Annotated in this window: 51 protein-coding genes and 1 riboswitch (1 of these 52 cut by a window edge); of the genes, 23 read left to right on the top strand and 28 right to left on the bottom strand. The window is 73.8% G+C overall.

Translation table 11 applies throughout. The features are described 5' to 3' along the window. Nucleotides 1-38 precede the first annotated feature (38 nt). Both DEJ43_RS36425 and DEJ43_RS36420 read right to left on the bottom strand, forming a co-directional pair. A complete protein-coding gene (locus DEJ43_RS36425; RefSeq protein ID WP_015038467.1) occupies nt 39-1,385 on the bottom strand; it encodes a L,D-transpeptidase in 1,347 nt (448 codons plus the stop codon). A gap of 158 nt (nt 1,386-1,543) precedes the next feature. Next, nucleotides 1,544-2,029, bottom strand: a complete 486-nt coding sequence (locus tag DEJ43_RS36420; protein WP_015038466.1) for an SRPBCC family protein — start codon at nt 2,027-2,029, stop codon at nt 1,544-1,546. A gap of 150 nt (nt 2,030-2,179) precedes the next feature. Between DEJ43_RS36420 and DEJ43_RS36415 the strand changes: the two genes are divergently transcribed. From DEJ43_RS36415 to DEJ43_RS36400, 4 genes are all read left to right on the top strand, one after another. Next, nucleotides 2,180-2,842: a PadR family transcriptional regulator gene (locus DEJ43_RS36415; protein WP_015038465.1), complete on the top strand. Its 663-nt coding sequence runs from the start codon at nt 2,180-2,182 to the stop codon at nt 2,840-2,842. Nucleotides 2,843-2,947: 105 nt separating this feature from the next. Further along, entirely contained in the window at nt 2,948-3,397 is a 450-nt protein-coding gene (locus DEJ43_RS36410; protein WP_015038464.1) for a peroxiredoxin, read from the top strand. A 136-nt stretch (nt 3,398-3,533) separates the two neighbouring features. Continuing rightward, nucleotides 3,534-3,947, top strand: a complete 414-nt coding sequence (locus DEJ43_RS36405) for an SHOCT domain-containing protein (RefSeq protein ID WP_015038463.1) — start codon at nt 3,534-3,536, stop codon at nt 3,945-3,947. 234 nt (nt 3,948-4,181) lie between these two features. Then, nucleotides 4,182-4,958, top strand: coding sequence for a rod shape-determining protein (locus DEJ43_RS36400; RefSeq protein WP_015038462.1), 777 nt, complete (start codon nt 4,182-4,184; stop codon nt 4,956-4,958). Between the two features lie 28 nt (nt 4,959-4,986). Here the strand turns inward: DEJ43_RS36400 and DEJ43_RS36395 are convergent, their stop codons facing one another. The 8 genes from DEJ43_RS36395 to DEJ43_RS36360 all read right to left on the bottom strand — a co-directional run bounded on the left by DEJ43_RS36395 (nt 4,987) and on the right by DEJ43_RS36360 (nt 12,982). Continuing rightward, a complete protein-coding gene (locus tag DEJ43_RS36395) occupies nt 4,987-6,513 on the bottom strand; it encodes a helix-turn-helix domain-containing protein (protein ID WP_015038461.1) in 1,527 nt (508 codons plus the stop codon). 120 nt (nt 6,514-6,633) lie between these two features. Next, a complete protein-coding gene (locus DEJ43_RS36390) occupies nt 6,634-7,005 on the bottom strand; it encodes a peptidase inhibitor family I36 protein (RefSeq protein ID WP_015038460.1) in 372 nt (123 codons plus the stop codon). After that, entirely contained in the window at nt 7,002-7,715 is a 714-nt protein-coding gene (locus DEJ43_RS36385) for a hypothetical protein (protein WP_106433788.1), read from the bottom strand. Before DEJ43_RS36385 ends, DEJ43_RS36390 begins: the two co-directional genes overlap by 4 nt. 400 nt (nt 7,716-8,115) lie before the next feature. Then, the gene (locus DEJ43_RS36380) at nt 8,116-8,901 is read right to left on the bottom strand and encodes a polysaccharide deacetylase family protein (protein ID WP_015038458.1); all 786 of its coding nucleotides are present in this window, start codon (nt 8,899-8,901) and stop codon (nt 8,116-8,118) included. A gap of 258 nt (nt 8,902-9,159) precedes the next feature. After that, on the bottom strand, nt 9,160-9,537 hold the full coding sequence (locus tag DEJ43_RS36375) for a hypothetical protein (protein WP_041663293.1): 378 nt from the start codon (nt 9,535-9,537) through the stop codon (nt 9,160-9,162). Nucleotides 9,538-9,654: 117 nt separating this feature from the next. Next, nucleotides 9,655-11,202, bottom strand: a complete 1,548-nt coding sequence (locus DEJ43_RS36370; RefSeq protein ID WP_015038456.1) for an ATP-dependent DNA ligase — start codon at nt 11,200-11,202, stop codon at nt 9,655-9,657. A gap of 58 nt (nt 11,203-11,260) precedes the next feature. After that, entirely contained in the window at nt 11,261-12,388 is a 1,128-nt protein-coding gene (locus DEJ43_RS37895) for a DUF6397 family protein (RefSeq protein ID WP_015038455.1), read from the bottom strand. 180 nt (nt 12,389-12,568) lie between these two features. Further along, nucleotides 12,569-12,982 carry a roadblock/LC7 domain-containing protein gene (locus DEJ43_RS36360; protein ID WP_015038454.1) on the bottom strand — a complete coding sequence of 138 codons (414 nt, stop codon included), beginning with the start codon at nt 12,980-12,982 and terminating at the stop codon, nt 12,569-12,571. A gap of 164 nt (nt 12,983-13,146) precedes the next feature. On the opposite strand from DEJ43_RS36360, the gene DEJ43_RS36355 reads away from it, so the two are divergent. Beyond that, nucleotides 13,147-13,572 (top strand): PPOX class F420-dependent oxidoreductase, encoded by a 426-nt coding sequence (locus DEJ43_RS36355; RefSeq protein ID WP_015038453.1) that lies wholly within the window; start codon nt 13,147-13,149, stop codon nt 13,570-13,572. Between the two features lie 15 nt (nt 13,573-13,587). Here the strand turns inward: DEJ43_RS36355 and DEJ43_RS36350 are convergent, their stop codons facing one another. The 5 genes from DEJ43_RS36350 to DEJ43_RS36330 form a co-directional block, all read right to left on the bottom strand. Then, the gene (locus DEJ43_RS36350; protein ID WP_015038452.1) at nt 13,588-14,205 is read right to left on the bottom strand and encodes a GTP-binding protein; all 618 of its coding nucleotides are present in this window, start codon (nt 14,203-14,205) and stop codon (nt 13,588-13,590) included. Then, nucleotides 14,186-14,602 (bottom strand): DUF742 domain-containing protein, encoded by a 417-nt coding sequence (locus tag DEJ43_RS36345; protein WP_015038451.1) that lies wholly within the window; start codon nt 14,600-14,602, stop codon nt 14,186-14,188. The genes DEJ43_RS36350 and DEJ43_RS36345 overlap by 20 nt, the downstream gene beginning before the upstream one ends. Before the next feature lie 14 nt (nt 14,603-14,616). Further along, nucleotides 14,617-15,051 (bottom strand): roadblock/LC7 domain-containing protein, encoded by a 435-nt coding sequence (locus tag DEJ43_RS36340; protein WP_015038450.1) that lies wholly within the window; start codon nt 15,049-15,051, stop codon nt 14,617-14,619. After that, nucleotides 15,048-18,314 (bottom strand): sensor histidine kinase, encoded by a 3,267-nt coding sequence (locus DEJ43_RS38475; protein WP_015038449.1) that lies wholly within the window; start codon nt 18,312-18,314, stop codon nt 15,048-15,050. Before DEJ43_RS38475 ends, DEJ43_RS36340 begins: the two co-directional genes overlap by 4 nt. Before the next feature lie 118 nt (nt 18,315-18,432). Then, nucleotides 18,433-19,266 (bottom strand): MHYT domain-containing protein, encoded by an 834-nt coding sequence (locus DEJ43_RS36330; protein ID WP_015038448.1) that lies wholly within the window; start codon nt 19,264-19,266, stop codon nt 18,433-18,435. Between the two features lie 151 nt (nt 19,267-19,417). Here DEJ43_RS36330 and DEJ43_RS36325 point away from each other — a divergent pair, with 151 nt between their 5' ends. The 6 genes from DEJ43_RS36325 to DEJ43_RS36300 all read left to right on the top strand — a co-directional run bounded on the left by DEJ43_RS36325 (nt 19,418) and on the right by DEJ43_RS36300 (nt 27,792). Then, nucleotides 19,418-20,026 carry a class I SAM-dependent methyltransferase gene (locus tag DEJ43_RS36325; protein WP_041663291.1) on the top strand — a complete coding sequence of 203 codons (609 nt, stop codon included), beginning with the start codon at nt 19,418-19,420 and terminating at the stop codon, nt 20,024-20,026. A gap of 386 nt (nt 20,027-20,412) precedes the next feature. Continuing rightward, complete coding sequence (locus DEJ43_RS36320) at nt 20,413-22,590, top strand: InlB B-repeat-containing protein (RefSeq protein ID WP_015038446.1); 2,178 nt, start codon at nt 20,413-20,415, stop codon at nt 22,588-22,590. 83 nt (nt 22,591-22,673) lie between these two features. Beyond that, a complete protein-coding gene (locus tag DEJ43_RS36315) occupies nt 22,674-24,608 on the top strand; it encodes a bifunctional serine/threonine-protein kinase/glutamate ABC transporter substrate-binding protein (RefSeq protein WP_167537170.1) in 1,935 nt (644 codons plus the stop codon). 144 nt (nt 24,609-24,752) lie between these two features. After that, entirely contained in the window at nt 24,753-25,088 is a 336-nt protein-coding gene (locus tag DEJ43_RS36310; protein ID WP_015038444.1) for a hypothetical protein, read from the top strand. 183 nt (nt 25,089-25,271) lie between these two features. Next, a complete protein-coding gene (locus DEJ43_RS36305) occupies nt 25,272-26,204 on the top strand; it encodes a hypothetical protein (RefSeq protein ID WP_015038443.1) in 933 nt (310 codons plus the stop codon). Between the two features lie 166 nt (nt 26,205-26,370). Then, nucleotides 26,371-27,792: a tannase/feruloyl esterase family alpha/beta hydrolase gene (locus tag DEJ43_RS36300; RefSeq protein WP_041663289.1), complete on the top strand. Its 1,422-nt coding sequence runs from the start codon at nt 26,371-26,373 to the stop codon at nt 27,790-27,792. A gap of 66 nt (nt 27,793-27,858) precedes the next feature. Here DEJ43_RS36300 and DEJ43_RS36295 read toward each other — a convergent pair whose 3' ends face one another. Beyond that, on the bottom strand, nt 27,859-28,404 hold the full coding sequence (locus tag DEJ43_RS36295; RefSeq protein ID WP_015038441.1) for an MOSC domain-containing protein: 546 nt from the start codon (nt 28,402-28,404) through the stop codon (nt 27,859-27,861). Between the two features lie 86 nt (nt 28,405-28,490). Then, a complete protein-coding gene (locus DEJ43_RS36290) occupies nt 28,491-29,597 on the bottom strand; it encodes a fatty acid desaturase family protein (protein WP_015038440.1) in 1,107 nt (368 codons plus the stop codon). Between the two features lie 263 nt (nt 29,598-29,860). On the opposite strand from DEJ43_RS36290, the gene DEJ43_RS36285 reads away from it, so the two are divergent. Together DEJ43_RS36285 and DEJ43_RS36280 are read left to right on the top strand one after the other, a co-directional pair. Next, entirely contained in the window at nt 29,861-32,959 is a 3,099-nt protein-coding gene (locus DEJ43_RS36285; protein ID WP_233448033.1) for a DEAD/DEAH box helicase, read from the top strand. Beyond that, entirely contained in the window at nt 32,956-34,365 is a 1,410-nt protein-coding gene (locus tag DEJ43_RS36280; protein WP_015038438.1) for an SWIM zinc finger family protein, read from the top strand. The genes DEJ43_RS36285 and DEJ43_RS36280 overlap by 4 nt, the downstream gene beginning before the upstream one ends. Here the strand turns inward: DEJ43_RS36280 and DEJ43_RS36275 are convergent. After that, nucleotides 34,346-35,110 (bottom strand): hypothetical protein, encoded by a 765-nt coding sequence (locus DEJ43_RS36275; RefSeq protein WP_145953735.1) that lies wholly within the window; start codon nt 35,108-35,110, stop codon nt 34,346-34,348. The genes DEJ43_RS36280 and DEJ43_RS36275 overlap by 20 nt on opposite strands. Before the next feature lie 633 nt (nt 35,111-35,743). Beyond that, nucleotides 35,744-36,598, bottom strand: coding sequence for a bifunctional 5,10-methylenetetrahydrofolate dehydrogenase/5,10-methenyltetrahydrofolate cyclohydrolase (locus tag DEJ43_RS36270; RefSeq protein ID WP_015038436.1), 855 nt, complete (start codon nt 36,596-36,598; stop codon nt 35,744-35,746). 28 nt (nt 36,599-36,626) lie between these two features. After that, nucleotides 36,627-36,735: riboswitch (ZMP/ZTP riboswitch) on the bottom strand. Nucleotides 36,736-36,907: 172 nt separating this feature from the next. Here DEJ43_RS36270 and DEJ43_RS36265 point away from each other — a divergent pair. Further along, a complete protein-coding gene (locus tag DEJ43_RS36265) occupies nt 36,908-39,163 on the top strand; it encodes a catalase (RefSeq protein WP_015038435.1) in 2,256 nt (751 codons plus the stop codon). Nucleotides 39,164-39,173: 10 nt separating this feature from the next. Here the strand turns inward: DEJ43_RS36265 and DEJ43_RS36260 are convergent, their stop codons facing one another. Genes DEJ43_RS36260 through DEJ43_RS38470 form a run of 4 tightly spaced genes read right to left on the bottom strand, consistent with a single transcriptional unit; the run spans nt 39,174 to nt 42,571 of the window. Further along, nucleotides 39,174-39,989 carry a glycosyltransferase family 2 protein gene (locus DEJ43_RS36260; RefSeq protein WP_015038434.1) on the bottom strand — a complete coding sequence of 272 codons (816 nt, stop codon included), beginning with the start codon at nt 39,987-39,989 and terminating at the stop codon, nt 39,174-39,176. Continuing rightward, nucleotides 39,982-40,992, bottom strand: coding sequence for a glycosyltransferase (locus DEJ43_RS36255; RefSeq protein ID WP_015038433.1), 1,011 nt, complete (start codon nt 40,990-40,992; stop codon nt 39,982-39,984). The genes DEJ43_RS36260 and DEJ43_RS36255 overlap by 8 nt, the downstream gene beginning before the upstream one ends. Then, nucleotides 40,989-42,056, bottom strand: coding sequence for a glycosyltransferase (locus DEJ43_RS36250; RefSeq protein WP_015038432.1), 1,068 nt, complete (start codon nt 42,054-42,056; stop codon nt 40,989-40,991). The genes DEJ43_RS36255 and DEJ43_RS36250 overlap by 4 nt, the downstream gene beginning before the upstream one ends. Next, a complete protein-coding gene (locus tag DEJ43_RS38470) occupies nt 42,053-42,571 on the bottom strand; it encodes a hypothetical protein (RefSeq protein WP_015038431.1) in 519 nt (172 codons plus the stop codon). The genes DEJ43_RS36250 and DEJ43_RS38470 overlap by 4 nt, the downstream gene beginning before the upstream one ends. Before the next feature lie 916 nt (nt 42,572-43,487). Between DEJ43_RS38470 and DEJ43_RS36240 the strand changes: the two genes are divergently transcribed. From DEJ43_RS36240 to DEJ43_RS36220, 5 genes are all read left to right on the top strand, one after another. Beyond that, complete coding sequence (locus tag DEJ43_RS36240; protein WP_015038429.1) at nt 43,488-45,026, top strand: FAD-dependent oxidoreductase; 1,539 nt, start codon at nt 43,488-43,490, stop codon at nt 45,024-45,026. 107 nt (nt 45,027-45,133) lie between these two features. After that, the gene (locus tag DEJ43_RS36235) at nt 45,134-45,490 is read left to right on the top strand and encodes a hypothetical protein (RefSeq protein ID WP_015038428.1); all 357 of its coding nucleotides are present in this window, start codon (nt 45,134-45,136) and stop codon (nt 45,488-45,490) included. Between the two features lie 307 nt (nt 45,491-45,797). Then, on the top strand, nt 45,798-46,487 hold the full coding sequence (locus DEJ43_RS36230) for a HemK2/MTQ2 family protein methyltransferase (protein WP_015038427.1): 690 nt from the start codon (nt 45,798-45,800) through the stop codon (nt 46,485-46,487). Then, the gene (locus DEJ43_RS36225) at nt 46,471-46,749 is read left to right on the top strand and encodes a CDGSH iron-sulfur domain-containing protein (RefSeq protein WP_015038426.1); all 279 of its coding nucleotides are present in this window, start codon (nt 46,471-46,473) and stop codon (nt 46,747-46,749) included. The genes DEJ43_RS36230 and DEJ43_RS36225 overlap by 17 nt, the downstream gene beginning before the upstream one ends. After that, entirely contained in the window at nt 46,746-47,792 is a 1,047-nt protein-coding gene (locus tag DEJ43_RS36220) for an iron-containing redox enzyme family protein (RefSeq protein ID WP_015038425.1), read from the top strand. The genes DEJ43_RS36225 and DEJ43_RS36220 overlap by 4 nt, the downstream gene beginning before the upstream one ends. Nucleotides 47,793-47,873: 81 nt before the next feature. Here DEJ43_RS36220 and DEJ43_RS36215 read toward each other — a convergent pair whose 3' ends face one another. From DEJ43_RS36215 to DEJ43_RS36205, 3 genes are read right to left on the bottom strand one after another with little or no spacing between them, the layout of a single operon-like run. Further along, nucleotides 47,874-48,905 carry an NAD(P)/FAD-dependent oxidoreductase gene (locus tag DEJ43_RS36215; RefSeq protein WP_015038424.1) on the bottom strand — a complete coding sequence of 344 codons (1,032 nt, stop codon included), beginning with the start codon at nt 48,903-48,905 and terminating at the stop codon, nt 47,874-47,876. Continuing rightward, nucleotides 48,902-49,417, bottom strand: a complete 516-nt coding sequence (locus tag DEJ43_RS36210; RefSeq protein WP_015038423.1) for an isoprenylcysteine carboxyl methyltransferase family protein — start codon at nt 49,415-49,417, stop codon at nt 48,902-48,904. Before DEJ43_RS36210 ends, DEJ43_RS36215 begins: the two co-directional genes overlap by 4 nt. Before the next feature lie 13 nt (nt 49,418-49,430). Beyond that, nucleotides 49,431-50,588 carry a type III polyketide synthase gene (locus DEJ43_RS36205; protein WP_015038422.1) on the bottom strand — a complete coding sequence of 386 codons (1,158 nt, stop codon included), beginning with the start codon at nt 50,586-50,588 and terminating at the stop codon, nt 49,431-49,433. A 6-nt stretch (nt 50,589-50,594) separates the two neighbouring features. On the opposite strand from DEJ43_RS36205, the gene DEJ43_RS36200 reads away from it, so the two are divergent. Further along, nucleotides 50,595-51,497, top strand: a complete 903-nt coding sequence (locus tag DEJ43_RS36200; protein ID WP_015038421.1) for a UbiA family prenyltransferase — start codon at nt 50,595-50,597, stop codon at nt 51,495-51,497. A gap of 167 nt (nt 51,498-51,664) precedes the next feature. Here DEJ43_RS36200 and DEJ43_RS36195 read toward each other — a convergent pair whose 3' ends face one another. Both DEJ43_RS36195 and DEJ43_RS36190 read right to left on the bottom strand, forming a co-directional pair. Then, nucleotides 51,665-52,060 (bottom strand): hypothetical protein, encoded by a 396-nt coding sequence (locus DEJ43_RS36195; protein WP_069202218.1) that lies wholly within the window; start codon nt 52,058-52,060, stop codon nt 51,665-51,667. A gap of 104 nt (nt 52,061-52,164) precedes the next feature. Next, nucleotides 52,165-53,766, bottom strand: a complete 1,602-nt coding sequence (locus DEJ43_RS36190) for an FAD-binding oxidoreductase (protein WP_015038419.1) — start codon at nt 53,764-53,766, stop codon at nt 52,165-52,167. Between the two features lie 68 nt (nt 53,767-53,834). On the opposite strand from DEJ43_RS36190, the gene DEJ43_RS36185 reads away from it, so the two are divergent. The 3 genes from DEJ43_RS36185 to DEJ43_RS36175 all read left to right on the top strand — a co-directional run. Next, the gene (locus DEJ43_RS36185) at nt 53,835-54,470 is read left to right on the top strand and encodes a TetR/AcrR family transcriptional regulator (protein WP_041663286.1); all 636 of its coding nucleotides are present in this window, start codon (nt 53,835-53,837) and stop codon (nt 54,468-54,470) included. Nucleotides 54,471-54,654: 184 nt separating this feature from the next. Further along, nucleotides 54,655-55,266: a histidine phosphatase family protein gene (locus DEJ43_RS36180; protein WP_041663285.1), complete on the top strand. Its 612-nt coding sequence runs from the start codon at nt 54,655-54,657 to the stop codon at nt 55,264-55,266. 169 nt (nt 55,267-55,435) lie between these two features. After that, nucleotides 55,436-55,961, top strand: the 5' portion of a protein-coding gene (locus DEJ43_RS36175) for a tellurite resistance/C4-dicarboxylate transporter family protein (protein ID WP_015038416.1). Its footprint extends 407 nt past the window's final position; the window shows 526 of its 933 coding nt (coding positions 1-526); it begins with the start codon at nt 55,436-55,438; its stop codon lies off the right edge, out of view.

Genomic DNA, 55,961 nt, shown 5'->3' with positions numbered 1-55,961 from the left:
TGGTGGCCGCCCCGCGCCCACGGGCCGTGACCGCCGGTTCACAGTGCGGGGCGCAGCGCGGCCGCGGTGGCCGAGCGGGGGGCGGCGGCGCCCGGGCCGAGGGCGCTCCCCCGCTGCCACTCGGGCCAGCTGAGGTTCCAGTCGCCGTAGCCGTTGTCGAAGGGGCTCATGGGCTCGCCGTACCCGTTGACGACACGCACGAGGTCGCCCTCGCGGACGGTGGCGAACAGCCAGGCGGCGTCGGCGGTGCTCATGCCGGTGCAGCCGTGGCTGACGTCCTCGCTGCCCTGCGCGTCGAGCGACCAGGGCGCGGCGTGCAGGTACTCACCGCTCCATGTCACCCGGGTGGCCCAGCGGACCTTGAGGTCGTAGTAGTCGCGGCTGCCCTTGGCGATCCCGATGGAGTCGCCGCGCATCCGCACGAGCGGCTCCTTGCCGAGGACGACCTTGATGCCGCCCCGGGTGCGGTAGCCGGCCTTGCCGGTGGTGACGGGGAGGGTGCGCAGGGCCTGGCCGTCGCGGTACACGGTCATCTCGTGGGCGGCGACGTCGGTGACGGCTTCGACCCGGGCACCGGTGGTGAAGGTGAGGGGCCGGGATCGTCCGCCGTAGAGGTCGCCGGTGACCCACGCGCCGTCGAGGGCGCTGCTGACCCGGACCGTGGCGCGGGCGGGCCAGTAGGTCCGCGGCCGGTAGTGGAGGGTCGTCGAGTCGACCCAGTACCAGGAGCCTTCGACACGGGGTTCGGTGCGCACCTTCAGGGCGCGCTCGACGATCCGGCGGGCCTCGGGTCGGTCCGCCGGCACGGGGTGGCTGAGTTCGGCGGTGAGCGGCCGGCCGACGCCGTACGTGCCGCCGTCGTCCGGTCCGAAGGTGACGGTGAGCCGTTCCCCGGCGGGAGCGACGGGGGTACGGAGGTCCAGGCGGGCGACCCGGCGGCGGGGCCCGTCCGCGCCGGGCCGCTCGACGACGAGCCGTGCGGTGTAGCGGGCTCCGGCGGGCAGCGGCGCCGCGCTGGTCCATCGGGTGCCGTCGGCGCTCGGCGCACCGGCGACACGGCGGCCGCGCTGGTCGGTGACGGTGACGTCGGCGAGCCTTCCCGGGGTGCGCAGGACGAGTTCCACGGGGCCGGTCAGCCGGCTGCCGAAGGTGAGCGGCTCTCCGGTGAGGACGGCTCCGCCGCTCAGCACGACGCTCCGGCGGGGCGCCGAGCACGGCCCGCCGGCGGAGCAGCCGTCCACCGCCACGACGGCGGTGGATTCCGGGGCCCCGGCCGCCGGTCCCGCGCCGGGGTGGGCGGGCGACTGGGCCGCCGTACCGACGAGTACGGCTCCGACGGCCAGGGAGAGCGCTCCCCACCCCCGTACGTATCCGCGTGGCGACACGTCCGACACCCTCCCCGTTCCTTCGACGGCGTCGGCGGGCGGCGCCGACCCAAGCATCAAAACGGATGAGAGGACAGAAAGATGATCAAGACGCCGGGCGTGGCGGCGGAGAGGCGGCCGAGACGACTCGAATGGGCCAGCAGGGCGCGGGCCACGGGTCAGCGGGGTGGTTCCGGGAGTTCCTCGCCCGTCTCCAGAAGGGACTTGAGGCTGGACAGCAGCGCGGGCCAGCCCTCGCCGATCATGTCCTTCATCAGGCCGTCGGGTTCCAGCTCGTCATGGGTGACGGTGAGCTTGACGGTGTCGCCGGAGGGTTCGATCAGGAAGGTCGCCTTGGACCGGCGCTCGCGGGCGAGGCGCTCGTACACGTCGTGCCCGAGACGGACGGCCTCCGCCCAGGCCGGGGTGAACGAGTGCCAGGTGTACGCGAGGAGGCGGCCCGGTTCTGCCGCGAGTACGACCTGCTCGGGGTCTTCCGTCCGGCGTCCGCCCTCGTCCCAGACCATGGGGGCGCCGGGGGTCCACTCCGTCTCGAAGGCCACCCCCCAGTAGCGGCGGGTGAACACCGGGTCGGTGAGCGCCTTCCAGAGCTCGTCCGGGGTGGTCCGGATGTAGGTGGTGTAGACGAACGTGTCGCTGCCCATCGCGCTGCCCCTCGGATCTGCCGTCCCCTCTCTCCACCCTAGGCAGGCGGCGGACGGACGTGCCAGCGAGGAACACCCGTCCGGCCGGTGATCGTCCAGCGGTTGAATAGGTGCGGAGGGAACTATTCAAGCTGCTGCTAGCGTGTCCGGATGTCGCTCAAGCACGCCGTCCTCGCAGCTCTCCTGGAGGGCGAGGCCTCCGGATACGACCTGGCCAAGATCTTCGACGTGTCCGTCGCCAACTTCTGGGCAGCCACCCCGCAGCAGCTCTACCGCGAGCTCGACAAGCTCGCCGAGGCGGGTCTCATCACGGCACGCGTGGTGGAGCAGGAACGGCGTCCCAACAAGCGGATGTTCAGCCTGACGGAGCCCGGGATGCGGGATCTGGCCGCCTACACCTCGACGCCGCCCCGCCCCAGCGCCGTCCGCGACGAGCTGCTGGTCCAGGTGCAGGCCTGCGACGAGGGCGACACGGCGGCGGTCCGCGGCTTCGTGGCGCAGCGGATGGAGGCCTCGCGGGCGAAGCTGGCGCGCTACGACCGGCTGCGCGAGTGGATGCTCGCGGGGCGGGACGAGGACGCGTACCTGGCCGAGGCGGAGCGGGTCGGACCGTACCTCACGCTGATGCGCGGCCGGTTCTTCGAGGAGGAGAACCTGCGCTGGGGCGAGCGGGCCCTCGACGTGCTCGACCGGCGTGCCGCGGGACGCGGGCAGCGCGGCGGGACGACGGAGACCGGGCCTGCGGACGCCCGCTCGGCCGTGACGACGACAGCGACGGCGACGGCGGAGGCCGCGGCGGGGCAGCCGGCCTGACGTACGCCCGGAAGGGTGACGCCGCGTCCTACCGTGCGGTAACGTCACCGGCCGGCCACCGGAGGCGCCGGTGGCGGAGCGGGTACGGATCGGGACGGGCCTCAAATGAACGTCGGTGACCTCGTCGAGGACTTCAGCCTGCCGGACGAGACGGGCACCCCCCGCTCCCTGACCGGCCTGCTCGCGGAGGGCCCGGTGGTCCTCTTCTTCTACCCGGCGGCGCTCACCCCGGGCTGCACCGCCGAGGCCTGCCACTTCCGCGACCTCGCCGCCGAGTTCCGCGCCGTCGGCGCCCTGCCCGTCGGGATCAGCACCGACGCGGTGGAACGCCAGCAGGAGTTCGCCGAGCGGCACTCGCTCGGCTACCCGCTGCTGTCCGACCCGGACGGCGCCGTGCGCGAGCGGTTCGGCGTGAAGCGCGGGTTCTCGCTCGCGCCGACGAAGCGCGTCACGTTCGTGATCGGCCAGGACCGGCGGGTCCGCGAGGTGGTCCGCAGCGAGCTGCGCATGAGCGCCCACGCCGACCGCGCGCTGGCCGCCCTGCACCGCGGCTGAGCCGACCTCGGGAGAGGCGGGCGGCGCTCGCCGGAGGCCGGGCGGCCCTCCACGACGTGCGAGGGCGTGCGGACCGGGTGAGACTCGCTGAAACGCCTGGCTCTCCCGGCCGGGGTGGGAACGGAGTGTGCCCGGAATGGACGACTACCCCCTCCTCAACCTCTTCTGGACCATGCTGTGGTTCTTCCTCTGGATCATGTGGCTGTTCCTCCTCTTCAAGGTGGTCACCGACATCTTCCGGGACCACTCACTCAACGGATGGGCCAAGGCCGGGTGGCTGATCTTCTGCATCGTGCTCCCGTATCTCGGCGTGCTGGTCTACGTCATCGCCCGGGGCAGGAGCATGGGCGAGAGGGACGCCAAGCAGGCCAAGGAGAACGAGGCGGCGTTCCAGGCCTACATCCGCAATGCCGCCGGGACGCCCGGGGCCGGCGGCGGGGCCGGTGGCGGGAGTGCCACCGACGAACTCGCCCGGCTCGCGGAACTGAAGGACAAGGGCGCCATCACGCCCGAGGAGTTCGAGAAGGCGAAGGCCAAGGTCCTGTCCTGACGCGCCCGAGCCTCCCCACCCGGCCACCGACCGCCCCCCGACGGGGTGCCGGTGGCCGGTGGCCGTTGGCCGCGCTGCCGCAGGGAACCCTGCACCTCTGGTACGAGGAGCCGGGCGACCTCACATCAGTACCTTCGATCCCATACCTCCATGGCGTTCCCGCCACGGATACTGCATAGTGAGGGACCGAATCGGCCTCGTATTCAGCGGGTCCGCAGGGAATGGACGGAAGCGATGGGATCGTTCGGAGCAGCAGCGGTCGACGGCCTGAACACGGGGCGGCCGCTGCGGGGCATCGCCCTGGACATCGGCAGCTCCCGGACCCGCGCCTGGGCACCGGGCGCGGGCGTCTTCGCCGACGTCCCGAGCGTCCCGGTGCGCCGCGGCCGGGTGACCGACACGGACTCCCAGCTCCGGCTGCTCCGGCGCCTCGCCGCCTCGGCCCCGGGCGACGACGACCCCGGGCAGGGCACCGTGGTCATGCTGACCCACCCCGTCCTCGCCGCTCCCGAGGAGCGGGCCGCGACGCGGCGGGTGGTGGACGCGCTCGGCCCGGTCCGGGTCATCTCGGTGGACAGCGCCCGCGCCGCCGCGGCCTACGCGGCCCCGCCCGGCGGCGGCCCCCTCCTCGTCGTCGACCTCGGCGCGCAACTGACCGAGGTCACGCTCGTCGTCGACGGCCTCGTCGAGGACGCCCGGCTGGCCGAGGTGGGTCTCGACGACCTCCCGGAGTCGGGCAGCGCACCCGACACGGTGGCCGGGACGGCCGCCGACATGGTGAGCGACCTGTGGCGGCACGACCGCACCGGCGCCGTGCGCAGGGCGCTGCGCCGGGGCGTCCTGGTGACCGGCGGCGGCGCCCTGCGCCTGGACGTGACGAGTCGTCTCGCCCACGTCCTCCGGGCCCGTCTCCGTCTCGCGAACGACCCCTCGACGAGCGTCGTCCGCGGCGCCGGTCTGATGCTCGCCTCGGCACTGCGTCACCCGGCGGGCTCCGCCGGCCGCGGCTGACCGGGGCCGCCCGTCAGCCGGCCGCCCGTCAGCCGTCCTCCTGCGCGGAGTAGACGTCCTTGACCTTCACCTCGGAGACGCCACGCCCCTCGGGGAAGACCCGCCGCCAGTCACCGATGACGTGCAGCTCGTCGGTGCCCATGGCGCGGACGACGGTCAGACCGGCGTCGTGCGCCTTGTAGGCCTTGGTCCAGAGGTTGGCGAAGGCCTGGGAGCGGATGAGGTGCATCCAGTCGGGGCGGTACAGCTCCCGGTTGAAGTTCGACTCCCCCATCGTGGCCACGAACTTCGAGTACATCGCCTTCACGTACTCCAGCGTGACGTCGTCCCCGGCCTCCAGCGCGGCGGCACGGGCGTCGCGGAGGGTGTTGCGGAACTTCTCCAGGAGGTTCTCGGTCGCTCCCGAGGTGAACGACTCGTGCACGACGGGCGGTTCGCACAGGCCGTACGAGGGTGAGGACAGCCGCAGCAGGAGCCGGAGGGTCGGCTCGGTGATCCACAGGGGACCCGGTTCGTCGCGGGACCCCAGCGGGTTGGGGAGGTAGGCCTCGTGCTCCCACTCGGGCGGCGTGACGAGGTGGACCCCGGCCCGGCGCCGGTCGTGTGCCCCCCCGCTGTGGTGCTCCAGGGCGCCGAGCGGCAGATGGGTCTTCAGGGCGCTGAGGTAGGCGCCGTTGATGTCGAGGGCGGTGATCTCCTGGGGCCCGGCCGGCAGCGCCGGGCGGGTCCACTTGGGGCGCGCCTCCCAGATCTCGTCCGCGCCGCGCGAGGTCTTCTTCCGGAGGATTCCGGGCAGCGGCGGGTGGCCGACGATCTCGTAGCGGGCGCCGGTGCGGCACTGGTCGAGCAGCGCCATGGCGTCGGGAATGGCGGTGCGGATCAGCTCCGCGGTCGCGGCCTCGGCATCGCCGCCGCACTTCTCCAGCGCGCCGCGCACGGCGTCCTGCACGGCGCCGAGCGGGGTCGGCGCGGGCTCCTGGAAGGCACGCCGACTCGGCGCCGAGGCCCGCGAGGGGGGCGTCGCGGCGGGAACCGGCGAGCGGCGGCCGGGGGCCGCGCCTGTCGCTGCGGGGACCGGCGGACGGTGGCCGGCGGCCGGGCCCGTCGCGGCGCGGGTGCTCCCGCCGCACTCCGCGGGGTCCAGGTGCTGCGCGAATCCTTCGACCTCGTGACGGGCGGGGTGCCCGCACAGGACGCACGGCTGGGCCACGGCGAGTTCGGCGACGTCGTCCTCCGGTACCGCTGCGGCGGCGGGAGCCGACGGGGTCGGTGCCGGCTCGGGCGCGGGCGCCGGCGGAGGCGGCGGGTCGGGGGTTTCGAGTCTGGCCCGGAGGCCGTCGAGCAGGTAGGCGTAACGCGTCCGGGTCTCGCCGGTCGGCTCGCGGCCCGCTTCCCAGGCGGCCAGGGTCGTGGGGCTGATGCCCAGGGCCTTGGCCACCTGGACCTTGGTCAGCCGGGCGGCCTCCCGCAGTCGTACCCGCTCCCCGGCGTCCGGGAGTTCCGCCTCCGGTGCGACGCCCGCGAGGAGTGCGTCGACCGCGTCGAAGTCCTTCACTGCCGCCCCGCCTCCACAACCCGCTCCACGCCCGCCACCCTACCCGCCGACCCGCGTCACGCCTGGTTGCGGGGACGGACGGGTGGGGCGGCGGGCAGAGTGGGGAGGGCGTCGGCCCGGTCAGCAGCCCATCGACCAGATGTGGGAGTCCCCTCGGTCGTTGGCCGCGCCGTTGTAGCCGACCTCCTGGCCCGGGGCGAGACAGATGGTCATGCTGCCGCCCTGCCAGGCGCTCTCGTAGACCTTGACGTGGTCCTTGATGCCCGGGCCCGAGATGCCGTGGTTGGCCCAGGAGGAGTCGGTGTCGGAGATCCAGCTCTCCCACCAGCCGTCGTCTCCGCTCCAGTTGGCACGCTGGCCGCCGAAGTTGGAGTCCTGCCAGACGCAGAACTCGCCGCTGGGGCATTCGGCCGCCCCCGCGGAGGCGGCGAACGCGAGGCCGGCGGTCGCGGCGAACAGCGCCGCGGCGGTGGTGACGAGGAATCGCTTCACGAGGGGGTGGTGCCTTTCTGCGGGTGGACGGTCGCGGGCAGCTCCGCTGCCCGCAGCAGCGCGCGGTCGCGCAGCTGCCGGTACGTGGTGAGCTCGTCGCGGCGCAGCGCGCGCACCGTGACCAGCTCGGCGGCTTCCAGCCGCGCGCGGACCTGGTCGAGGCCGCTCTCGCGGGAGCAACGGGCGGCGACGGCCGGGTCGGGACGGTCGGGACGCGGGGCGCCCCGCGGGGTGACGCAGCGGGTCCAGCGCTCGAGCGCCGCGCGGTGGGCGGGGTCCGCGCGGATCCGGGCCTGGGCCTCGGCACGGAGGTTGTCGACGACGACCTGGGCGCGGAACCAGCGGCGCTGGTCGCCGTAGAGCCGTCGGCGGGCATCGGCGAGGCAGCCGTCCTCGTGGGCGGTGACGGTGGCACCGGTGGAGAGGGTGACGGAGAGCTCCCGGGGGCCGGTGCCGAAGAGCGCCGCCCGGAACGCCCGGTCCTCATCCGGGGCGCGGGGCCTGGACGTCGGCGAGAGGCCGTGGCCCTTCATGCAGTCCGCGACGAGCCGGTGCTCGGCCGCCTTGAGGAGCGCGTCCTGGGCCGCCGCGCCCGTGGGGACGCGGGGGTCGGCGGGCGCGCCGGCGCTGACGGAGGTGCAGCCGGAGAGCAGGAGTGCGGCCGCTGCGGTCACGAGGGCGTGGCGGGTGCGCGCGGTGCTGCGGAACATGGGGTCCCCCTTCGATCGTCCCTGGTCGGAGCGGCCGGTCGATGATCGAATCGGCGGCTCGGGATGATCACTGCCCGAGTGGGATGCCACCATGCCGACCCATGCGGCGGCTCACTCGAACGGGTCGAACGCGCCGGGGTGCGCGCCCCTCAGGCGCCGTGGGCGCGCCTCTCAGCGGAGAGGACGTGTTCCCCGGGAACGACAAAGCCCCGGTTGGACGGGGGATTCCAACCGGGGCCGATCGCCGTGACGCGAAGGGCGGTCACCTCTGGGGGGGGGAACCTTGGGGACCGGGCCCCTTCGTCGTCACATACAGATGAACGGTCAACGTTTCCCGAATGTTCCGAGCGTTCCCGCATGGGCGGTGTGAGTCAGCTCACCCCGCTTTCAGTGGGTCTCGTCAGTCCTTCTCGGGGCGGTAGACGGTGCCGGGCTCGGCCTTGCCGGGGGCGAGGAGCTCCGGCACCGTCACGAACGTGAAGCCCCGCAGCTTGAGCTCGTCGATGATCCCGGGGACGGCCGGGACCGTGCCGTCGTAGATGTCGTGGAGCAGGATGATCCCGTCGCGGTGCGCCTGTTCGAGCACCCGCTGCCGTATGAGCGCGGTGTCGGTGGTGGAGTAGTCCTTGGCGGTGATGCTCCACAGGATCTGGGCGAGTCCCAGCTCCTCGCTGACGTCGGAGACCGTGCCGTCGGTGCGGCCCTGCGGCGGGCGCATGAGGGTGGGCTTCCGGCCGGTGATCTTCTCGATGGCGTTCTGGGTGCGGGACAGTTCCTCGCGCACCTGGGACTCGTCGAGGTCGGTGAGGATCTCGTGGGACCAGGTGTGGTTGGCGACCTCGTGACCCTCGGCGGCGATGCGCCTGACGACGTCGGGGTAGCGGTCGACGTGCTTGCTGCCGAGCAGGAAGAAGGTCGCGGGGACCTGCTCCTTCTTGAGGATGTCGAGGAGCCGGGGGGTGTCCTTGCCCGGTCCGGCGTCGAAGGTCAGCGCGATGCACTTGACCTTGGCGCAGTCGACGCGGCGTGCGGCGGCGCCGGCCTTGTCGTCCGATCCTCCCTCTTCTCGGGCGTCCTGCGGAGTGACGGTGGAGACTCCGCAGCCGCCGAGCGCCAGCATCAGTGACGCCGCGGCGAGCAGGGCAGTGGCCGTCCCCCGGCGTCGGCCCAGCCTGGATCGGAACATTGTGGAACCCGCCTTTCCGGTGCTGTCTTCGGTACGGCCGGACACCGCCTGGTCAGTGCGATGTCACGGCAGACGAAGAACTCTACACACGGTGTATACCTGGGCTGACGGCGGGGTCCTTCGCGTCCGCACACGGCGCCACTCAGCGCGCGTGCGGGGGCACGCCCAAGCCCGTACGCGCCCACGTCCCGCGCGCGTGCGGGCACACGTCGACCCCGGACGGCGCCCGTCCGCTCCGTCCGGGGGGTTCACGCCCGCTCAGCGGGAGGCGAGCAGCAGTCGGGCCTCGGTCTCCTGGTCACCGGAGACGGACTGCAGGGACTGGATGTCGAAGCCCGCGGCGAGCACCTTCGCGACCTCGTCTACGGCGTGGTACCCACCGCTGAGCGTCGCTCCGACCGGGGAGTCCAGGTGCGTGGGCCGCACCTCCTCGCGGCGGCCGGCGGCGGTGTCGAAGGTGGCCGTCCAGACGGTGGGGGAAGGCCCGGTGGCCGTCTGCGGGCTCGGGGCCGTCATGTCCTCCAGCTGGTAGACGCCGTCGAGGACGTCGAAGACGGCCTGTGCGTCCTCCCGGCTGCAGTCGCAGAGCTGTACGGTCACGTCGGTGTCGATGTGCAGGTCGTACACGTCGCTCATCTCCTCGCGGCGGCCGGTCGCTCGCGGCGCACCCGCGTTCGTCGGGCCGGCGCTCGTCGTGCCATGTCTCCAGCATCCCTCGCGCGACGGTCTCCCGCGAGGCCCCGGGGGCTTCGCTCAGCCGCGACCGGTGATCTCCGCGACGGTGTCGGCCTCGGAGGCCCGCTTGTCGGGGCGGTGGCGCAGGACGCGGGCGAAGCGGAGGGTGACCCCGGCCGGATAGCGGGTCGAACGCTGGAGCCCGTCGTAGGCGATCTCCACGACGAGCTCGGGCCGCACCCGTACGGTGAACCCGTCGTCCTCCACGGCGAGTTCACCGAGCCGCTCGGTCTGCCAGCGCAGCATCTCGTCGGTGAGCCCTTTGAACGTCTTCCCCAGCATGACGAAGTCTCCTTCGGCGGTGCGGGCGCCGAGGTGGAGGTTGGACAGCAGCCCGGTCCTGCGGCCATGCCCCCGCTCGACGGCGAGCACGACGAGGTCGACGGTGTGGACCGGTTTCACCTTCAGCCAGGTGCGGCCCCTGCGACCAGCCACGTACGGCGCGGCCGTCGCCTTGACCAGGACGCCTTCGTGCCCGCGCGCCAGCGTGTCGGCGAAGAACCGCTCGGCCGCCGCCGTCTGCTCGGGGTCCGCCGGATCGGTGACGACGAAGCGGCGGACGCGCTGCGCGTCGGGGAGCAGCCGGGCGAGCACCTCGTGCCGTTCGTGGCCCGGCCGGTCGATCAGCCCTTCGCCCTCGACCGCGAGGACGTCGAAGAAGACGGCGGTGAGGGGGAGCGTGGCGTGCGCCCCGGCCACGTCGGTGCGCGAGCCCACCCGGGAGGCGATCGACTGGAACGACACGGGCCGTCCGGTGTCGGGGTCGAGGGCGATCACCTCGCCGTCCAGGATGAACGCGTCGGCGGGTACGGCGCGGGCGGCCGCCACCACCTCGGGGAGCCGGGCGGTGATGTCGTCGAGGGAACGCGTGTGGATACGGACGTCGTCGCCGCTGCGATGGATCTGGACGCGGATGCCGTCGAGTTTCTCCTCGACGACACAGGGTCCGAGGGCCGCGATCGCCTCGGTGACGGAGCCGGCGGTGTGCGCCAGCATGGGCTGCACGGGGTTGCCGACCCGCAGGGTGAACCGGTCGAGCGCGGTGGCTCCCTCCGCGAGCACCGCCTGGGCGACCGGGGGCAGCGAGCCTTCGAGCATCACGGCGCGGCGCAGCTCGGCCGCGGGCACGGTGGCGGCCTGGGCGACGCCTTCGAGGGCGATGGCGTCCAGGGCGCCCTGGCGCACCTCCCCGGTCAGCAGCCGCAGCAGGAGTTGCTGTTCGTCGAGGGTCGCGGCGGCGAAGAGGCCGTGCACGAGCCGGGTGCGTGCGGCCCGGGAGCCCGCGCCGGAGACCCCGGCGAGCTCCGTCAGCACCTCGTCGACGCGCCCGAGGGTGAGCTCGGGCCGTTCGGCGGGTGGCACGGCGGGCGGGACCACCTCCTTGAGCACGCTCCACCCGACGCCGATCCGTCCCTGCGGCAGGCGGCCGGACAGGTACGCGATGACGAGCGGGCTCTCCTCCGGCTCGGCCTCCGCGAACAGCGCGGCGAGCAGGGCGGTCTTCCGCGAGCGCGCGGAGGCGGCCGCGACCTCCCGGGACACCTCGGCGACACGGGCGAGCAGCATGGGCTCATCCTCCCCACACTCCGCCCTCAGCGCACGCCGACGCTCCCGCCCCACTGCATCATGGCCAGGCCGCCGAACGCTTCCCTCCCCCGGGCCGCCCCTCGCCCGTCGCCTTTCCGCGGCGGAACCGGTCGAGGAACCTGGTCCGGACCGAACGCCCCGGCGGCCGGTCGGCCCGCCCCGGTTGCCCCGCGGGCCGCCCCGGATGCGCCGCAGCCCGCCCCGGTTGCCCCGCGGGCCGTACAACCGCACCGTGCGCCCCCACCCTCGGCACCGCGACCGGCACCGGAGGCGGTACCGAGGGCGGCACCGACGGAACGGGCGGAATTCCCGGGACCGCCGCAGCGGGCGCGTTGAAGGGCACGGGCCGCGCCCCCGCCGCGGCCGGGACAGGCGTCCGCGGCCGGTCCGGCGTCCTCTCGCCCGGATACGGCGCCGGGCGTTCGGCGCGGGCCTCGTCCAGGGCGAGGGCCAGACTCATCCGGTGCCAGAGGATCTCGTCCGGGTCGTCGGCCCGGGTGAGCCGCTCGGCGATCTCATGGGCCCCGGCCCGCACCGGCATCCCCGGCGGCGCGGGCGGCCGGAGCCGGTCGAGGTGTGCGCGCTCGTACGGGTCGTCGACGACCTCGGCGATCTGCACCGGGTCGAGCAGCGAGGCGATGGCCGCGGCCCTCACCCACGGATCGTCCGTGCCGCGGAGCAGCACGCCGAGCCGCCGGGCCCGCCAGTTCCTCGGCCTCAGGTCCTCGTGCGCGGCGAGCCGTTCACGAAGGTCCAGGGGCAGTCGGCCGGTGAGCAGGGCGGGGCGGCCGAGACCGAACTCGGCGACCTCCTCCGCCAGGTAGCTCCACACCACCGCCCGGTAGCGGTTCACGGAGAACCGCACCGGACTGACGTGCCCGGTCCTGGCGAGCCGGGTGAAGCGCTCCGGGGTGATCTCCAGGAGGGCGGCCGCCTCCCCCGTCCCCACCGCACGCACCCGTTCGCGCAGGCCGGCGGGAAAGTCCGGCGCGGCCGTCAGGCGGTCGAGCTCGCACCGCTCGACCTGCCGCCGCCCGCCCTGTCCCACGGGCACGGTCCTCACCAGCCCCAGCTGGACCGCGAGCCGGAACTCGTCGCGCCGTAGTTCCAGTTCTTGCGCGGCCCGCCCCGGTGCCACCGTGCGCGCCCCTTCGTCCACCGTCATCGCGTGGTCCTCCCCCGTGCGTCAGCGTTCGCTGCGTCTCAGCCTTCTCCGCGTTCGGCAGATCCCTCTCGGACCCACCACCGGAAAAGTAACGCAGAGTGACGACTCTCGCACGGTCTGTGGACAACGCCTTGTGGACAACTACCCGCCGCCCCCGCGGGGCGGCGAGTCAGCCACGGGTCAGAACACCCCGCCGTCCGGCCGGCCGGGCTGCCGCGCCGCCACACCGAGGTGCTCGCCGACCCGGTTCACCAGCAGTGTCATCTCGTACGCCACCTGGCCGACGTCCGCCTCCGCCGCGCTCAGGACGCACAGGCAGCTGCCCTCGCCCGCCGCCGTCACGAACAGCAGCGCCTCGTCGAACTCCACCATTGTCTGCCGCGCCCTGCCCGCCCGGAAGTGCCGGCCTGAGCCCCGCGCGAGGCTGTGCAGACCCGAGGAGACGGCCGCCAGGTGTTCGGCGTCCTCACGGGCGAGTCCGCTGCTCGCGCCCGTGACCAGTCCGTCGTTCGACAGCACGAGCGCGTGCCGTATGAAGCCGACCCGCTGCGTCAGGTCGTCGAGAAGCCAGTCCAGTCCTTTGTCCAACGCCATCAGTGGTCCTCCCCCTGGGTGGTGCGTCCCCCGTGGCCGGGACTCCCGTGGTCCCCGTACCCGTCGTGGTCCGCCGTGGTCCGCCGTATCGCCGCAAGCCTTACGCACTGTCGTGAGCAGGGCAAGCACTGCACCACGCCCGCGCGTGCCGCAGGATGGGGGACATGACGAAGATGACCGAGGAAGAGTGGCGGGCGTTCGTGTCCGCCGGGACCCGTACCGGCAAGCTGGCGACCGTGCGCGACGACGGCAGCCCGCACGTCGCGCCGATCTGGTTCCTGCTCGACGGCGACGAGTTCGTGTTCAACACGGGCAAGGACACCGTCAAGGGCCGCAATCTCGCCCGCGACGGTCGCGTCTCCCTGTGCGTCGACGACGACACCCCGCCGTTCGCCTTCGTCTCGCTCAGCGGTCGCGCCGAACTCATCGAGGATCTCGAGGAGTTGCGCCTGTGGGCCGGCCGCATCGGCGCCCGGTACATGGGTGAGGACCGCGCGGACGAGTTCGGGGAGCGCAACGGGGTTCCGGGCGAACTCCTCGTCCGGGTACGCATCGAGAAGGTCGTCGCCCAGGCCGGCGTGGCCGACTGAGGCCCGCGCGGCGGCTCAGCCGACCGTGTCGAGCAGCCGGGCGGTGTGCATCCGCCCGGCGTACTCGACCAGCCGGATCAGCACTTCCTTCCCCGAGTCGCGGTCGCGGGCGTCGCAGAGCACCACGGGCGTGCCCCGGTCCAGGTCGAGCGCGCGGGACACGTCGGCCGCCCCGTACGTGCGCGCGCCGGTGAAGCAGTTCACGGCGACCACGAAGGGGATCTTCCGGTGCTCGAAGTAGTCGACCGCCGGGAAGCAGTCCTCGAGCCGCCGCGTGTCGGCGAGGACGACGGCGCCCAGGGCGCCCTGGGACAGCTCGTCCCACAGGAACCAGAACCGGTCCTGCCCGGGCGTCCCGAAGAGGTAGAGGGAGAGCCCCGAGCGGATCGTGATGCGGCCGAAGTCCATGGCGACGGTCGTGGTGGTCTTCTGGTCGACTCCCCCGGTGTCGTCGACCGACTCGCCGGCGCGGCTCAGCTGTTCCTCGGTGCGCAGCGGCCGGATCTCGCTGACCGCGCCGACCAGGGTTGTCTTGCCCACGCCGAATCCGCCGGCGACCAGGATCTTCAGGGCGAGGGCGGTGGTGTCCGCGCCGTCCTCCGCGCCGGTGCTCTCAGAGCGCTCGTAGGCCATCGATTACTTCCCTCAGGATTCTTTCGTCAGGGAGCTGTGCGGGCGGGACGGGCCGGCTGACGCGTACGAAGCCGGATTCGAGGAGGTCGCCGAGCAGGACGCGGACGACGCCGACGGGCAGGTCGGCGTCGGCGGAGAGTTCGGCCACCGACTGGGTCTCGGCCCGGCAGAGGGCGAGCAGGGCCCGGTGCTCGGGGCCGAGCAGGGACTCCTCGGCCGGTCCGGGCGGGTCGTCGTCCACGACGACGAGGGCGATGAGGTCGAACCGGACGTTGCTGGGCCCCGGTTTCGTCCGTCCGCCGGTCATCGCGTACGGGCGGACGAGCGGTCCGGCGTCGGCGTCGTACCACTGGCTGCCGGGCACGGTCGGGCCGCCGCCGGTACGGTGCTCGTTCATGGGCCTTCTCCGGGTCAGCCGGCGGCGGGCGGGGTGACCGTGAGCCGTGGCGGGGTGTGCAGGTGCTCGCCGACGCGCTTGACGAGGCGGGCCATCTCGTAGGCGATGAGGCCGATGTCGGCGCTCACGGCGCTGAGTACGGCGAGGCAGGATCCGTCGCCCGCCGCGGCGACGAAGAGGAAGCCGTCGTCCATCTCGACCATGGTCTGGCGGACGCCGCCGGTGTGGAACTGGCGTCCCGCTCCCTTGGCGAGGCTGTTGAAGCCGGAGGCGATGGCGGCCAGGTGCTCGGCGTCCTCGCGGCTGAGCCCGCTGGAGGCCCCGACGGCGAGCCCGTCGTTGGAGAGCACCACCGTGTGGCGGACCTCCCTGACCCGCATGACGAGGTCGTCGAGGAGCCAGTCGAGCTCGCCGGAGCGGTGGTGGGTGACCCTCTCGTGGTCGATCATGCGTCGTCTCCTTCGGAGCGGGGGGCGTCGGGTCGTGTGGTGCCGTGGCCGAGGTCATGGCCGGTGCCGAGGGGCCGCCTGCTGCCGGGGGCGGGGCCGCCGCCCCGCTGCCAGCCGTCCCGGTAGGCCGCCATCCGGTCCCGTACGACCTCCGGGGTACGGGCGTCCGCGCCCGGCACCGGTGGAGCCGCGAACGGAGCCGGGGTGGGAGCCTCGCGCAGCTGCGGGACGAGGCTTGCCTGCCGTACGCGACGGGGCAGTTCGCTCCCGGCGGCGTCGTGCCCCGCCGGGACGACGGGCGGCTGGTCCGTCGTCGTCGACGGTGGCGGTACGACGGGCCCGCGGCGGCGCAGTTCGGTGACCCGGGCGGACGGCGGAGCCGGCTTGCCGGTTGCCGAGTCCGGGGGTGCCGACTCACGGGTCGCCCCGTCGCGGGTCGCCGAGCCCCGGGTCGCCGATTCCGGGCGTGCCGACTGCGGCGGCGCCGGCTCCGGGGTTGCCGCGAGCGCGGGCACGACCGTCGGCCGGGGCAAGGGCTGGGGACGTGCGGACGGCCTGGCCGCCTGCGGGGGAACCGGCGGCCGCGTGCCGCCCTCCTCCTGGGGCAGGGACCGGGGGCGCGCGCCGCTCGACGGCTCCGTGGCGGTCCGGTGGGGTGCCGGGAAGGGGCGCCCGCCGGGGCCGCCGCCGGTGAGGGCCGTGGGGCCGGCCTGCGCCGGGGGGCGGGGCACCGGCGGATTTCCGAAGCGGCGGGCTTCGGCGCGCTGCGCCTCGTCGCGCTCGCGTGCCGCACGGGCCGCGTCCTTGCGCGGGTCGGATCCGTGACGGCCGGCGGTGGGTCCACCGCCGCCGAACTCGGCGGTGCCGGGCCGGTCGTCGTCCGTCGTACCGCCGCCCGGCCCCTGATGGCCCGTCGCGTGCCGGCCCGTGGAGCCGAGTCCCATAACCCCATGCCCCGTGGAGCCGTGTCCTGTGGGCCCGTGTCCCGTGGAGCCGTGTCCCGTGGAGACGTGCTCCGTCGTGCGGTCGTCGGCCGGTCGGCCGTCGGCTCCCGGCGCGCCTCCCCCCACGGCCCGCACCCGGGGATCGCGCACCTGCGGGACGCCGGCGTGGGGTGTGTCGGGGCCGTGGCCGCTCGCCGACGCCCCGCGGCCCGGGGGCAGCGCGCCCTGGAGCAGGTCGGTCGGCAGCAGGACGACGGCGGTCGTGCCGCCGTACGGCGAGGTCCGCAGGTGGACCTTGATTTCGTGCCGGGACGAGAGGCGGCTGACCACGAACAGACCGAGGCGGTCGCTGTCGAAGAGGTCGAGCGCCTCCGACTGGGCGATGCGGGCGTTGGCCTCGGCGAGCGTCTCCTTGCCCATGCCGAGCCCCCGGTCCTCGATCTCCAGGGCGTAGCCGTTGCCGACGGGTTCACCGCTGACCCGCACCTTGGTGTGGGGCGGGGAGAACTGGGCGGCGTTCTCGATGAGCTCGGCGAGGAGGTGGGTGAGGTCGGCGACGGCGCCGCCGACGACGGCCGTCTCGGGGAGGCGGCGCACCTCCACGCGCGCGTAGTCCTCGATTTCGGAGACGGCGGCGCGGACGACGTTGGTGAGGGGGACGGGCATCCGCCAGGCGCGGCCGGGCGCGGCGCCGGAGAGGATGATGAGGCTCTCGGCGTGGCGGCGCATCCGGGTGGTGAGGTGGTCGAGCCGGAAGAGGTCGCCGAGTTCGTTGGGGTCGTCGGCGCGCCGCTCCATGCTGTCCAGGAGATTGAGCTGGCGGTGGACGAGGACCTGGCTACGGCGGGCGAGGTTCACGAAGACCCCGGAGATGCCGCTGGCGAGCTCGGCGCGTTCGACGGCGGCGGAGAGCGCCGCGCGGTGGACGGTGGTGAGGGCCTCGCCGACCTGGCCGATCTCGTCCTGGGAGACGGGTCCCGGCGGCGCCTCGGCCTGGACGTCGATCTCCTCGCCGGCCCGCAACCGGCGCATGGCGGCGGGGAGTTTGCCGCGTGCGATGCCGAGGGCGGTGTTCCGGAGGCTGACGAGCTCGACGACGAGCCCGCGGCCGATGCGCACGGAGATGACGAGGGAGGCGGCGACGGCCGCGAGGCCGAGGACGACCGCCGCGCCGCCCGCGCTGAGCACTCCGCCGGCGAAGGGGTCCGACCGGTCGGCCGCGGAGGTGCGGGCCCCGGTCTCGATGGCGCCGAGAGCGCTCCGTACGGCGGCGAGGGTGCCGTCCCAGTCCGCGGAGGTGACCGCCTGGGCGGCGGGGCGGCCGGGGCTCGCGGCGCGGAGCCGGTCCTCGGCCCGGGTGAGCCTGGTGTGGTCCTCGCCCTCGACGAGCCGCGCCCACGCGGCCCGCTGGGCGGCGGGCAGGTCGGCGGCGGCGGCGGTGAGCGTGCGCCGGGTCTCGACGGCGCCGGAGAAGGCGCGGAGCCGGTCGGCGGTGAACTGGCCGGTCAGGTGGGCGGCGCCGAGGAGGGCGTCCTCGCGGGCCAGCATCTCTCCGGCCCGCTCGAATTCCAGGAGTACGCGCGCGTCCGACCCCTGTTGGGCGTCCTGGATGCCGGTGAGGGCGCCTCCGACGGCGAAGGCGGCGGAGATCGCGGCGGTGTACTCCTCGTACACCTGGTCCCCGTCGGCGCGGCCCGCGGTGGCGGCGGTACGGAGCTTGGCGAGGCCCTCGACCTTGCCGACGAACGCGCTCACCCGCTCGCCGACGTCGCCGGGCAGGTCCCCGGCGTCACCGACGGTGTGCGTGTCGCTCAGGCGGAGCCGGTCGACGGCCTCGTCGGTGCGGCGCACCCGGTCCTTGAGTTCGGCGGCGCGGGCGGCGCCGGGGGCCGCGACCTGGCGTACGGCGGCGCGCCGTTCGGCCTGGAGGGCGGCGAGCGCGGCCGTCACGGGTTCGCGGATCTCGGCGTCGACGCGCTGGAGCTGGCGGAGCCTGGCGACGTCCTGGGCGGTGGTGACGGTGGCGAATCCCCACAGGGCGAGCAGCGAGACGACCGGCACCATGAGGAGGGAGACGATCTTGGCGCGTACGGTACGGGGCCGTAGGCCGTACCGCACGGGGCGAAGCGAGCGTGGCTCGCCGCGCTGGGACGCGGACGGCGTGGCGTCGGCGGCCGTGTGTCCGGAGTGCGGGGAGGGCTCGGGGGTGGGCTCCCCCGGTTCGTCGGCGGGCGGCCCGGCGTGCGCGCGGCGGCCGCGCGCGGCCGCCGACGGCGGCGCCGACGCCTCGGCGCCCTTGGTCCTGCGGGGAGTTCGCATGGCCTCCTCGTTCCGGCTGCGACTGGCTCTGGTGCGGTGGATCCTGCGAGTGGGGTGGAGACGGGGCGGAACAGGGAGGGGATGAGGTGGGGACAGGGAGGGGATGGGGCGGGGACGGTCAGTTGAGGGGCGTGCGGGCGGTCCGGGCGGTGTGGAATCCGGGCGGCGCGACGTCCACGGCGCGCTCGTCCGGTTCGGTCAGGCGGCCGGCGGAGGCGTACGCGGCCCGTTCCCTGGCCGTCGGGGAGAGGGCCACGAAGGCGGAGGTGATGAAGAGGTACGAGCCGAGGCCGACGGCCAGCGGGAAGATGAACTGCATGACCGTGGCTCCGGGGAGGGTCGCGGAGGAGGGGACCACGTCCACCCGAACGGCGAACATGCCCGTGTAGTGCATGCTGCTGACGGCCGCCCCCATGACCAGCGAGGCGACGGCCACGGCGGCCGGTGAGTGGATGTTGAGCGCCGCCCACAGGGCCGCCGTGGCGGCGACGACGGCGATGAGCACCGAGAGTCCGACGAGCAAGGGGTCGAAGCTGACCTCGCCGTGGAGCCGGAGGGCGGCCATGCCCAGGTAGTGCATGCTCGCCACGCCGACGCCCGTGGTGAGCCCGCCGATCAGCAGCGAGCGGACCCGGTCGCGTCCGTAGCCGACGGCGAAGACGCCGACACCGACGACCGCCATGGCGACGACGAGACTGAGGATGGTGAGCGGAACGTCGTAGCGGATGTCGCTGCCCGTCACGCCGAAGCCGAGCATGGCCACGAAGTGCATCGTCCAGATGCCGGTGCCGATCGCGGAGGCCGCCGTGAGCAGCCAGTTGCGCCGTGAGCGGCCGGTGGCGTCGAGCGCGCGCACGGTGCAGCGGAGCCCGAGGGCGGCGCCGACGCAGGCCATCGCGTACGACAGTGCAGGTGTCAGCCAGCCGAAGGTGGCGTGGTCCAGGTGTCCCATGGCTCCCGGACGCTAGTGCGCGTCAGGGGGCGCACAAGGGGCGCATTTCGAAAGCTGATGGAATATGACAGAGAGATGATCCCGAACGATCACGCCGGGCTCGAACGTGCACACAGAACGTTCACACCTTCGAGTACGGAATCATGAGCGCATGAGCGATGACCCCACACACGTCCGAGAGTTCTTCGGCGCCCGCGCCGCCGACTGGGACAGCAGGTTCCCCGATGACGGTCCCGCGTACGCGGCCGCGGTGGACGAGCTCGACCTGCGCCCGGGCGACGCGGTGCTCGACGCCGGGTGCGGCACCGGGCGGGCCCTCCCGCCGCTCCGCGCCGCCGTCGGCCCCACCGGGACCGTACTCGGCGCGGACCTCACCCCCGAGATGCTCGAACAGGCCGTCGGCGCCGGGCGCGGCAGCGCGGAGGGCATCGCGACCCTGCTGCTCGCCGACGTCGGACGCCTGCCGGTGCGCGACGGCGCACTCGACGCCGTCTTCGGGGCCGGGCTCATCTCGCACCTCGCGGAGCCCGTCGCCGGCCTGCGGGAACTCGCCCGCGCCGTACGGCCCGGCGGCCGGCTCGCGCTCTTCCACCCGATCGGCCGCGCCGCTCTCGCGGCCCGCCATGGCCGGCAGATCACCCCGGACGACCTGCGCGCCGAGCCCCAGCTGCGGCCGGTCCTGGCCGAGGCCGGCTGGCGGCTCGTCCGGTACGTCGACGAGGACGCCCGCTTCCTGGCGATGGCCGTACGGGAGGACTGAGACGGGCGACGACGGGTCGCCGGGCGGCGGTAGGGACGGGTCGCGACAGGCCGTGGGGGCGGGTCGCGGCACGGCCGTACGGACGGGTCGCCGTACGGCCGCACGGACGGGTCGCGACACGGCCGTAGGGCAGGGTCGTTGCACGGCCGTACGGAGGAAGCGGCGCCGGGCCACGCGGAGCACAGGGCCAGCTGGCCTCGCGCACGGCCGCTCGAAGCACCCGGCGCACGCGGCGCACACAGCGCACGGACCCGGCGCACGGCCGTGCGGAGCACAGCTCGGGAGGACACTCCGGCATCGAGGGTGACTCCGCCGACCGCCAGGTGATCACGGCCTCGCCGCGAGGAAGTCTCCTTCTCGTTCCCGCAGAGAACCAGGAGGAAGACATGGCCCGCTACAGATGGACCGGCGGTGTGGCCCTCGGAGCGGTGGTGCTGGGAGTCACCACGGTCACCGGCTTCGCCCCCGCCAGGGACGTGGGCGCGGCCGGGCCGCCCCGGGCCGCGGCGCACGAACGGAACGTCAGGGCGGCCGTCGCCGCGGGGGCCTTCAGCCCCGACGGCGGAGGGCGGACGCCCGGGAGGACCAGCGCGAACGGACGCACCTACGAGAGTGCGCGCGCCGGAGACGTGGGGGCGGCCCAGGACGAGGACAGCGCGGAGGACTTCGGCGCGGAGTACGTCCGGGGCCGGGTCGCCCGGGTCCTGCCCGCGGCCCTCGCTCCCGTGTGCGGCACCGCCCACGGCCGAGAAGTAACGTTTCCCCTGTTCGACGACCTGACCGTGCAGGCCGTCGAGGAGTCCCGGTCCACCGTCGGATCAAGACTCGTCTGGCACGGCACGGTCGCCGGCACCGTCGACCAGAACGTCGTCCTCACCCTCGAAGGCGGCTGCGACAAGACGCCAGGCAACGAGATCCTCTCCGCCCAGTTCCTGCTCGGCGGCGACCTGTACGCGGTCGAGCCCCTCGCCCCCGGACGGGTGACGATCGCTCAGCTCTCCCCCCTCACCGACGAGGACGAGCAGCCCGTCGGCGCCCCGCCGAACGCCGCACTCGCCGCCGAGGCGGCCCGCAGGGCCGCCGGACCGCTCGCACCCTCCCGGGCCGCCGCGCCGACTTGCAAGGGAGGCAAGGGGTACGCCCTCGTCGACGCCCTCGTCGGCTACACCCCCGGCGCCCGCACGGAGGCGGGCGGCGACAGCCAGATCAAGGCGGCCGCGGCCCAGGGCATCGCCCTCGCCAACGATGCCTTCGCCACCAGCGGCACCAAGGTCCGGCTGCGTCTGGTCGGCACCTCTCTGGTGGACGTCCCGTCGGCCCAGGACGCGGTGACCAACTCCCTGCTCGGCGCGATCGCAGCCCCCGGCGACGGCGTGGCCGACAACGTCCCGAAGCTGCGCGACCAGTACGGAGCCGACGTCGTCTCCGTCATCGCCGCGGGCCGGAAGGCGGGCGGCCTCGGCTACACCCCGCAGGACCCCGGCCCCTCGACCGCCGCCTGGGGCTACAGCGTGGTCGGGCGGAGTGCCATCGCGCGCTACTCCATGGGCCACGAGATCGGCCACAACCTCAGCGCGGACCACGACCGGGTCACCCAGCCGGTGCAGCCCGAGAACGGGGCCACCGGCTACTTCCCGCCCAAGGGCGACTGGTCGTCGGTGATGGCGTACGAGTCGAGCTGCCGCAAGGCGACCAAGGGGGCGTGCACCCGGATCAACCGTTTCAGCAACCCCCGCCAGAAGTACCGGGGCGAGACCATCGGCGTCCCGCTCGGCAAGCCGGACCAGTCCGACACCTCCGACGTGCTGAGCGGGACCGGCGCCGCCGTGGCCGCCTACCGGGCGGCGAAGTCCTCCGACGCGATGTGCGCGGTGACCTCCTCCGTCTCGCCCAAGAGTGGCGGCACGGTCGAGGCCGCGACCCCGGGGCCGTACCCGCAGGGGACGATCACGACCCACCACGCGGTCGCGGCCAAGGGGTACGTGTTCAGCGGCTGGAAGCTCGACGGCAAGGCCGCCAAGGGCGGCGCGACCGGCTTCCGCGTGCCGTCGGGCGACCACACGCTGGTGGCCGAGTTCAAGAAGGGCGCCACACCGACCTCGAAGGTCACCACGAAGACCATCGGCAGCGGCACGGTGAAGAAGGCCCCCGCCAAGCGCGCCGAACTCGAAGGTGCCGACCTGCTCTACGAGGCCACGCCGGCCCCCGGCTGGGATTTCGCGGGCTGGCGGCTCGACGGGTCGAGCGCCGGGGACGACGACACCGTCGCCCTCGACGTGGGCGCCGACGACATGGAACTCACCGCACTCTTCGAACAGAAGAGGCACGCCCTGACGGTGGAGTGCGAGGGCGGCCACGGTTCGGTCTCGCTGTCGCAGGACGGCCCGTACTCCGACGGCGACACCGTCGTCGCCACGGCCGTGCCCGACCCCGGGTTCGTCTTCGTCGACTGGCGGCTCGACGGAGAGCCGTACGGCGGCGACGAGGAGCACGGCCTGGGCGAGACGGCGATCACCTTCGACGAGAAGGGGCACACCTTGACGGCCGTCTTCGCCCGGGCGTAGGCGACTCCCCCGCCCCGGCCTCCCGGGTGTGACAGAGTCGGGCGGGGGCGTGGGTCGGGGTGAGGGGGCGGCGCGTGACACGGGTGGTCGACGGTCGTTTCGAGCTGGTGGCGCGGCTCGGCGGAGGCGGCATGGGAACCGTGTGGCGAGCACGGGACCTGGCACTCCACCGCGAGGTGGCGCTCAAGGAGGTCCGACCGCCCGATCCCCGCCTGGCCGAGTACGACCCCGAGTCCGCCCGCGAGCTCCGCATCCGGGTGCTGCGCGAGGCCAGGGCGCTCGCCCGCGTGGCGCACCCCCGGGTCGTGACCATCCATCACATCGTGGACGGCGGTGAAGGCACGTACCCCTGGCTGGTGATGGAGCTGGTCGCCGGCGGCTCGCTCCAGGACCGGCTCGACCGGGGCGTCCTCGCCCCGGGCGCGGCGGCCGCGCTGGGCCGCGGAATCCTGGCGGGGCTGCGGGCCGCCCACGCGGCGGGGATCCAGCACCGGGACATCAAGCCCCCGAACGTGCTGCTGCGGCACGACGGACAGCCCGTCCTCACCGACTTCGGCATCGCGGCGATCCAGGGGGCCACCGCCCTCACCGCCGCCGGTTCCATCATCGGCACGCCCGACTACATGGCGCCCGAGCGGGTCGGCGGCGAGGAGGGCGGACCCGCCGCCGACCTGTGGTCGCTGGCGATGACGCTGTACGTCGCCGTGGAGGGCCACAACCCGATGCGACGGGCCAACACGCTGGCGACGCTCGCGGCCGTGCTCGGCGAGGACGTGCCACCGCCGCGCGACGCCGGACCGCTCACGCGGGTTCTGACGGCCGTACTGGTACGGGACCCGGCGGCACGCCCCGACGCCGAGACGCTGGACCGGATGCTCGCCGAAGCCGAGGCGGAGGCGGAGGCGGAGACCACGGCCGTGGCCGAGGCGAAGGCCGTGGCCGCAGCCCAGACGGAGACCGTGGCCGTGGCCGAGGCGGAGACCGTGGCCGAGTGCGAGGCGGGTTCCGCGGTCGAGGCGCAGGCCCCGGCGCCGGCTCCCGTGCGGATGCCGACGGTGCCCGGCGCGGACCCGTTGCCGGGCCCTGAGCCCGTCGCGGCTCCGGCTCCGTTCGTGGCCGTCCGGAAGCGCCGGGGTGCGATGTACGCCGGGGTGGCCGGCGCTGCCGTCGTGCTGAGCGGTGTACTCCTCTGGAACCTGCTTCCGCTCGACGGCGGGAAGGGCGACGGGGGCGACGCCCGCGGCGCGGGGCAGCCCAGCACCCGGGGTTCCTCCCCTGCCGCACCGTCGGCGGACCCGTCCGGCGGCGGCGCCGGGATCACCATCGGGATCAAGTTCGACGCGCCCGGCCTCGGCCAGACGAACCTCGACGGGTCGCACTCGGGCTTCGACGTGGACGTGGCGACCCATGTCGCGCGGGCCCTCGGACACGCACCCGCCGACATCACCTGGAGGGAGGTGCGCGGGATCACCCCGGAAGCCCTGCTCACCGGGGGTGAGGTCGACCTCGTCGTGGCCACGTTCACGATCAACGCCACCCGGAAGGAGAAGGTCGATTTCGTCGGCCCCTACTTCGTCGCCCATCAGGACGTCCTCCTCCCGACGGGCGACACATCGGTCAGAACCCCGACGGACCTCAACGACAAGACGATCTGCTCGGCCATCAATTCCTCCTCCGCCCTCGTGATCGAGAGGGTCGCCCCGCGGGCCTTGGTCGCGGGACGCTTCGGCCACGAGCAATGCGTCATCGACCTGGCCCAGGGCTCCGCCGACGCCGTCTCCACCGACGACGCCCTGCTCGCCGGCTTCGCGGCGCAGCCCAAGTTCAAGGGCCGGTTCAAGCTCGCGGGCTTCCGCCTCACCGACGAGCCGTACGGCATCGGCCTCCCGAAAGGCAGCCCGCTGCGGGCCGAGGTCCGCAAGGCGCTCGAGGCGATGATCGCCGACGGCTCCTGGAAGAAGGCCGTCGAGAAGAACCTTCCGCTGCTGCGGACGGCCACGCCCCCCGTCCCGGAGTGAGTGATCCACGGACGGGCAGGAACGTCCGTGACCGCCCACCGGCCGACGCACCTCAACGCACCTTTCAACGCACCCTTCTTTCCCGGCACTTCACTGACTACCGTGGACATGCCGGGCAGTCGTGCCCGGGGAAGGCGGTGGGCCGTGGCACGGTTACCCGAAAGACTCCGCAAACTCCTTCCCTCCGCCCGGCGGGCGCCCGAATCCGCCCCGCCGGTCACACAGCGCCCCCGGCAGGGGCACAACCTCTTCGAGGCGGCGGCGGAGTACGTGGCGGCGTGCGCCGAGGACGACCCGGCGCGGGCGGAGGAGGCGGCGAGCCGCGTCTCCCCCGGGATGCTGTCGTTCGGGGTGAACGAACTGGCCTGCCGGGCCCTGCTGACCCTGGCCCGCGAGCGCGACGAGTCGCCGCGCGCCGTGGCCCGCTCGCTGCTCGGCCTGCGGGAGGTCCCGGCGAGGGCCCCGTCGGACGACGCATAGCCGGCCGCCTAGCCGGACGCGCGGGCAACGGGCCGCCGGACGCGTGGGCCGGAGCTCGTGGGCCGGGGGCGCGGGGCGTCGGCGCTCGCGCCGTCACGGCGATGCAGGTCACGGCGTCTGGCTATGGACAGGTCTCCCTACTCACTGGTTAAGGTGCGCCGACAACCAGATGGGGAGGCATGCGTGGCTGGGACGGACCCGATCGCCGAGGCCGAGGCCGTCGGCGATGCCGACGCGCTGTTCGTGCTGACCGCGGCACTGCTGACGCCCGCGCGGTTCCCGAGCGTGCTCGGTGACGACTATCCGGCGGCCTGCGCGGCGCTCGGGCTCGAACCGTACGAGGAGGGGTACGGGCTCGTGTTCGGCCAGGACGGGCTCGGGGCGCGCTGGACGGTCGTCGTCGACGACGTGTCGCTCGTCGCGGTCGCCATCTCCTCCTGGGACTGCGGCATGGCCTATGACCTCTCCCCCGACGAGAACTCCGTGGTGGCCGGGCTGCCGGGCTGGCCGCTCGCCGTGGCGACCCGCGCCCCCGGCGTACCGGAACCGCACGATCCGGAGCCGGAGGAAGGTGATCCCGCCCCGCTGGTCGCCCCGTCCGGTGACGCCTGGGGGCCCGCGCAGCGGCGCCTCGGCGCCGACGAGGTGGCCCTTCGGTGGGCCGCCTGGCGTGCCCAGGTGGGCGACGGCGACGCGGCGGCCGGGGGCACCGGAGACGCGGCCGGACCGGAGGCCGGACAGGAGGCCGACCCCGCTCCTGCCCCGTCCGCTCACTCCCCTCAGTCCCCTCAGTCCCCTCAGTCCCCTCAGTCCGCAGCGCCCTCGCCCGGCCCCGCCCGTGACCCGTACATCGGGGTCCGTGAGGCGCTGGAGCAACTCCGTGGGTACGTCGAGGAGCCGCCGCCGGTCGGGCGGGTGCGCTCCGTCGCGGGTGCGGAGGGGGGCACGCGGACGCTGCGTGCGGATGGTCCCGGCTGGTCGCTCGTGGCCCGGGCGGACGACATGGCGTTCGTCCTCCTCGACGAGTTTCCGGGCGAGGTGCTGCCGGTCTCCCCGGGCCCGCACCTGCCCGCACTCCTCAAGGCGCTCGACGCGATGGCCGTGCGCCCCTCCTGAACCCCTCCGGCTTGCTCCGAGCGACGCCGGGTGCCGGGCGCCGGGCATCCCGCCCCCACACGGCGAGGCCGGCCGGGGTGTGGTCCGGGCCCATGGCCCGGTGGCGTGGGTGCGCCGCAGGATGTGGCGGCCGTACCCCTTCCCGCCGCCCCCTCGGAGGCCCCTCATGCGCCTGTTCCCCGGCGTCTCCCTGATCGCCGCGCTCCTCGCCGGCGTCACCGTCCTCGCGCCCGCCGGCCCCGCCGGGGCGAGTCCCGGCGGGGCCGGTCCCTCCCGGTCGAGCCCGTCCGTGGCGGAGACGCGCGCCGACGCGCACTGTGCGCGGCAGGATCGGCTCCGGGTCCCCGGAGCGGAGCTCCAGCGGTCCGCCTGTCTGGCCGATCTGACGACCACCGGCCTCGCCGGTACGCCGTACACCGACATGGCGGACCAGGCCGGGCTGGCCGCCCGGGACACCCGTAACCCCTCGGGGGTGCCCGGGGTCCAGATCGACGGCTACTTCCCCGACGACTCGCGCCTCAACGCCACGCACGGCTGGGCACACGACGCGCAGTTCGTCATCCGACTGCCCGACCGCTGGAACGGCGGGCTCGTCGTCACCGGCGCGCCCGGCACCCGGCGCCAGTACGCCACGGACGCGCTCATCTCCGACCAGGTGCTGGCCCGGGGCTTCGCGTACGCCGCCACCGACAAGGGCAACACGGGGCCGGACTTCTTCACCGACGGCCGGGGGCCGGGCGACGCGGTCGCCGAGTGGAACCGCCGGGTGACCGAGCTGACGCGGGCGGCCAAGAAGGCCGTACGGCAGCGGTACGGGCGGGCCCCGGAGCGCACGTACATGACGGGCATCTCCAACGGCGGCTATCTGACGCGCTGGCAACTGGAGAACCGGCCCGAGCTGTACGACGGCGGGGTCGACTGGGAGGGCGTCCTGTGGACCGCGCGGGGTCCGAACCTCCTGACCAGCCTGCCCGTGACGGTGGCCAGGTCCTTCGGGCGGGCCACCGACGACGACCTGATCGGGGCGGGCTTCGCGCCCGGGTCGCGCTTCCTGTGGCCGTACCACGAGAAGGCGTACTGGGGGCTGACGCAGAAGATCTTCCGGGCCGAGTTCGACCCCTCGTACGATCCCGCCTGCCCGGGCTCCACCGCCGGCGGGACGCTGGAGCAGATCCTCGCGCCCTGCGCATCGGACGCCTCGTACGACTACGCGTCCCGGCCCGCATCCGTCCACCGGGCGGTGGCGAGGGTCGCGCTCACCGGCCGGATCGGGAAGCCGCTCATCACGCTCCACGGTGACCTGGACACCCTGCTGCCCATCGCCACCGATTCGGACGTGTACGCCCGGATGATCGACGGAAGGGGGCGGGGCGGGCTGCACCGGTACTACACGGTGCGGGGCGGGACGCACACCGACGGGCTGTACGACACGTATCTGGAGCGGCTGCGCCCGATCCTGCCGTGCTACCGCTCGGCGTTCGACGCGCTGACCCGGTGGGTCGAGGACGGGGCCACGCCACCGGCGGACCGCACGATCGCACGGCCCGCCGTCGGTGACGTGGTCAACTCCTGCACGCTGGACGGGTGAGGCCTCGCGCCGCCCGAGCGGTGAGCCCGGTGCCGTGGGCGGTGGGGGCCCGGTGGGCCGGCCGGCTCAGACCTTCTCCAGCGGGCGGTGCGGGCCTTCCGGGAGTTCGACGCGGATCGGGTCACCGGGCCTGACCTGGCCGCCGGTCAGGACGACGGCCATGATCCCGGCCTTGCGCACGATCTCGCCGTTCTCGTCCCGGCCCAGCACCTGCTTGAGCAGTCCGTGCTGGAAGTTGTCGATCTGCGCGCAGGGGTTGCGCAGTCCGGTGACCTCGACGACGGCCTCGGCACCGAGGTGCAGCCGCGTGCCGGTGGGGAGGCCGAGGAGGTCGATCCCCCGGGTCGTGACGTTCTCGCCGAGGTCGCCGGGGGCGACCTCGAAGCCGGCGCCGGCGACGTCCTCGAAGAGCTCGGCGTGGATGAGGTGAACCTGCCGCAGGTTGGGCTGGGTCGGGTCCTGGGCGACGCGGGAGCGGTGCTTGACCGTCACGCCCGCGTGGACGTCGCCCTCCACGCCGAGCCCGGCGAGGAGCGTGATGCCCTCCCGGTTGGGCTTGGTGAACGAGTACGTGCCGTTGCTGCTGACCGTGGTGACCGTGCCGCTGCTCATGGCGAGGAGCCCCCTTCTCCGCTCTCCGGCGGCCGGAACACCGCCCGCCGGACCGATGATCACACCGTCGGTGACCGCCTCCGACCCTACTCGGCCCACTCGGAGCGCAGCGGCGCGCCCACCTCGTGCAGATGGCCGAGGGCCTGCCGGTACGAGTCCACGAAGCCGGTCTCCGTGTACGGGACGCCCAGGGCGGCGCAGTGGGCGCGGACGGCGGGCTGGGCCAGGCGCAGGTTCGGGCGCGGCATGCTCGGGAAGAGGTGGTGCTCGACCTGGTAGTTGAGGCCGCCGAGGAACCAGTCGGTCAGCGCGCCGCCCCGGATGTTGCGCGAGGTGAGGACCTGGCGGCGGAGGTGGCCCCAGCTGTCGCCGTCCGCGTGCTCGTCCGGCCGTTCCATGCCCTTGTGGTTGGGGGCGAAGGCCATGCCCAGGTGGACGCCGAGCAGCATCTGGTGGACGAGCGCGAAGACCAGGGCCTGGAGGGGGGTGAGGAGGGTGAGCAGGAGGGCCGTGTAGCCGGCGAAGTGGGCGAGGAGCAGCGCGCCTTCGACGAGGCGTTCCCGCCGGGTGCGGCACGGGCCGTCCTTGGCGAGCAGCGCCTGGACCCCGTACACCTTGAGGGCGATGCCCTCAAGGGTCGTCAGCGGGAAGAACAGCCAGGCCTGGTGGCGGGTGAGGAATCCGCGCAGTCCCGTGCGGCCGGCCGTCTGGTGCTCGGCGAAGACGAGGATGTCGGCCGCCACGTCCGGGTCCTTGTCCAGGTGGTTGGGGTGGGCGTGGTGGCGGTTGTGCTTGTCGTTCCACCATTCCCGGCTCATGCCGAGGAGGAGGTTGGCGTGGACGAGCTGGACGATCCGGCTGACCTTGCGGTTCGGGGTGATCTGCGCGTGGCCGGCGTCGTGGCCGACGAAGGCGACCCGGGCGGAGAGCAGGGCGAGCGGTACGGCGAGGAGGAGCGTCCACCAGGAGGGGCCGATCAGGGCGAGCCCGGCCACGACGGCGGCGATGCCTAGGAGGTTGACGGCGATCCCACGGGCGTACCAGCCGGGGCGGTGTTCGAGGAGGCCCTGGTCCCTGACCATCCGCAGGAGCGGGGTGAACTCGCTGCCGCTGCCGCCCTTGGCGCGGAGGGGCGCCTCGGTGCGCGCCGCACGTGGCGCGGCGGCCGGGGGCAGGACGGTGGCCTGGGACATGGCGGGGCTCCGGTTTCTGTCGGGCGGGGTTCCGGGATCGTGCGGTGGGTGGGCGCCTACCGAGAACGTACGGTTTCGTGATCGTCCGGAGCCATGGCGTCACCACCCGTCCTGGGCGGGGGGTGCGCCGGGGGCACGGGGTAGGGCGGTCCCCACCCCCCGGAGGGTGTGGCATGGATCACGGGCGGAGGGTGCGAGGTTCGGGGGCGCGGTGGGGTACCCTCGGCCGCTCGGACTTCAGGTAGTCAAATTTGAGGAATGCGTTGTCGCTGTCGCACGGACCCGATGATTCCGCCCGCGAAACCGCCCACCGACCTGCCCCGGGACCTTCCCACGATCCTTCGCGTGACCCCTCCCACGAACCTTCTCGTGACCCCTCCCACCAACCTTGGCGTGACCTCTCCCGCGAGCCCTCCGGCACCTCCTCTGGCGAACCCGGCGAACTCACCCGCCACTCGGCCGTCTTCCTCCCCGCCGATCCGCCGCGCGCCGGCCGGATCGCCTTCTGGGCACCCGACGGCGAACCGCTGTCCGACGCGCACCACACCGCCGGCGAGATCACCGTGGTGGACGGCGCCGGTTCGCACACCGTGACGGTCCCCGCGTACACCCTCGGCGTCCGTGACGCGCTGCCCCTCCTCGCCCGCGCCCGGTTCTCCGCGACCGCCTCCCCCGCGAGCGCCTTCTGGGGCGCCGCCTCCCTCCTCGCCCTCGGGCTCGTCGCACGCGGCCGTCTGCTGCCCGGCCTCGGCCCCGGCGACGTCGACGCCTGGCGGGCCGGTCCGCTGGGCCCCGACGAACTCGCCGAACTCCGCACGCTCGCCGCGTCGATGCCGCCCGAGGCGCATGCCGTCCCGCTCTCGACGGACGAGCCCCTGCTCCTGCCCGAACCCGAGGCGCTGCTCCGCGCCTTCGCCGACGCCGTCGCGGACACCCTGCCCCGTACCCCCGCGGCTCCGCTCGCCGCCGGCGGCCCCGCGTTCGCGGCCGACGCGCCGCAGGTGATTCCCGAGCAGCGCGCGTGGGCCGCCGACGTGGCGGCGGTGCACGACGCGGGCGTACGGCTCTCCCTGCGGCTCGAACTGCCGGGCTTCACCGCCGAGTCGGAGAAGGCCCCGGACTTCCGCGCCGTGCTACAGGTGCACGCCGTCGCCGACCCCACCCTCGTCGCCGACGCGGCGGAGGTGTGGGCCGGTTCGGGCCGGACCGGTGCGGCCTTCGGCCCCCGGGTCCGGATGGACGCCCTGCTCGCCCTCCGGCGCGCCGCCCGTGCCTGGCCGCCGCTGGCGCCCCTGCTCACCGCGGCGGTGCCCGACACCGTGGAACTCGCCGACGAGGAGGTCACGGAGCTGCTCGGCGCGGCGGGCCGGGCCCTCGCGGCGGCCGGCGTCCAGGTCCACTGGCCGCGCGAACTCACCGACCGGCTGACCGCGAGCGCGGTGATCGGCCCGGTCGACGGGGACTCCGAGGACTCCGGGGCCACGGGGATCTCCGGGGCTGCCGAGCCCACCGGGGGCTCCGGGGGCTCTGGAGGCTCCGGCGTCGCCGAGGAGTTCGGGGCGTCGGACGCGCATCGTGCCGCTTCCGGCATCCCCTCCTTCCTCTCCGCCGACGCCCTGCTGGGCTTCAACTGGCGCTTTGCCGTGGGCGACCAGGAGCTGACCCGGGCGGAGCTCGACCGGCTCGCCGAGGCCGGGCGGCCCCTGGTGCGCCTGCGCGACCGCTGGGTGCTCGTCGACCCGGACGAGGTGCGGCGGGCCAGGTCGCAGCAGGACCGGCCGGTCACGCCGGTGGACGCCCTCTCCGCCGTACTCACCGGCACCACCGAGGTCGACGGACGGCCCGTCGAAGTGGCGGCGACCGGCTGGCTCGAGCGGTTGCGGGAGCGGCTCGCCGACCCCGAGGGCGGCCGGCCGGAGGTGCCCCAGCCGGCGGCGCTCGCCGCGACCCTGCGGGACTACCAGCTGCGCGGACTCGACTGGCTGCACCGGATGACCTCGCTCGGTCTCGGCGGCTGCCTCGCCGACGACATGGGGCTCGGAAAGACCATCACCGTCATCGCCCTGCACCTGCACCGGCAGTCCGACCCGGCGTCCGCGGGGCCCACGCTCGTCGTCTGCCCGACCTCGCTCATGGGCAACTGGCAGCGGGAGGTCGAGAAGTTCGCTCCCGGCACGCCGGTGCGCCGGTTCCACGGTGCGACCCGCGACCTGGACGACCTCACCGACGGCGGCTTCGTCCTCACCACGTACGGCACGATGCGGCTCGACGCGGCGCGACTCGCCGAGCGGAACTGGGGACTCGTCGTCGCCGACGAGGCGCAGCACGTCAAGAACCCGTACTCGGCGACGGCCAGGCAGCTGCGGACGATCGGCGCACGCGCGCGCGTGGCCCTGTCCGGCACCCCCGTCGAGAACAACCTCTCCGAGCTGTGGGCGATCCTCGACTGGACCACGCCCGGGCTGCTCGGCAGCCTGGGTGCCTTCCGGACGCGGTTCGCCGCCGCCGTGGAGGGGGGCAGGGACCCGGCGGCGGCCGCGCGGCTCGCCGCGCTGGTCCGGCCCTTCCTGCTGCGTCGCCGCAAGTCGGACCCCGGCATCGCGCCCGAACTGCCGCCGAAGACGGAGACCGACCGGACCGTCTCGCTGACGCCCGAGCAGGCCGGTCTCTACGAGGCGGTCGTACGGGAGACGCTCGCCGCGATCGCGGACGCGGAGGGCATGGCGCGGCGCGGCCTGGTCGTGAAGCTCCTGACCGGCCTCAAGCAGATCTGCAACCACCCGGCCCAGTACCTCAAGGAGGAGCGGCCGAGGATCGAGGGCCGTTCGGGCAAGCTGGAGCTGCTCGACGAACTGCTCGACACCATCCTCGCCGAGGGCGCGTGCACGCTCGTCTTCACCCAGTACGTGGGGATGGCCAGGCTCCTGAAGACGCACCTGGCGGCGCGCGGCGTCCGCACCCAGTTCCTGCACGGCGGGACGCCGGTCGCCGAACGCGAGGCGATGGTCGCCCGGTTCCAGAGCGGCGAGGTCCCGGTCTTCCTCCTCTCCCTGAAGGCCGCGGGGACCGGGCTCAACCTCACCCGTGCCGAGCACGTCGTGCACTACGACCGCTGGTGGAACCCGGCCGTGGAGGCCCAGGCCACCGACCGCGCCTACCGGATCGGACAGGACCGTCCGGTGCAGGTGCACCGGCTGATCGCGGAGGGGACGATCGAGGACCGGATCGCGACGATGCTCGACCGCAAGCGGGAACTTGCGGACACCGTCCTCGGGACCGGCGGGGACACCCCGCCGGAGCTGACCGAACTGACCGATGCCGAGCTGGCGGAGCTCGTACGACTGCGGGGTGACGCACGATGAGCGGATACGGACACGAGGGCGACGAGCGGACGTTCGCGGCGCTGCCGCCCGCGCGGGGTGCGGCCTTCGCCAGGACCTGGTGGGGCCTGGCGTGGCTCAAGGCCCTGGAGGACACGGCGCTCGACGGCCAGCAGCTCAAGGCCGGGCGGCGGCACGCGCGCGCGGGCGCGGTGGGCGCGGTGTCGGTACGGCCCGGGCGCATCACGGCGGTCGTCAAGGACCGCGACGGCACGCCGTACCGCAGTGACGTGCTCGTCCGGGAGTTCACGGAGGAGGAGTGGGACCGGCTCCTGGACCTGGCCGTGGACAGCGCGGGGCACATCGCGGCACTCCTCGACCGCGAGATGCCGCCGCACCTGGTGGAGGACGCGGCGGCCGCCGGGCTCGAACTGCTCCCGGGCATCGGGGACCTGGAGCCGGAGTGCGGCTGCGAGGCGTGGGACCACTGTCCGCACACGACGGCGCTCTCCTACCAGGTGGCCCGGCTCCTCGACGAGGATCCGTTCGTCCTGCTGCTCATGCGGGGACGGGGCGAGCGGACGCTCCTCGACCAGTTGCAGGAACGCAGCGCCGCGCGTGCCGCGCGCGGCGGCCGGAGCCGGGGCGACGGCGACACGCCGGGCGCGGACTCCACCGAGCGGGGCTCCACCGGCGGCATGCCGGGTGTGTCGGCCGAGGAGGTGTACGCGGAGGCGTTCCTGCTGCCTCCGCTGCCGGCGCCCCCGGCCGCCCCGCAGGCCCCGGGCGCGTCGCCGTCCCTGGACACGGAGACGGACCCGGCGCCGGGCGTCGACCCGGCGGCCCTGGAGTTCCTCGCGACGGACGCGGCGGCGCGGGCGCACCGGATGCTGAGGGAGGCGCTTGACGCGGGTGCGGCGGTGGATGGCCTCTCGGGTGCCGTTGTGCCGGGCGGGAGCCTGTCGGGTGGCGGCGCGCCGGGCGGTGGTGGATTCGACGCGGCGGTGCCGCTCCTGACGGTCGCTCAGGACGCGGTGCGGCTCGCGGTGGAGTCCCCGCTGCCGTGGATCACGGCGCGGCTCACGGCCGGTTCGGACCGGACGCGGGGCGAGATGGACCTGGCCACGCGCGCGTGGCAGGTCGGCGGCGCCGCCGCCCTCGCCGTACTGGAGGAGGAGTGGACGCCGGACGCCGAGGCGCTCGCGTGGGCCGCGGCACGGCTGGCGGAGGCATGGGAGGACGACGAGCGGCCCGTACTGCGGCGGTCGGGCGGCGCACGGTGGACGGCCGTGGGCACGGACGCGCAGGTGCGGCTCGGCGAGGACGGCCGCTGGTGGCCCTACCTCAAGTCGGGCGCCCGCTGGTCACCCGCAGGTCCGCCGGACCGCGATCCGGCGACGGCCCTGGCGGCGGCCGTCGCCGCCGGTCCTACCGGAGCCGGTGGCTGAGCGTGCCGCCGTTGGCCGAGGGGGCGGCCAGGCTGCAGGCGACGGTGTCCGAACCGAGGAGGTAGCTCGTCCGGTACGGGTACTGGACGAAGGTCGTCCAGCGCGTGCCGAGCGGCTGCCGCGCGGCCTTGCGGCGCAGCGGTTCGCGGCACAGCAGGGTCGCGGCCTCGCGGATCGCCGTGTCGGTGGTGTGGAGGCCGGTCAGCGGGAGGCGGGCGACGAGTTCGGCGTTGTGCGGCGTGTCGCAGGCCCGTCGCACGCCGGTGCCCGGCGCGCCGCGGTCGATGTCGAAGCAGTCGCCGACACGCAGCTCCTCGAAGGAGACGGGCCGGACCAGCCCTCCGCCGCCCTTCGCGGAGGGAGTGGACCGAGGTCGCGGGGTCGTCCTTCCCGTGTGGGCGGGCGTCGGAGCGGTGCCGGCGCTCCGCTCGGGGGTGGCGGTCCCCCGTGTCGGCGTGGGGGCGGTCGAGATGCCGTCCGTGGTCGTTCCGGTGGTCGGCGTGTCGGCGACGCCGACGCCGTCCTCGCGCGTGCCGGTGGGCTTGGCGTCGGGTGCCGGCGCGCCGGACGTCTCGCGGGCGTCACCGCCGGCGACGGGCGAGGGCACGCCGACCGGGTCGCCGCCGGTGGACAGGGTCTGCTCGGTCCCGCCCCGGGCGGCGAGGAAGGCGGTCGCGACGAGTGCGGCCACGAGCAGCGGGACGAGGGGCACCCCGAGCCGGTGCGCGCGCCGGGCATCCCTCACGGGCCGGGGCGCGCCGAGCCGTACGAGCCGGGGGGACCACCCGGACTCTACGGCGGGTCGAGCAGGTACGGAGCTGGGGCGGGGCGCGGGGCTCGCCTCGGCGGCGGGCCCGGCGACGGTGACACCGGCAACGACACCGGCAACGGTGCTGGTGCCGGCATCGGCCTCGGTGAGCGGGACGGACTCCGCACGCGGGGCGGGCTCGGCACTCGGTGCGGGCTCGGCACCCGGTGCAGGCTCAGCGTGCGGGGCGAGGGCATCGCGGAGGGCCGACTCAGGCACGGCACCCGCCTCAGTCGACGACGGAACGGCCTGAGGCGCGTCGCCCGGGGCGGGATCGGTCAGCGGGCCGCGTCCGCCAGGGGCGGCGGATCCAGCAAGTGGGACGGATCCAGCAAGTGGGACGGATCCAGCGAGTGGGACGGATCCAGCGAGGGGGGCGGATCCAGCCGGCGAGGCCGGCTCGGCGGGGCGCGGGCGCGGGTGCGGGTGCGGCGGCGGGGTGGCGGGTGACGGGTGGGGCACGAGGTCAAGGTTCGCCGGTCCGCGGCCGCGCGGCCACCCATTTCGGGGCGCCGAGCGTGGCCTCCACGAAAACGTGACCATCGCCCGCGGCCCCGTCACCAGCTGCCCCTACAGGCCGAGCTGGCGCTCCGCGCCCTCGACGGTCTGGGCGAGGAGCACGGCGATGGTCATGGGGCCGACACCGCCGGGGACCGGGGTGATGAGGAAGGCGCGCTCGGCGGCCGAGGCGAAGTCGACGTCGCCGATGTTGCCCGGGTTGTAGCCGGCGTCGATGACGACGGCGCCGGGCTTGATGTCCGCGCCCTTGATGAAGTTCGGCTTGCCGACGGCCGCGACGAGGACGTCGGCCTCGCGGACGACGGAGGAGAGGTCCACGGTCCGGGAGTGGCAGTAGGTGACGGTGGCGTCCCGGCCGAGGAGGAGCAGACCGGCCGGCTTGCCGAGGATCGCGCTGCGGCCGACGACGACGGCGCGCTTGCCCCGGAGTTCGACGTCGTACGCGTCGAGGAGGCGCATGATGCCGCCGGGCGTGCAGGAGACGAAGCCGGGCAGTCCGAAGCCCATGGCCGCGAAGGAGGCCATGGTGACGCCGTCGACGTCCTTCTCCGGGGCGATGGCCTCGAAGGCGGCGCGCTCGTCGATGTGCGGGCCGACGGGGTGCTGGAGGAGGATGCCGTGGACCTCGGGGTCCTCGGAGAGGGCGGTGATCGCGGCGACGAGCTCCTCGGTCGTCGTGGTGGCGGGCAGCTCGACGTGCTTGGAGCGGATTCCGGCCTTCGCGCAGCGGTTCTGCTTCATCTTCACGTACGTCACGGAGGCCGGGTCGGCGCCGACGAGGACGGTCGCGAGGCAGGGGGTGACGCCGGTGCGGCGGGTGATCTCGGCGGCGCGGGCGGCGGTCTCCTCGACGGTGCGGCGGGCGAGGGCCGTGCCGTCCATGAGGGTGGCGGTGCTGGTGGACATGGCAACTCCTGGGCGTCGTCTCTGACCGGTGATTCGCCCAGGCGCACGGCATCGGTACGGTCGCGCCGGTGGAACGCGCTCCCGCCGGGCCGCTCCCCGGTGGTGATCCACCTCAAGCGCCAGTCACGGCCCGAGCCCTACTGTACGTGAGGGTTTCGGGGCGGGTCCCGGACAGGGGGCACATGCCGGGACGCGGGGGCGCCTGCCGGCGGTGGGGCGGGCCGGACGGGCTAGTACAGGTTTGCGGAGGCATCGCTTCGGGTCACACGTCCAGGGCTGGAGGGCCCCCTGCGTTGGGAGAAGAATCCGGTGAAGGACGTCGCCGACAAGATCGCCGACGTCGTGCACGCCGGTCCGGCGGGAGGCCCGGAGGAGGGGGTGCCCGGCAAGCCGGCCATCGCCTCTCCGCCGCTCGTCGAGCCCGTTCATCCGGTGGAGCCGCTGCCGCCGAAGGCGGACCAGAGCGGGCCGGAGACGGTCAGCCCGACCGGGCAGCCCACCGGCGCGGAGCAGGCCCGGATGGCACAGAGCGGTGCGTATCTGACGACCGCGCAGGGCGTGCGCCTGCCCGATACGGATCATTCGCTGAAGGCGGGGCCGCGGGGGCCGGTGTTGTTGCAGGACCACCACCTGCGCGAGAAGCTCATGCACTTCGACCACGAGCGGATCCCGGAGCGCGTGGTGCACGCCCGTGGTGCGGCCGCGCATGGCGTCTTCCAGTCCTACGGCACGGCGCAGGGCGTCAGCAAGGCAGCCTTCCTCGCCCAGGACGTCGAGACGCCCGTCTTCGTGCGCTTCTCCACGGTGCTGGGCTCCCGCGGCTCCGCCGACACGGTGCGCGACACCCGAGGGTTCGCGACGAAGTTCTACACCGAGGAAGGCGTCTTCGACCTGGTCGGGAACAACATCCCGGTGTTCTTCATCCAGGACGCGATCAAGTTCCCCGACATCATCCACGCCGGCAAACCGCACCCCGACCGGGAGATCCCGCAGGCGCAGAGCGCGCACGACACGTTCTGGGACTTCGTCTCCCTGCACACCGAGGCCACCCACCACACCCTGTGGAACATGTCCGACCGTGGCATCCCCCGCTCCTATCGGATGATGGAGGGCTTCGGCGTCCACACCTTCCGGCTCGTCAACGCCGAGGGCGCCACGACGCTGGTGAAGTTCCACTGGAAGCCCAAGCTGGGGGTGCACTCCCTGGTCTGGGAAGAGGCTCAGATCATCGCGGGCGTGGACCCCGACTTCCACCGCCGGGACCTCTTCGACGCCATTGAGTCCGGCGCGTTCCCCCAGTGGGAGCTGGGCATCCAGACGTTCCCCGACACGGCCGACCAGATGTTCGAGGGCATCGACCTCCTCGACCCCACGAAGATCGTCCCGGAGGAGCTCGCGCCGGTGAAGCCCGTCGGGCTGCTGACTCTGAACGCGAACCCGTCGAACTTCTTCGCCGAGGCCGAGCAGGTCGCCTTCCACACCGGCCACCTGGTGCCGGGCATCGACGCCACCGACGACCCGCTCCTCGCGGGACGGAACTTCTCGTACCTGGACACCCAGTTCACCCGGCTCGGCGGCCCCAACTTCCCGCAGCTGCCGATCAACCGTACGCATGCCCCCGTCAACGACATGCTGCGCGACGGCATGCACCAGACGGCCGTGCACCGCGGAGTGGCGCCGTACAAGCCCAACAGCCTCGACGGCGGCTGCCCGTTCTTCGCCGGAGCCGACACCGGAGCCTTCATCGAAGTGCCGGTCGACGTCCCGCCGGGCCGCAAGGTTCGCGAGGCGCCCGCTTCCTTCGGTGACCACTTCTCGCAGTCCCGGATGTTCTGGCTCAGCATGACCCCCGTCGAGCGCGAGCACATCATCGCCGCCTACACCTTCGAACTGGGCAAGTGCTACGAGCAGGCCGTCAAGGAACGCACCCTGGCCGTGCTCGCCAACATCGACCCCGAGCTGTGTGCCCAGGTCGCGGCCGGACTCGGACTGCCCGTCCCGGCCGCGACCGAGCCCTTGGCGGACACCCGTCCGAGCCCGGCGCTGTCCCAGGTCGGCCGCACCTGGCCGCTGGACGGACGCGTCATCGGCATCGTCACCGACGGGGCCGTCGACATGACCGGGGTGCGCGAGGTCCGCGAAGCAGTCCTGGACGCCGGCATGGTGCCCTTGGTCGTCGCCCCGGCCGGCGGAGTTCTGGCCGCCGACGGCGACCCGGTCACCGTGCAGCGCACCTTCGCCACCGCGCGCTCGGTCGAGTTCGACGCGCTGGTGTTCGCCGGTCTTCCCGCAGCGGGCGCCGACGCCCATGGCGCCCGCGACGCCAAGGCCGGGGCGCCCGCTCCCACCGTCGGTGACCCGCGTGTCCTGGCGCTGCTGACCGAGGCCTACCGGCACGGCAAGGCCCTGGCCGGCTGGGGCGGCGCCGAAGCTCTCTTCGAAGCCGCGGGCATCAGCGCCGAAGAGCCCGGCGTCATCGTCACCGACGATGCCCGAGGACTGCCGCAGCTGCTGGAACTCCTCTCGGCCCACCGCGTCTGGGAACGCTTCCCGGCCGCCATGTGACGGGGGATGCTCAGCTTCGCCGCCAGGTGTCCGTCGCGGGCACGTACTCGACCAGGCCCTGGTCGGCGAAGTCGTGCAGCCACCCCTCCATCGGCCAGCTGCCCCACCGCCGTTTGTACAGCGCCCCGTTACGGAGGATGTCGTCGAGGTGCTGGACGGGCGGATGGGAGGTGGGGTGGTACTGGTGGTAGGCGGGTGCGCCGCCCACCCACCGCAGGTCCACGCCACGGAGGGCCGCTGTGGCGGCGAAGTCGGTGTCCTCGGCTCCGTATCCGGTGTAGGACTCGCAGAAGCCTCCGATGCGGGTCCAGGTGCGAGCGGTGACGGCGAAGGACAGCGACCAGAAGAGGCGGGGGTCCCCGCCTCGTAGGACCACACCGTCGGGGGGCGCCGGCCGAGCGGGGTGGGGGGCGGCCATGTCCGGCAGGGCGTCGAGCCGGTAGCCGTCCGGCGGTGGAGGCGGCAGGTAGGCCACGGTGCCGCAGAGCAGGGCCCCGTCCTGTGCGGCGCGCGCGTACCCCGCGAGGAGGGAGGCCCCTGGGACGCAGTCCACGTCGAGGAAGACCAGGAGTTCCGCCGCCGCCTCCACAGCGCGCGCGGCTCCCGCGTTCCGGGCGGCGGCGAGCGGGAGGCGCCCCTCGCGCAGGGGCACGTCGAGCACCGTCGCGGACGGCTTCCTGTCGACGGTGACGGCTCCGATGTCCGGGTCGCCCATGGAGACGACCACGTACTGGTCAGGGCCCAGCGTGCTGTGGGCGAGGCCTTCCTGCTGAAGGCGGAGATGGGTGTGCCGGCCGTGCGCCAGGGTGATGACCGCGCTACGCACCGGTTGCTCCCGACGGGCGCAGGGCCAGGTCCGTGAGCACGCGCGCCGCTCTACGGGCGCCGTCTCCAGGGGACCAGTCCGCCCAGCGGTCCGGGCGGGCGACGGTCTCGGCCAGCAACGCCGGCCAGGCGTGGGGAGGGGGCCAGGTGTCGCATACGGTCGCCAGGCCGCCCTCGGCCAGCGCCCGCGCAGTGGCGTGCTGTTCTCCGTGGGGCCTTTCCTGGGGGATGACGATGCTCGGGGCCCGAGCGGCGGCGCACTCCGCGACGGCGTTCTGTCCCGCGTGAGTGATCACCACGCTCGCCCGGCACAGAACGGGCCAGGGGTCCTCGATCCAGGGAGCCCGGGGTCCTCCGAGGACGGTCCAGGTCCACTCGGGGGCGGCTCGTCGCGCCTCCTGGAGCTGGGAGGCGCTGGTGTCCGTTCCGCCGGCGCCCAGCATCACCACCACCTCCTTGCGGTGGGGCGGTGCCTCGGTGTCGGGCCGGGGACGTGGACGGCCGTCGTAGCGGGAGATGCTGCCGGTGTGCACGGTCTTGGCGCGCCAGTGGGCGGGCCAGTCCGGTTCGGGGAGGGAGGACGGCCATGGAGCCAGGAGGGCGTCCGCGAGGGCGTAGGCGAGGCGGTGGGCCTCGTCCTGTCGGTCGCCCCGCATGGCGGCGACGACGACCGGGGTTCCCATGAGGCGCGCCAGGGTGGCGGCTTCCACGGAGACGTCGCTGACGAACAGAGCCGGGTCCGCGCCTCTGATCCACTCGGCGATGACGGCCATGCGTTCGCGGTGGCCGGGGTGGTGCAGGGGGACCCAGTGCAGGCGTCCCCGGGCCGTCGGGTCGGTGGGAGCATCGGTGGCGTCCGGCGGCAGGACCACCCAGTCCCCCTGCCATGCCGCGGGCCGCGGCAAGGAGGACAGGACGGTGACCCGCATAGGTGAGTGGGCGGCGATGCAGCCGGCGCGGTGCAGATGTCCGCGGCCCTGGTGGTGGACGTAGTAGCCGATCACCTCGTCACCTCCTCGTAGAGCGAGGTGTAGGCGTCGGCCATCCGGTCGAGGGAACAGAAGCCGACCGCCCGTCGGCGCGCGTCCCGGTGGTCCAGGCTCATGACGCGTGGAATGAGCGTGGCCAGGGCCTGTACGTCCCCCGGTGGTGCGAGCAGTCCGTGCGCCGGTTCCAGGATCTCCGCCAGGGCGCCCCGGTCGAAACCGCAGACCGGGGTGCCGCAGGCGAGTGCTTCGGCGACGACGAGGCCGTACGGCTCGTCCCACTCGGGTGTCACCAGAACGGCGGCCGCCGTTCCGAGCAGTGCGGCGAGCTGTCGTCGAGTCAGGTGGCCGACGTACGTGGCGCCCTCCCCGAGCAGGGGTTCCACCGTTTCCTGGAAGTACCGTCGGTCCGCGATGGGACCGGCCAGGAGCAGGGGGACGCCCGCCGCGCGGGCCGCCAGGATCGCCAGACGGGGTGCCTTCTCGGGGACCATCCGGCCGGACCAGACCAGATCGCCGCCGCCGGGACCCGGCGTCCAGAAGTCCGTGTCCACACCGTTGCGTACGACACGTGCCGCGCGGACGGTCGGCCGCCAGGAGGAGGCGGTGAACCGGCTGACCGCCGTGAACGTCACGGGACACTCGTCGTCGGTCTGGATGGCGGACTCCAGACCGGGGGTGGGCGGCGTGTGCAGCGTGGTGATCACGGGGACGCGCAGGGCCGAGGCCATGGCGACCGGGAGGTAGTGAAGGCTGTTGTTGTGCACGACGTCGAAGCGGTCCTCGCCGTCGCGGGCCAGTTCCAGCATCAGTCCGAGGTAGGCGTGGTGTTCTTCCATCCACGCGGTCCCGGGCATGCTGGTGTCCGAGCGGGCCGCGGCGCTCAGCACCACACGGCGGACGGGCAGTTCGCGTGCTCCGAGGGCGGGGTCCGAGCCGGCGGCGGCGAAGAGGTGGACGCGGTGGCCGCGTCGCGTCAGGGCGCGCGCGAGCGCCCACGTGTGGGCTTCCAGCCCTCCCGCGAACGGATCGGCGATCGGGAAGCGCATGGACGCGATGAGGGCGATCCGGAGGCTGTTCACCTCAGCAGGCTCGTGTAGAGGGCCTGGTGGGCGGCGGCGAGTTCGCCGCGTTCGCGCACGCGGTCCGTGGCGGTGGCCCGTGGTGCCGGCCTCTTCTCGAACGCCGTCCGTACCGCCTCCCGTAGCGACCGCTCGTCCAGCCCCGCTTGTTGCGTGTGGCCGTAGGTCAGGCAGGGGCGCTGCTGGGCGTAGAAGCCGCAGTCCGGCGCCGCGACCGCGGTACCGAGGTCGTGGCAGGCCTCCAGCCAGCCGGAATGCGTACCGAACCGGTAGGGCAGGACCGAGAGGTCCAGCGACGCGAGGTAGTCCCAGAGCTGGTCGTCGTCGAAGTAGTCGTGGACGGTGAGGGTGAGGCGCCCTCGCCGGTGCAGGTCGTCCAGCGCCTGAAGGAGGCCCGGGGCGTGGGCCGGGGCGGCGGGGTCGGCCACGTCACGGTGGATGTTGACCCGCAGCTCCGCGTCGGGGAGCTCGGCGAAGGCTTCGGCGAGTACGCGCACGACCGGCAGGACGGACATGTTGGGACGCAGACTTTGGCGTGCACCCCGACCCGGAACGTGTCGTGGTCCGGCCTGGCGTCGGCCAGGCGCGGCATGTCCACCACATGGGGATGGGGCAGCACGGTCGCCGTACGGTTCCAGCGGTCGCGGATGCTCTGGGCGGCGCCCGGGGTGAGCGTGATGAGCCGGTCGGCCGCGGGGATCACGACGTCGAGCGCGGCTTCGTGGGCGGCCGGGTCCTGCTGATGGGGATTGCGGAGGTCGTGCACGGTGTAGACCAGGGGCTTGCCGTGCCGTCCGAGGGCGTCGACGAGCGCGGACAGCTGGGCCGGGCTTTGCGCGTCGAAGCCGAAATGCAGGTGGTACACGTCGAAGTCGTCGTGGTGGGTACTCACCCAGTCCGGGTCCAGCATGACCGGCGGCCACCAGCGCTGCGACGTACTGGGCGCGCCGTTCGGCCGGGGGTCCGGGAGGCGGGTGACGTCGTCGGACGCCGGCGTGGAGCAGTGCCGCACGTACACGTGGCCGGCGGGTACCGAGGCGACCCGGATCCCTCCCGGACGTCGTGCGGGCTCCGACGGGTGTTCGGCCACGTCTGCTCCTTCGATTCCGGGTCGGGGGCCGGGGCGGCGACATGCGGAAGGCACCTCCTGAGCCGTCTCCAGTCTGTGGGACACACCCGGAACTCGCGCGTCCGGCGTAGCGCCCGGCGGTCCCCCGCGGTCCGTGGGCTCCGACGTCCGTGCCGCGCGGCACGTCGAGCGCCGTACAGGGCCATACGGCGGCGGAGGAGGGGGGCGGGCGGCTGAAATCGTGGTCAGGGGGCAGGTGCCGTACAGGACAGCGGGCGCGGGACACAGGGCCGGTCGGCGGCGCTGTGGCTTCGTCCCGGCTCTGCGCGCGCTGAGACGCACGGAAGTGGGAGAGCGCTGCCATGACACAACTGCCCGACACCTACGAGTCGTACTGGATGGAGACCGGGACGGGGCCCGAGTACCCCGCGCTGACCGGTGATCTGGACGTCGACGTGGCGGTGATCGGCGCCGGCGTCGCCGGCATCAGCACCGCCTGGGAACTCGGACGTGCGGGGGCGCGGGTCGCCCTGCTCGAAGCCGACCGCCTGGCCGCGGGAGTCACCGGCCACACGACCGCGAAGCTCTCCGCCCAGCACGGCCTCCTGTACGCCCGGTTGCGCAAGTCGTTCGGTGCGGAAGGAGCGCGGCAGTACGCGCAATCGCAGCAGGAGGCCGTCGATGCGGTCGAGCAGGTCGCGACGGAGCTGGGGATCGACTGCGAGCTGGAGCGGGTCCCGGCATTCGTGTACATGGAGTCGGCGGACGCGGTCGACCAGCTGAGGGCCGAGGCCGAGGCGGCGCGCGAGGCCGGTCTTACTGCTTCTGTCGTGTCGGACACCGACCTGCCGTACCCCGTCGCGGGCGCGGTCCGTGCCGAGCACCAGGCCCAGTTCCACCCGCGGAAGTACCTGCTGGCTCTCGTCGCCGACCTCGTCGGACGCGGTGGGGTCGTCCACGAACGTACCCGGATCGTCTCCCTCGACGAGGGCGAGCCCTGCCGGCTCACCACCGAGGGCGGGGCGCAGATCGTGGCCCGGGACGTCGTCGTGGCCACGCACTATCCCGTCTTCGACCGCGCCCTGATGTTCTCCCGTCTCGAACCGCACCGCGAGCTCGTGGTCGCCGGAATCCTCCCGGCCGACCAGGACCCGCACGGCATGTACCTGACGCAGGAGCGGAACACCCGGTCGGTGCGCACCGCTCCGTACGGCGAAGGCGAACGGCTGCTCATCGTGACCGGGGAGAAGTTCAAGCCGGGCGTCGGCGATGTGAGCGAGCGCCATGAGCGGCTCGCCGCGTGGACCGAGGAGCGGTTCCCCGACGTGCGGATCACCCACCGGTGGGCGGCGCAGGACAACACGACCACGGACGGGGTCCCCTTCGTGGGGCCGTTCCACCCCGGCTCGCGGCACGTGTACGTGGCCGCCGGTTTCGGCGGCTGGGGCATGAGCAGCGGCGTGATGTCAGGCCGTCTCCTCTGTGCCCTGATCACGGGCGGCGAACCGCCCTGGGCCTCCCTCTACGACCCGCGTCGCCTCCACCCCCGCGAGGCACCGTCCCTGCTGAAGGTGCAGGGATCGGTCCTCAAGCACTTCGTGGGGGACCGGCTGCGGTCCTCCCATGTCGACACCGTCGACGACATCCCGCCCGGTGCCGGAGCGCTCGTACGCGTCGGGGGGCGGAAATGCGCGGTCTACCGCGACGAGAGCGGCGCGACGCAGGCGGTGTCCGCGCGCTGCACCCACCTGGGGTGCCTGGTCCTCTTCAACGACGCCGAACGCGCCTGGGAGTGCCCCTGCCACGGCTCCCGGTTCGCCGTCGACGGCTCCGTACTCCAGGGCCCCGCTGTCCGTCCGCTCGAACCGCGGCCGCTCCCCGAGGGCGACGAGTCCGACTGACGACACCCGCCAGGCCTTTCCGGGTCCCCGTGCGGCGTGCGCGAGCTGCGCGACGTCGCTGGCGTGGCGCGGTCGTGGCCGGCCCGGGCGCGGTTACCTTGCGTTGCATGACGCCAGAACCGGAACACGGCCCGGCCGAATCGGCCGATGCCCGCGAAGCCCGCCAGGCCATCGAGGACCACCTCGGTCACACCGGGACCCAGGAGGAGCTGTCCCGCTGGCGGAACAGCGGACGCATCGACGACCGGATCGCGGAGGCCGTCGCAGGTGCGGCGTGGGACGCGGTCCAAGACGCCACCCCTCCCCCACCCTCGCCACAGGCCGGCCCCGCGGAGAAGACCGAGCAGTCGCCGGAACGGGCCGAGCGCCACCGGCGGGCCGTGGCCGTCGCCCGGGGCCTGCGGGAGCTCGGTTACCACCTCGACGAGACCCTTCTGCCCGGTCCTGACATGGCGGCCGGGTAAGAGCCCGCCGCGTCCCGTCGCCCGGGTGCCGTGGGGCGACCCTGCCCGGACCTTCCTCAGGCGGGCTCCGCGTCCCCGGGCCACAATGGAGCGGTGCTCAGACGAAGGCGTCTCCTTCCGCGCCCCGGGCGCTGAGCGAGGCAGAACCGCCAGACACCCCCGTACCTCCGTATGTCCGCGTCATCTTCCGTCTGAGTCATCCGGAACGGCGACGGCCACGAATAGAGATCGCCATGCCGGGCATGCGCTCCCACGTGATCGAACGCAGGCCCCACCCCTGCGGACCCCCTGATTCATGAGGAGATCCATGGCGCCCAGTACGACTCTGGCCCTCGGTACGCTCCCCGGAAAGCTGATCGCCCTGCCCGGCGTGTACAGCCCGCAGGCGGACACCAGGCTCCTCGCGGAGGCCCTCTCGCGTGAGGAGCTCGACGCGACCACCGACGTACTCGACATCGGTACCGGCACGGGCGCCCTCGCCCTGTGCGCGGCGCGTACCGGGGCCCGGGTCGTCGCCGTCGACGTCTCCTGGCGCGCCGTGATCGCCGCCAAGCTGAACGCCATCCGGCAAGGTCAGCGGCTGCGGGTGCTGCACGGCGACTTCTCGACCCGAGTCCAGGGCCGACGCTTCGACCTCATTCTCACCAACCCGCCCTACGTGCCCTCGGCCCGATCCCGGCCACCGTCGCACGGGGCCGCACGCGCCTGGGACGCCGGTCCCGACGGGCGCGCGGTCATCGACCGCGTCTGTGCCCGTGCCCCGGCCCTGCTGCGCCCGGGCGGCGTCCTGCTGATGGTGCACTCGGCGATGAGCTGCCCCGAGACCACCGTGGACCGGCTGAGGACGGCCGGGCTGACCGCCCGGATCACCGGGCGGACCTCCGTTCCGTGGGGTCCGGTACTCCGCGGACGGCGGAGCTGGCTGCAGGGCCGCGGACTGGCCGACGAAGGCGTCGAACACGAAGAGCTGGTGATCATCCGTGCCGAACACCTCTGACCACGCGTATCCCGCCGCCGGCCCCGGGACCGCCGCCGCGCCACCGGACCGCGCCCGCCGGGTGACCCCGGACCCCCAGGGCCCGGTCCTCGTGGAGGGCCCGGTGGAGGTCGCGCTCGACGACGGGACCCTGGCCCGGTCCGATCGGTTCATGGTCGCGGTGTGCACCTGTCGCCGCAGCCGCTCGTACCCCTGGTGCGACACCAGTCACCGCCCCCGCGCGCGAGACGGCGCATCCCCCGAAGGCAGGAGCCTCCGATGACCCCGCCCGGCGCAAGCGCCACGGCCACCCCTGCCGGTCCCCGCCTCGTCGCGGGGCGCGGTGACCTGTCGTCCGCCGTGGAGCGGGCCCTGCGGACCGGGCGCCCGCCCGCGTACACCGAGGCAAGCGTCCGGCGGGCTGACCCCTGGGGGGAGGACCTGCAGCTCGCGCTCTACCTTCTTTACGAGCTGCACTACCGGGGCTTCGAGGGTGTCGCCGACGAACGGGAATGGGACCCGGACCTGCTGCGGCTGCGGCGGGAGCTGGAGAACCTGTTTCACCACGCCTTGCGCACCGCCCTGACCGACGCGCCGCGATCCGTCGACGAGGCCTTCGCCCCGTTGCTCGTCGAACCGGTGGATCCGGCCGACAGCCTCAGCCGCCACCTGGAAACCGAGGGCGAACTCTGGCAGTTGCGCGAGTACGCGGCCCTGCGCTCCCTCTACCACCTCAAGGAGGCGGACCCGCACGCCTGGGTCATCCCGCGGCTGACCGGTCGCGCCAAGGTCGCGATGGCGGCCGTCGAGTACGACGAGTTCGGCGCCGGTGACCCCCGCCGGCTCCACGCGCGGCTCTTCGCGGAGCTCATGACCGACCTCGACCTCGACCCGGCGTACGGCCATTACCTGGACCACGCCGACGCCTCGGCGCTCGCGACGGTCAACCTGATGTCCCTCTTCGGGCTGCACCGGTCCCTGCGCGGAGCCCTGGTCGGCCATTTCGCCTGTGTGGAGATCACGTCCTCACCCGGCTCCCGCAGGCTCGCCAAGGCCATGCGGCGCTGTGGCGCGGGGCCGGCCGCCGAACGCTTCTACACCGAGCACGTCGAGGCCGATGCCGTCCACGAGCAGGTCGTACGACATGAGGTCGTCGGCGGGCTGCTCGCCGACGAGCCCGCACTGGAGCCGGACGTCGCCTTCGGGTGTGCCGCGACCGTACTCCTGGAGGACCGGCTCGGCGCACATGTGCGCGAAGCCTGGGCGTCGGGGAAGTCGGCACTGCGCAGCTCCCTGACGCCCGTGGAGTCGAGAGCTGAAGCGTGACCGGCCTCGACGCGTGCACCGGCGTGTACGTGTCGAGGCGTGTACGTGTTCAGACGTGTACGTGGCCAGGCGAGCAGGTGTTCAGGCGAGCGCGTTCACCGCGAGGCTGAAGACGGGGGGAAGCCGGGAGGCGGCCGGCACGATCTTGTCTGCCAGCCAGGGGTGCTGCCGAGCCCGCACCAGGCAGTCGGTCAGAAGCCGGTGCCGGAAGGTCGCGCGCCGCCACGCGGCCTCGTAACCCCGTGGGGAGCCGCGGCGCAGCTGATCGATCAGCACTCTGGCACCGGCGAGGGCCAGTGAGACGCCCTCGCCGGTCAGGGCGTCGATGTATCCGGCCGCGTCGCCCACGAGCATGACGCGCCCATGGACGCGACTGCGGACCTTCTGGCGGAGGGGGCCCGCGCCTCGCACGCCACCGACGGCGGCGTCTCGGGGCAGAGCGGCGGCGAGTTCGGGGAAGCCGGTCAGCTGCTCGTCGAAGGAAGCACGACGGGAGGTCAGGAGCGCGACGCCCAGGAGCCGTGGTCCGAGTGGTGTCACGTACGCCTCACCCTGAGGCCCCCAATGGACTTCGACGTACGGCGAAGGCGGCGCGACCGCGTAATGCCGGCGGAGCCCGTAGCGCGGGGCTCCCGCGTCGCGCATCCCGAGGCCGAGCGAACGCCGCACCGGCGAGTGCAGCCCGTCGGCGGCGACGAGCCAGCGGGCGCGTACTCCCGTGGCCCTGTCGGAGACGCTCCTGGCGCCCTGGTGCACCTCCTGCACCCTCACCGGGAGGACGGGAACTCCTGCGGCGAGGACGGCCGTGTGCAGGACGGCGTGGAGGGCGGTGCGCCGCACTCCGAGGCCAGGGCCGTGCCGAAACTCGGCCTGTGCTTGGTGCGGGCCCTGCCGGTAGCGGATGCCGACGATCGGCCGCCCGGGGACGTCGAGCCCCAGCGCGCGCAGTTCCCTGACGGCCCCGGGCATCAGCCCTTCCCCGCAGGCCTTGTCGACGGGCATGGGCCGCGGCTCGGCCAGTACGACGTCGAATCCCGCCCGTACGGCGTAGAGCGCGGTGGCCAGCCCTGCCGGCCCGCCGCCCGCGATCAGCAGATCGTGTGTGCGGGTCACGCAGCGATCATCCGCCCCAGAGCGGCGTTCTCGCACCGGAGACGGACGGCGAGCAGCAGCGCGTTGGCAGCGGTGAACGCGGCGGCGGTCAGCCACGCGGAGTGCACCAGGGGCAGGGCCACGATCTCGGCCACGACCGCGACGTAGTTCGGGTGGCGCACGAAGCGGTACGGCCCGGCCCGCACGAGTCGGGTGCCCGGGACCACGATGACCCGCGTGTTCCAGTACGGCCCCAGGGTCGTGACGCACCACCAGCGCAGCGCCTGGGCGAGGACGACGACCACCACCATCGTCCAGCCGAGGAGCGGCAGGAACGGTCGGTCCAGCAGCCAGGGCTCGATCAGACAGCTCACGAGCAGACCCGTGTGCAGGGCCACCATGACCGGGTAATGACCACGGCCGTACTCGACTCCGAGACGGGCGAGGGTCCAGGCCGCGTTGCGTCGGGCGACGGCGAGTTCGACGAGGCGTTCCGCGGCGACGGCCGCCAGGAGCAGTGTGTACCACAGCATGATCAGGGCTTCCTCACCAGCGCAGGAGGACGAACTCGACACAGAAGCCGGGGCCCATCGCCATCATCAGCCCCCACGAGCCGGGCGGCGGCGGATGGCCGGTGGTGACGTCCTCCAGGATCCGCAGCACCGAGGCGGAGGACATGTTCCCCGAGGCCGCCAGGGCACGGCGGGCGGAGAGGAGGGCTTCCTCGGGCAGGTCCAGCGTGTGTGCCACCGCCGTGAGGATCCGTGGGCCGCCGGGATGACAGAGCCAGACGCCGATGTCATCGGGAGCCAGGCCGCGGGTGGAGAGGAAGGCCCGGAGGTCCGGCCCGATCCTGGCCGTGACGACGTCCGGGATGCCGGCGTCCACCACAGGACGGAACCCCCCGGCCCCGATCGCCCAGCCCAGCAGGTGCTCGGTGCCCGGGTAGAGGAGGCTGCGGGTGGCCACCACCGTCGGCCGGCCGGGCCGTCGGTCGTCCGCGCGAGCGGCGTGCGCGACGACCGCCGCCGCGCCGTCGCCGAAGAGGGCGCCGGCGACGAGGTTGGCCGCCGAGTCGTCGCGCTGTTGCAGGGTGAGCGAGCACAGTTCGACGCTCAGCAGCACGGCCACGTCGTCGCGGTGGCCGCGCAGGTAGTCGTGAAGCCGGGCGAGACCGGCGGCACCCGCCACACATCCGAGACCGAAGACGGGGATCCTCTTGACGTCCGGCCGCATCCCCATGCGTGACGCGAGCCGGGCGTCGAGCGACGGCGCGGCGATCCCGGTGATGGACGTGCACACGAGCAGGTCCACGTCCGACGGAGAGACCCCGGCGGCGCCGAGTGCCGACGTCAGTGCCCTTTCCCCGAGTTCCAGGCCGGCGGTCATCCATGCGGCGTTCGCCTCGCCGAAGTCCCGGATGGCGGCGTACCGGTCGAGCGGGAGGGCGAGGTGCCGGGTCCGCACCCCGGAGGCTCCGTGCAGTCGCCGCAGCAGGGCGCGGTCCGCCCCCGGAGCGAGACAGAGGTCACCGATCAGCTCCGTGAGCTCGCTCTGGTCGTACCGGTGCTCGGGCAGGGCCGTACGGACGGCGGCAACGACGCTCTCGCGACCGTCCGGGCCGGTCGGTGCGGTGATGCCGTCGTCCGCGCGGGCAGATGGCGGCTTTATGGGAGCGAACCGGGGGACCGTGGGGACACGCATTCCGGGATGTCTCCTCACGACCGGTGGCGCGATTACCTTGCACCCGTGTCTCTATACCCCACTGCCGTCCCGGTGCGAGCGACACACCGGCTCTCGGCGCTGCTGCGTTCCTGTCACCCGGAGCCGACGATCGCGGTGACGGTCTTCGTCACCGCACTGTCGGCGGCGTCGGGGCAGGGAGCGGGTGGCGCCGTGGCGGCCGGCTCGGCGGTGCTCGCCGGCCAGTTGTCGATCGGGTGGTGCAACGACGCGGTGGACGCGGTCCGCGACACGGCCAGCGGTCGCCGCGACAAGCCTCTCGCGGGCGGCGCCCTGAGACCGAGGACGGTCGCCGTGGCGGCTGTGCTGGCGCTCCTCCTCTGCGTACCGCTTTCGTTGCTCAGCGGCGTGGCGGCCGCGGCTGTGCACGTGACGGGCGTGGTCGCCGGCGGGTGGGCGTACAACCTGGTCCTCAAGAGCACCTTGCTGTCGCCCGTGCCGTACGCCGTCGGGTTCGCGTCCCTGCCCGCCTTCGTCACGCTCGGCGCGCCGACCCCCGCCTGGCCTGCCTGGTGGGCCGTCGTCACGAGCGCCCTGCTCGGCGTAGGCGCCCACTGGGTGAACGCGCTGCCGGACATCGCGGACGACCTCGCGACGGGCGTGCGCGGCCTGCCGCAACGCCTAGGTCCCGTGGCCTGTCGCCGCCTCACGCTGGTCACGCTGCTGGCCGCGGTCGCGGTCGTCACCCTGGGCCCGCCCGGGGAGGTGAGGCTGCCGGTCTGGCTGTGCGCGACCGCCGCGGGCTGCGCCGCCGCCGCAGGCGCCGCCCCGTGGTGGCCCACCACCAGCCGCTGGCCCTTCCGAGCGGCAATCGCGGTGGCGGCCCTGGCGGTCGCACAACTCCTGTCCCGAGGCTCCGCCATCGCCTGAGGACGGCAGCCGGGGAATGCCGCGTGGCACGGCGGAGGCGGCCTGGGGGCCACGCACGGTCCGCTGGCTTCGTTCCCTTCACGCGGTTGAGCGACCCCGGCGTGCCGGAGCGCTGCCCCGTACCGACCGCACTGGGGAGTGGGCGGCGGCCAACGACTGATCGCTGGTCAGAGTTCGTACGGATGGAGCGCGATCCTCTCGTGCTCGATGAAGAGCTCGACCCACGTGCCGGCAACACCCTCAGGCAGCGGATCCGCAAGGTCCAGCAGAATCTGCGAGCCACCGAAGTCCAGCACGGCGGCGCCGTCCACGGTGAGGTCCAGCCGTCCGCGCAGCACAACGCAGTGCCCGCCAGGTCGGACTCCCGGTCCGACGCCGACAGCCGGTTTCGCGTTCCGACCCCAGGCGATGTCCTCATCGACCGTCCACTCAACGTGGTACGTGCCCGGCTTCGCGGCCTGGTCACCGCACCAGCGGACCGCTGTCCCGCCGAACGGCGTCCGGACCTGGGCCAGCCAGGGGCTCCTGGGAAACTTTGCGACCTTCACCAGTTCGACCAGCATCGTTCGATCATGCAGCATCCGCGATTCCGCGTCGCGAGCGGTCGGTCGGTCGGGGCGCGGACGCGGGCGGATCGATGTGTCGGCGGGTAAGGCCGCGGCCCGGGTCAGTCCACCAGTACGCCCGGGTTGAGGATGCCGTGGGGGTCGAGGGTGGCCTTCGTCGCGCGGAGGGCGAGGGCGAAGGGGTGGGGGCGCTGGCGGTCGTAGGCCGGGCGGTGGTCGCGGCCTACGGCGTGGTGGTGGGTGATGGTCGCCCGGTGGCGGTGGAGCACCTCGCTCGCCACCGTCTTCAGCTCGTCCCAGAAGGCGACCTCCTCCCCCGGGCGGCCCGCGGCGAGGACGGTGAAGTAGGGTGCCGCGCCGTCCGGATAGACGTGTGTGAGGCGGCAGTTGACGGTGGCCGGATGGCCGGAGATCTTGAGGGCCGCTTCGCCGACGGTCCTGCGGACGTCCTCCACGAGGGCGGGGACGCGGTCCCAGGTGGCCGCCGTCTCGAAGGTTTCCGCGACGGCGCCCATCCGCGCCAGGCCGTCCCTGAGGTAGGGCATCTGCAGGAACGCCGACCGCCACGCGTTGACCGCCTCGTCGGCGGGGGCACCGGACTCGGACGGCTCGTGTCGGCCCCCGTGGGAGCGCGCCAGGTCGACGGCCTGTGCGAGCCGGGCGTCGACCGGGGCGTCGGCGGATTCGAAGCCCAGGACGAGGACGGCCGAGCCGTCCCGCGCGGCCCCGGCCAGCGCGGCCTCGCCGGAGTCGAGCAGCCGGCAGTTGGCGGGCGCGAGGTCGGACTGTGCGAGGGCGCGGACCGCCCCGAGCGCGGCGCCGAAGTCGGCGAAGGCGAGCGAGGCGGACGCCTTGTGGACCGGGCGGGCCTGAAGCCGTACCCATGCCTCGGTGATGACACCCAGCGCGCCCTCCGAGCCGAGGAACATCCGGTCCGGCGAGGGGCCCGCGCCCGAGGCGGGCAGCCGCCACGACTCCGCGATGCCGGCCGGGGTGACCACGCGCATCGACTGGACGAAGTCGTCGATGTGCGTGCGTCCCGTGGCGTAGTGGCCGCCGGCCCGGGTCGCGAGCCAGCCGCCGAGCGTGGAGAACTCGAAGCTCTGCGGGAAGTGCCGGAGCGTCAGGCCGTGCGGACGCAGCTGCTTCTCCAGGCTCGGTCCGAGCGTCCCCGCCTGGATGCGGGCGGCCCTGCCCTCGGGGTCGACTTCCAGTACCCGGTCCATCCTCGTCAGGTCGAGGGACAGCACCGCGCGATGGCGGTCGCCCCGGTATTCGACCCCGCCCACCACCGAGGACCCGCCGCCGAAGGGCACGACGGCGACCCGGTGTTCGCCGGCCCAGTCCAGGAGATCGGCCACCTCCCGCTCCCCCGTCGGGAACGCGACCAGGTCGGGGATCCGGCCCGGACGGCCGCGCAGGGCGCGCGCGATGTCGCGGTACGCCTTGCCCATCGCGTGGGCCGCGCGGTCGGCCGGATCGGTGCTGGTCAGCCGCGCCAGGCTGGCGGGGGGCTGGACGGCGGGTGCTCCGATGCCGAGGTCGGCGATTCGGGGGACGGGGAGCGGGCGGGCCAGCGTGCCGGGCAGCAGGGCGCCCATCGCCACGCACTCGGCGTCGTCGGGGTGGGCGCTCTCCCATCCCCAGCCCCACCAGGACCGGAGGGGAGCGGACGGAACCGACGGTGTGTTCGTGCGGGACATGCGCGCTCCTGAGGCCACGTGTGAGTGAATTTACCGAGAGGTAAATTACTTACTGATAATATCCACGCATGGCAACCCCCCGTTCGAAAGCCGGCACCAAGGGCGTCCCCCGGCACCTGCGTCGGCAGCAGATGCTGGAAGCCGCCACGGAAGAGTTCGGACGCCGCGGTTACGCCGCCGCCTCCCTCGCGGCCGTCGCGGAACGCGTCGGGGTCACCAAGACGCTGCTGCACCAGTACTTCGGCACCAAGGAAGACCTGTACATCGCCTGCCTGACGCCCGTCGGGGACAGCCTGCTCGACACGATCCGCACGGCCATGGGAGAGGAGGGAACCACCGCCGACACTCCCCTACGGGTGCTGCGCGGCATCTTCGTCACGCTGGAGGGACGCCGAGAGGCGTGGTTCGTCCTCTACGACCGCTCCCTGCCGCCCGGCGGCGAGGCCGCCCGCACCGCGGCGGCCTACTGGACGGCCATCGACGCGCTCGCGGCCGACGGCACCGCCGGACTGCTGCGCACCGCCGGATCCACCGACCCCCTGGACGCCGACGCGCTCCGCCACGTCTGGACGGACCTGGTCGGCACCCTCGTCCGCTGGTGGGTCAAGCATCCCGAGGAGACACCGGAGGCCATGACCCGGCGCTGTGCCCGCCTCTTCACCGTCGCCGCCGCACTCGCCGTCGACCCCGCGTCCCCCGCCTGACCGGAGGGCCCTGCGCGGAAGGGGGCCGGGACGCGTCGGGCGTGGCGGGCCGCGCCGGCCCCGACGACGCCGGTCGTGTTCTTGCGAACGGGGGTCCCGGCCGAGGTCTACCGTGGGGGTCCGGGCTCCGGGGTCGGTTCCGTACGCGTATCCCCTGCGGGTCGGCGAGAGGAGCAGCGCGGCCATGGGTGACCTTCTTCTGATCCGTCACGGCGCCACGGAGTGGAGCGCCTCGGGGCGGCACACCGGCCGCACCGATCTGCCGCTCACTCCGGACGGTGAGGCCGAGGCCCGTACGCTCGCCGCCTCCTTCTCGGGGCGCTCGTTCGCCTTCGTCCTGACCAGTCCGCTGCGCCGGGCCCGGCACACCGCCGAGCTGGCCGGGCTGCGCGGTGCCGTCGCCGACGAGGACCTCTGCGAGTGGGACTACGGCGGCTACGAGGGGCTGACCACCGCCCGGATCCAGCGGGACCGGCCCTCGTGGTCGCTGTGGCGCGACGGCGTGGCCCCGTACGCCGACGGCCGGCCCGGGGAATCCGCGGCGGACGTGGGCCGGCGCGCCGATCGGGTGCTGGCTCGGATCGCGCCGCTGCTCGCCGCCGCCGACCCCGGCACGGACGGTGTCGTGGTGGCCCACGCCCATCTGCTGCGCGTCCTCACCGCGCGCTACCTCGGGCTTCCGGCCTCCGAAGGGCGGCTGTTCCTGCTCACGACCGCGACGGTCGGACGCCTGTCGACCGAGCACGGCCTGCCCGTGATCGCGGGCTGGAACCAGCGGCCCGGCGTCAGTACGTGATCCGCCCCCGGCCGGGCCGGAAGAACCTGCCCTCCTTCAGGAGCAGCGCCCCCGGCTCACTCGTCGGCTCCCGCACGCCCGGCAGGCGTACCGGAACGGGCAACGGGCCGCTCCGACCGTGTGGCGCCGCCGACTGGCGGGACGCGCGGACCGGCGCTGCGATGGCTTCATGAGCGAGCGCAGCCCGTCCGGGTCGGCCGGTCGATGGGCCACTTTGCCGCCCGCGACCGGATCCGCGGTCATGGCGACCGGCATCCTGTCGGTCGGCCTGCACCTCACCGGGTTCGAACTGCTGTCGGTGGTGGCCCTGTGGCTGGCGTCGGCGCTGTGGCTGCTGCTCACGATCGGCTTCACGGCGCTGTTCCTCGGCGACCGGCGGCGCTGGCGGACGAGCGCCGGCACCCCTCCCGCGCTCACCGCCGTGGCCGCCACGACCGTGCTCGGCGTGCGCTACGAACTCCTCGGCTGGACACCGGTCGCGGTCGGGCTGCTCGTCCTCGCCGCGCTGGTGTGGCCGGTGCTCCTGATCGCCGTGCTGCGCCACCTGACACGGCGGGCGCCGGGCGCGGCGTTCCTGATCTGCGTGGCCACCCAGGGGCTCGCGGTGCTCTCCGCCGTGCTGGCGCCGACGTGCGGTGACTGGCTCGCGTGGGCGGCGCTCCCGCTCTTCCTGCTGGGGCTCGTGCTGTACGGCG

It is taken from the genome of Streptomyces venezuelae ATCC 10712, from assembly GCF_008639165.1.
Taxonomy (GTDB): Bacteria; Actinomycetota; Actinomycetes; order Streptomycetales; family Streptomycetaceae; genus Streptomyces; species Streptomyces venezuelae.
This window is presented reverse-complemented; position numbering and strand designations above follow the sequence as displayed.

Bases quoted from the DNA above. Each gene is read 5' to 3' on its own strand.
- DEJ43_RS38475 (WP_015038449.1), bottom strand. From the start codon at position 18,314: ATGCGAACTCCCCGCAGGACCAAGGGCGCCGAGGCGTCGGCGCCGCCG.
- DEJ43_RS36320 (WP_015038446.1), top strand. From the start codon at position 20,413: ATGGCCCGCTACAGATGGACCGGCGGTGTGGCCCTCGGAGCGGTGGTG.
- DEJ43_RS36195 (WP_069202218.1), bottom strand. From the start codon at position 52,060: ATGCTGGTCGAACTGGTGAAGGTCGCAAAGTTTCCCAGGAGCCCCTGG.
- DEJ43_RS36345 (WP_015038451.1), bottom strand. From the start codon at position 14,602: ATGAACGAGCACCGTACCGGCGGCGGCCCGACCGTGCCCGGCAGCCAG.
- DEJ43_RS36340 (WP_015038450.1), bottom strand. From the start codon at position 15,051: ATGATCGACCACGAGAGGGTCACCCACCACCGCTCCGGCGAGCTCGAC.
- DEJ43_RS36355 (WP_015038453.1), top strand. From the start codon at position 13,147: ATGACGAAGATGACCGAGGAAGAGTGGCGGGCGTTCGTGTCCGCCGGG.
- DEJ43_RS36270 (WP_015038436.1), bottom strand. From the start codon at position 36,598: ATGTCCACCAGCACCGCCACCCTCATGGACGGCACGGCCCTCGCCCGC.
- DEJ43_RS36360 (WP_015038454.1), bottom strand. From the start codon at position 12,982: ATGGCGTTGGACAAAGGACTGGACTGGCTTCTCGACGACCTGACGCAG.
- DEJ43_RS36325 (WP_041663291.1), top strand. From the start codon at position 19,418: ATGAGCGATGACCCCACACACGTCCGAGAGTTCTTCGGCGCCCGCGCC.
- DEJ43_RS36330 (WP_015038448.1), bottom strand. From the start codon at position 19,266: ATGGGACACCTGGACCACGCCACCTTCGGCTGGCTGACACCTGCACTG.
- DEJ43_RS36415 (WP_015038465.1), top strand. From the start codon at position 2,180: ATGTCGCTCAAGCACGCCGTCCTCGCAGCTCTCCTGGAGGGCGAGGCC.
- DEJ43_RS36410 (WP_015038464.1), top strand. From the start codon at position 2,948: ATGAACGTCGGTGACCTCGTCGAGGACTTCAGCCTGCCGGACGAGACG.
- DEJ43_RS36220 (WP_015038425.1), top strand. From the start codon at position 46,746: ATGACCCCGCCCGGCGCAAGCGCCACGGCCACCCCTGCCGGTCCCCGC.
- DEJ43_RS36405 (WP_015038463.1), top strand. From the start codon at position 3,534: ATGGACGACTACCCCCTCCTCAACCTCTTCTGGACCATGCTGTGGTTC.
- DEJ43_RS36185 (WP_041663286.1), top strand. From the start codon at position 53,835: ATGGCAACCCCCCGTTCGAAAGCCGGCACCAAGGGCGTCCCCCGGCAC.
- DEJ43_RS36370 (WP_015038456.1), bottom strand. From the start codon at position 11,202: ATGCTGCTCGCCCGTGTCGCCGAGGTGTCCCGGGAGGTCGCGGCCGCC.
- DEJ43_RS36385 (WP_106433788.1), bottom strand. From the start codon at position 7,715: ATGTTCCGCAGCACCGCGCGCACCCGCCACGCCCTCGTGACCGCAGCG.
- DEJ43_RS36295 (WP_015038441.1), bottom strand. From the start codon at position 28,404: ATGAGCAGCGGCACGGTCACCACGGTCAGCAGCAACGGCACGTACTCG.
- DEJ43_RS36280 (WP_015038438.1), top strand. From the start codon at position 32,956: ATGAGCGGATACGGACACGAGGGCGACGAGCGGACGTTCGCGGCGCTG.
- DEJ43_RS37895 (WP_015038455.1), bottom strand. From the start codon at position 12,388: ATGACGGTGGACGAAGGGGCGCGCACGGTGGCACCGGGGCGGGCCGCG.
- DEJ43_RS36290 (WP_015038440.1), bottom strand. From the start codon at position 29,597: ATGTCCCAGGCCACCGTCCTGCCCCCGGCCGCCGCGCCACGTGCGGCG.
- DEJ43_RS36400 (WP_015038462.1), top strand. From the start codon at position 4,182: ATGGGATCGTTCGGAGCAGCAGCGGTCGACGGCCTGAACACGGGGCGG.
- DEJ43_RS36200 (WP_015038421.1), top strand. From the start codon at position 50,595: ATGTCTCCTCACGACCGGTGGCGCGATTACCTTGCACCCGTGTCTCTA.
- DEJ43_RS36235 (WP_015038428.1), top strand. From the start codon at position 45,134: ATGACGCCAGAACCGGAACACGGCCCGGCCGAATCGGCCGATGCCCGC.
- DEJ43_RS36420 (WP_015038466.1), bottom strand. From the start codon at position 2,029: ATGGGCAGCGACACGTTCGTCTACACCACCTACATCCGGACCACCCCG.
- DEJ43_RS36240 (WP_015038429.1), top strand. From the start codon at position 43,488: ATGACACAACTGCCCGACACCTACGAGTCGTACTGGATGGAGACCGGG.
- DEJ43_RS36205 (WP_015038422.1), bottom strand. From the start codon at position 50,588: ATGCGTGTCCCCACGGTCCCCCGGTTCGCTCCCATAAAGCCGCCATCT.
- DEJ43_RS36210 (WP_015038423.1), bottom strand. From the start codon at position 49,417: ATGCTGTGGTACACACTGCTCCTGGCGGCCGTCGCCGCGGAACGCCTC.
- DEJ43_RS36180 (WP_041663285.1), top strand. From the start codon at position 54,655: ATGGGTGACCTTCTTCTGATCCGTCACGGCGCCACGGAGTGGAGCGCC.
- DEJ43_RS36350 (WP_015038452.1), bottom strand. From the start codon at position 14,205: ATGGCCTACGAGCGCTCTGAGAGCACCGGCGCGGAGGACGGCGCGGAC.
- DEJ43_RS36230 (WP_015038427.1), top strand. From the start codon at position 45,798: ATGGCGCCCAGTACGACTCTGGCCCTCGGTACGCTCCCCGGAAAGCTG.
- DEJ43_RS38470 (WP_015038431.1), bottom strand. From the start codon at position 42,571: ATGTCCGTCCTGCCGGTCGTGCGCGTACTCGCCGAAGCCTTCGCCGAG.
- DEJ43_RS36375 (WP_041663293.1), bottom strand. From the start codon at position 9,537: ATGAGCGACGTGTACGACCTGCACATCGACACCGACGTGACCGTACAG.
- DEJ43_RS36300 (WP_041663289.1), top strand. From the start codon at position 26,371: ATGCGCCTGTTCCCCGGCGTCTCCCTGATCGCCGCGCTCCTCGCCGGC.
- DEJ43_RS36190 (WP_015038419.1), bottom strand. From the start codon at position 53,766: ATGTCCCGCACGAACACACCGTCGGTTCCGTCCGCTCCCCTCCGGTCC.
- DEJ43_RS36380 (WP_015038458.1), bottom strand. From the start codon at position 8,901: ATGTTCCGATCCAGGCTGGGCCGACGCCGGGGGACGGCCACTGCCCTG.